The organism is Streptomyces sp. NPDC051555 (assembly GCF_044454405.1).
Classification (GTDB): domain Bacteria; phylum Actinomycetota; class Actinomycetes; order Streptomycetales; family Streptomycetaceae; genus Streptomyces.
Window position 1 is genome coordinate 1 of sequence record NZ_JBITDP010000027.1, and the last position, 57,671, is coordinate 57,671.

Here is a 57,671-nt window from a genome sequence, read left to right on the forward strand (position 1 = left end):
GCCGTCCTCGTCCTCATGCTCTTCGACGACGACGCACGCCCCCAGCTCCTGTGGTCGGGCGGTGCGGCCCTCGCCGTCCTCCTCGTCGCGGGGGCACGCGAACTGCGAGCCGCCCGCTCCTGATGGCACGGTCGCGGGTGGATGATCACTTCGGGTGAAGAGGCCGTCCACATCGTGGACGGGGAACGTCCGATAAACGGACGGTAGGCAAACTGGTGCACCTCACCCCGTCCACCCGCACACCGGACAGGCACACCTACATGAGCCAGCGCACCGCCACGCCGCCCGAGCAGCAAGAGGACCGGACGCCCGGGGATCCCGCCGGATCCCCCCTCGGCAACGGCCTCAAGCAGCGACACCTCTCGATGATCGCCCTCGGCGGAGTCATCGGAGCCGGCCTCTTCGTGGGCTCCGGGGCGGGGATCGCCGCCGCCGGGCCCTCGATCGTGCTCGCCTACGCGGTGTCCGGACTGCTCGTGATGTTCGTGATGCGGATGCTCGGCGAGATGTCCGCCGCGAACCCCGCCTCCGGCTCCTTCTCGGTGCACGCCGAGCGCGCGATCGGCCCGTGGGCCGGTTTCACCGCCGGCTGGATGTTCTGGATCCTGCTGTGCGTCGGCGTGGCCATCGAGGCCATCGGCGCGGCGCACATCGTGACGGGCTGGCTCCCGGGCACCCCCTCGTGGATGTGGGTGCTGATCTTCATGGCGGTGTTCTGCGGCTCCAACCTGGGCGCCGTCGCGAACTTCGGCGAGTTCGAGTTCTGGTTCTCGGCGCTCAAGATCGGCGCCATCGCGCTCTTCCTGGGCCTGGGCGTGCTCGCCGTCCTCGGCGTCCTGCCCGGCACCTCCTCCCCCGGCACCGCGAACCTGCTGCACGACGGCGGCCTGCTGCCCAACGGGGTGGACGGACTGCTCGTCGGCCTGCTGGCCTCGGTCGTCGCCTACGGCGGCCTGGAGACGGTGACCATCGCCGCCGCGGAGTCCGAGGACCCGGTCCGGGGCGTCGCCAAGGCCGTGAAGACCACCATGTGGCGGATCGCGATCGTCTACGTCGGCTCGATGCTGGTGATCGTGACGCTGCTGCCGTGGAACGACCCGGCCGTCACCGAGGACGGCCCGTACGCCGCCACCCTGGACCACCTGGGCATCCCCGCCGCCGGCCAGGTCATGAACGTGGTCATCCTGATCGCGCTGCTGTCCGCGATGAACGCCAACATCTACGGCTCCTCCCGCATGGCCTACTCCCTGGTCTCCCGCGGCCAGGGGCCCAAGGCACTGGGCAAGCTCACCCACCGGGTGCCGCGCCGCGCGGTCCTCGCCTCCTCCGGCTTCGGCTTCGTCACCGTGCTGCTGTCCTACTGGTACCCGGAGACCCTGTTCGCCTGGCTGCTGAACATGGTCGGCGGAGTGATCCTGATCGTCTGGGGCTTCATCGCCGTCTCCCAGTTCGTGCTGCGCCGGCGCATGGAGCGCGAGGATCCGCGCAAGCTCGTCGTGCGGATGTGGGGCTTCCCCTACCTGACCTGGGTGGCCCTGGCCGGGGTGGCCGGGGTGCTGGTCCTGATGGCCGTGGGCGAGGACACCCGGGTCCAGGTCCTGTTCACCGGCGGACTCACGGTCGCGCTCGCGCTCACCGGATACGTCCGCCAGCGCGCGGCGGCGGCCCGCGCGGCCGGGTGACGACCCCTCACACCATCCCTCCGAGGCCGGGTCCATGCGTTCGCGTGGACCCGGCCTCCGGCGTACCGGAGGCCCCGACAAGCCAGGTAACCCTTAGCTGCCTGCGGAAATAGATGCTGCTAGCGTGCAGTTGCGCAAGTGTTGCAATAAGAAGACTGAGGGGACCGGATATCCGCATGGCCATCTACACGCTTCCTGAGCTGCCCTACGACTACGCGGCGCTGGAGCCGGTGATCAACCCGCAGATCATCGAGCTGCACCACGACAAGCACCACGCCGCCTACGTCACGGGCGCCAACACCACGCTGGAGCAGCTGGCCGAGGCGCGCGACAAGGAGAACTGGGGCGCGCTGAACGGCCTGGAGAAGAACCTCGCGTTCCACCTCTCCGGCCACATCCTGCACAGCATCTACTGGCACAACATGGCCAACCCGAAGACGGACGAGGGCGGCGGCGTCCCGGACGAGAAGGACGGCCTCGGCGACCTCGCGGACGCCATCGCCGAGTCCTTCGGATCGTTCGAGAAGTTCCGCAAGCAGCTCACCTTCGCGTCCTCCGCGACGCAGGGCTCCGGCTGGGGCGTGCTCGCGTACGAGCCCGTCAGCGGCCGCCTGATCGTCGAGCAGATCTACGACCACCAGGGCAACGTGGGCGCGGCCTCGGTGCCGATCCTGGTCTTCGACGCCTGGGAGCACGCCTTCTACCTTCAGTACAAGAACCAGAAGGTGGACTTCATCGAGGCCATGTGGAAGGTCGTCAACTGGCAGGACGTGGCCAAGCGCTTCGCCGACGCCAAGGCGAACACCCCGCTGCTGATCCCGGCCAAGGGCTGATCAGCCACTGAGCCGTCCGCCTCGTGATCGTCTTCTCAACCTTCACTTGCGGACGTTTCCACCGGAGGGCCCTCGCGAGGACATGACTCGCGGGGGCCTTCCGCGTACCCCGGACCCACCGCGTCCGCCGGACCCGCCACGTCCACCAGCCCGTCCACCTCGCCGACCGCCGTGAACTCGTGCGCCAGGCCCGTCTCGTGGAGCCGGGCGAAGGGCGTGAAGGGGATGCCGAACTCCGACTCGCCGTGGTCGAAGTTCCAGCTCTTGTGGATCTGGAAGCGGTAGTCGCTCACCACCGACCCGTCCCCGTGCACCCGGACCGTGCCGCTGATCCGGTACTCGGCCCCGCGCAGCGCCAGCCACCAGTCCGCGCTGCCGCGCCGGGTGATGAGCACCCCGCGCCAGCCGCTGTCCGCCGCGTACGCCCCCGGCTCGCCCACGGCCCTGGCGTCCGCGCGCCACTGCGCGAGCTGCCGGTCGACCTCCGCCCGTACGACGGGCACGGCGAGCAGCGCCCGCGCGTCGACCCGGTACGGGCGCCCCGCGCCCCGCAGGTAGTGGCGCAGGGTGCCCGCGGCGTGCCGGACCCCGAGCGCGGTCCACAGCGGGGGCACGGCGAGCGCGGCGGCGCGCAGCACCCGGTCGCGCGGGCGGGCCGGGAGGCTGCCGTGGGGCGCGTTCCCGTTCGGCTGCCGCGGGTCCGCCCGGCCTCCGTCGCGGCCCAGCACCACCGCGCCCGTACCCGGCCGCCCGGTCTGCCCAGTCCCCATAACGGGACGGTAAGGGAGGAACCGGGCGGCTGCTACTCGGCCGTCCGGTCAGCCGAAGTTCGGGCCGACCGTACGGGTCCGCTTGATCTCGAAGAAGCCGGGCGTGGAGGCCACCAGCAGGGTGCCGTCCCACAGCCGGGCCGCGGCCTCGCCGCGCGGGGCCGGGGTGACGACCGGGCCGAAGAAGGCCACGTCCTCGCCGTCGACTCCGGGCACCGAGATGACCGGCGTGCCGACCTCCTGGCCGACCCGCTCTATGCCGTTGTTGTGCGAGGCGCGCAGGATCTCGTCGAACTCGTCCGAGTCGGCGTACTCGATCAGCTCGGCCGGCAGGCCGACGTCGGCGAGGGCGGCGGCTATGGTCTCGCGGCCCGCTCCCTGGTCCTCGTTGTGGAAGCGGGTGCCCAGCGCCGTGTACAGCTTGCCGGTGACCTCGCTGCCGTGCTTCTGCTGGGCCGCGACGACCACGCGGACCGGCTCCAGACCCTTGGGGCCGAGCAGGTCGCGGTAGCGCTCGGGCAGCTCGTCGAGCTTGTTCTCGTTCAGCACGGCGAGGCTCATGACGTGCCAGCGCACCTCGATGTCGCGGACCTTCTCGACCTCCAGCATCCAGCGGGAGGTCATCCAGGCCCAGGGGCAGAGCGGGTCGAACCAGAAGTCGACCGGGGTCTTCTCGGGCACCTGGGTGTCGGGCATGACTCTCCTCGTGACGGCGGTCCTCGGGGACACGGCTGGGGACGGATCGGGGGGCGCACCCGGGGGCGCGCTCACCGTCGCAACCGCCCGACGGCCGAACGCATTCCCCGTGGGAGGATTCGAACCGAAAACGTGAACACGTGAACACGCACGAAGGAGTGCCCGTGTCCGGTGAAAACCTGTCCCGCGACGAGGCCCGTGAGCGGGCCGAGCTGCTGTCCGTCCAGGGGTACGAGGTCGTCCTCGACCTGCGGTCCGCCGTGGACGAGAGCGAACCGGCCGAGGGGCCACGGACCTTCCGCTCGGTGACGACGCTCCGCTTCCGCTCCGCGGTACCCGGCGCCGCCACCTTCGCGGACCTGATCGCCCCCTCGGTGAACGCGGTCACGCTCAACGGCGCCGCCCTCGACGTGGCCGCCGTCTTCGACGGCTCGCGGATCGCGCTGGCGGACCTGGCCAGCGAGAACGTGCTGGTCGTGGACGCGAACTGCGCCTACAGCCGGACCGGTGAGGGCATGCACCGCTTCGTCGACCCGGAGGACGGCGAGGTCTACCTCTACACCCAGTACGAGCCGGCCGACGCCCGGCGGGTGTACGCGAACTTCGAACAGCCCGATCTGAAGGCCCCCTACCGCTTCGAGGTGACGGCGCCCGAGGGCTGGCAGGTCTGGAGCAACGGCGCGGAGGAGTCCCGCGAGGGCGACACCCGCCGCTTCGCCGAGACCGCGCCGATCTCGACGTACATCACCTGCGTGGTCGCGGGTCCCTACCACTACGTCACGGACACCTACACGCGCGGGGACCTGACGATCCCGCTCGGTGCGATGTGCCGCAAGGGGCTGGCCAAGCACTTCGACGCGGACGACGTCTTCCTGGTCACCAAGCAGGGCTTCGACTTCTTCCACGAGCACTTCGACTTCCCGTACCCCTTCGGCAAGTACGACCAGGCCTTCGTGCCGGAGTACAACCTGGGCGCCATGGAGAACCCGGGGATGGTCACCTTCCGCGAGGAGTACATCTTCCGCGGGAAGGTCACCCGGGCCTCCTACGAGCGGCGCGCGAACGTCATCCTGCACGAGATGGCGCACATGTGGTTCGGCGACCTGGTCACCATGAAGTGGTGGGACGACCTGTGGCTGAAGGAGTCCTTCGCGGACTTCATGGGCACCTTCTCGATGGTCGAGGCGACCCGCTTCGACAACGGCTGGGTCACCTTCGCCAACAACCGCAAGGCCTGGGCCTACCGGGCCGACCAGCTGCCGTCCACGCACCCGATCACGGCCGACATCCGTGACCTGGAGGACGCGAAGCTCAACTTCGACGGCATCACGTACGCCAAGGGCGCGGCCGTGCTCAAGCAGCTCGTCGCCTACGTCGGCCGGGACGCCTTCCTCGAAGGCGCGCGCCGCTACTTCAAGGCCAACGCCTACGGCAACACCACCCTCGACGACCTGCTGACGGTGCTGGCCGAGGTCTCCGGCCGGGACATGGCGCAGTGGTCGCGGGCCTGGCTCCAGACCGCCGGCGTGAACGCGCTGACCCCGCTGGTGACCTACGACGCGGCCGGACGGATCACCGAGCTCTCCGTGCTCCAGGAGGGCGACGAACTGCGCCCGCACCGGGTGGCGATCGGCCTCTACCGGCTGCAGGACAGCACGCTGGTCCGCTACGCGCGCACCGAGGCCGACGTCGCGGGCGCCCGCACGGTGATCGCCGAGCTGGCGGGTGCCGAGCGGCCCGACCTGATCCTGGTCAACGACGACGACCTGACCTACTGCAAGATCCGCTTCGACGAGGGCTCGCTCGCCACGCTGCGCGCGCACCTCGGCGACCTGACCGACCCGCTGGCGCGGGCGATGTGCTGGTCGGCGCTGTGGAACCTGACGCGCGACGCGCTGATGCCCGCGCGGGACTTCCTCGCGCTGGTCCTCGCCCACGCGGGCCGCGAGACGGACGTCGGCGTGCTCCAGATGCTGCACGCGCAGGCGCAGAGCGCGGTCACCCACTACGGCGCGCCGGAGTGGCGCGAGCAGGGCGGCCGGGTGCTGGCGGCCTGCGCGCTGCAGGAGCTGCGGCTGGCCGAGCCGGGTTCGGAGCACCAGCTGACCTGGGCCCGCTTCTTCGCGGCCGGTGCGACGACCGAGGGCGACTACCAGCTGCTGCTGGGGCTGCTCGACGGCAGCGCGCGGATCGACGGGCTGGAGGTGGACCAGGAGCTGCGCTGGGACTTCCTGCTGCCGCTGAGCGCGCACGGCGCGGTGGACGAGGGCGTGCTCGCCGCCGAACTGACCCGCGACGACACGGCCTCGGGCCGGCGGCACCAGGTGCGGTGCCTGGCGGCGCGGCCGTCGGAGGCCGTCAAGGCGCAGGCGTGGGCCGTGGTGGTGGAGTCGGACGCCCTGTCGAACGCGCTGGTCGAGGCGACGATCTCGGGCATGCAGCAGTCCTCGCAGCGGGAGCTGCTCGCGCCGTACGCGCAGCGGTACTTCGACGCGATCGAGCGGGTCTGGAGCGAGCGTTCGATCCAGATCGGCATGGACGTCGTCCGCGGGCTGTTCCCCGCGCTCCAGGACACGGACGCGACGCTGGCCATCGCGGACGCGTGGCTGGCGGAGCGGGCCGACGCGGCGCCGGCGCTGCGTCGACTGGTGCTGGAAGCGCGTGACGACCTGGCCCGTGCGCTGCGTGGGCAGCGGTGTGACGCGGCGGCCCAGGCCTGACCCCGCGCCTCACCCGCCGGCGAGGCTGATCACCAGCCTCGCCGGCACCATCCGGCTCCGCACGATCCGGCCGGGCACGATCCGGCCCCGCGCAATCCAGCCCCGCCGGCGTTTGAGGCGCCGCCGGAGGCAACGCCCGACCCCGGGCGCGGCTCAAAGACGCCCTCAAACGTCGGGCGGGCTGGGGGGCGGGCGTCGCTCCAAGACGCCCTCAAACGCCGGGCAGGCTGGATTTGCCCGGCAGGCTGGGTTCCCCTGGTGGGCTGGGGTTGCCCCGGTGGGCAGGATTCGGCGGGGGCCCTATCGACAGTCGAACGCCCGTACTTTAGCCCTGGCTTGTCCCGATTTGTCGACGAACGTGTAACAGCGGTTAGCGGGGCGGCTGGATGCGGAATCCCCGGCTCATGAACCACAACACGCCCCTCCCCCTCCGGCACCTCACCGGCACCCGCCCCCGCGTCCTGACCCTCGCCGAACTCCGCGAGCACGGCGTCACCGCCTCGGACGCCGCCGGCCGGCCCTGGCAGCAGATCCTGCCCGGGGTGTTCCTGCTCCACTCGGGGCCCGCGACCAGCGAGGAGCGGCTGCACGCGGCGCTGCTGTACGCGGGCCGCCGCGGCGGCGAGGTCATGATCACGGGGCTCGCGGCGCTCGCGCTCTACCGGTTCACCTCCGCGCCCACCCTGCTCGCCCTGCCCCAGCTCGACGTACTGGTCCCCGGCACCCGCAGGCTCCGCTCCACCGGCTGCGTCCGGGTGGTCCGTTCGCACACCCCGCCGCGCCCGCAGGAGGTCACCGGACTCCCGGTGGCTCCGGTCGCCCGCGCCGTGGCCGACGCCGTCGCGCAGCTCTCGGACGCCCAGACCGTACGGCGCCTGCTGAGCGAGGCGGTCCGCGGCGGGCACTGCGAACCGGCAGCGCTGGTAAGGGAGTTGACGGTGGCCCGACTGCTGAACCGCCCGCACGTGGTGGACGCGGTCGAGTCGTTGCTGGCGGAGGGGCGGTCCATCGCCGAGGACCGGCTGTACGACCTGGTGCGCCTGTACGGCCTGCCCGAGCCGCTGTGGAACGTGGACCTGCGCGTCCCCGGCGGCCCTCACCTGGGCGGGGTGGACGCCTACTGGCCCGACCAGGCCGTCGCGGTGGAGCTGGACACCCGGGCCCCGCGCCAGGGCGAGGACGAGCAGTGGTCGGAGTGCGCGCGCAAGCGGGACGCCCTGGAGCGGCTCGGGGTGACCGTCCTGCACATCACCCCGCGCAAGCTGCGCGACCACGCCGAGCAGCAGGCGGCGGTCGTCCGGACCGCACTGACGGCCTCGGCCGACCGCGAGCCCGCCGCCTACCTCGTCGTGCTCCCCCGGTGACCCCCCTGCGGCGCGGGGCCGACCCCCGTGGCGGTCCCGGCGTCGACGGGAGGGTTGGCCGGGGAGTACTCCGGCCCGCTCCAGCGCAGCCGGCCCGGGTGGCGGCTCTCGATCACCGAGGTCACGGTGAAGCGGACGGTCCGGGAGCCGTCGGCCGTGTACTCGGTCCGGGCCCGGCCGCTGAGCTGGAGCAGCGCCCCGCTCTCCCAGTGCGGGAAGAGCAGCCCGGCCCGCGGGTCGGTGACGAGGTTGCCCAGGGTCAGGAACATGGCGTTGCCGGGATAGTCCGGCCAGGACAGCTCGCCGGGCGCGTCCACCCGGACGAAACCGGGATGGCCGCCGCGGTGACTGGCCTCGACCCCGCCCTCGGCGGTGGTCGCCACGAAGAAGGTGTCGGCGGACCGGACCCACGCCTGCTGGTCGGGGGTGAGCGCTCCCCCGCGCCGCTCGACCCCGCCCCCCTCCGGCACGAGCTCCAACGGCTGCCGCTTCTGGAGGTACTTGGGGCAGTTGGAGAAGACCTGCTCCGCCTCGACGCTGAACCGGCCCGCCACCCGCGCCCCCGCGTCCACGACCCCGTTGAGCCGCATCCGGCGCCGGGTCCGCGGGTCGAGGGCGATGGTGCCCACGGCGGTCCCGGGGATCGCGAGCACCCCGGCGAGCGGATCGCCCTCGGGGACCCCGCCGCTCACCGTGATCCGGTGCGGCCCGGTGGCCCGTACGAAGCCGGGCGGGCCGGTGAGCTGCGAAGCCCACAGCAGGCCCGCGGCGTCCGCGGCCCCGACCACCAGGAAGGGCTGCTGCTCCAGGAAGACGGCCGCGACCTCGCGGATGCCACTGCCCACGGCGCGCCCGACGTGCTCGGCGGCCTCCCGGACACCCACGCGCCGCTGCACATCCAGGGAACCTCGGCGGTACGTCACGCCCGTACCCCTTTCTAGAAGAAACCGCAGGTGGGAGCGCCCGTTACGGGCGCCGGAGCGTCCTCGACACCGGCCGGGACGGAGATCTCCAGCCGGGTGCCGTCGGGGTCGTGGAAGAAGATCCCGCCGGAGGCCGCGCCCTCGCGGTGGGGGACGACCCCCTCGTAGGCGAAGTCGACGCCGAGCCCGCGCAGCCGCTCCTCGTACGCCCGCACCTCCTCGATCGTGTCCGCCGACAGGGCCAGGTGGTGCAGTCCGGCGGCGGCCGGGGCGAAGGGGCCGCTCGCCTGCTCCCAGAGCGTGAGGACGAGTGCGCCGTCCTGGCCGAGGAAGGCGTAGCGGCGGTCCGCCTCCTTGCCTTCGCCGAGCAGCTCGAAACCGAGCGCGTCCCGGTAGAAGCCGAGCGAGCGGTCGAGATCGGTGACGTTCAGGCCGATGTGGCCGGTGCGCAGCGCGCTGATGGCGGTCGTCGTCATGGTGGCCGGTTCCTTCCCAGTGGCTAACCTTCTACATCAAAGTTAAAGGTTATAGGCCGCACAGTCAACCGGTCACGTATCCTTGAGGGGTTAGTCCGACCTTCGAGGGGCCACAGGAGCAGGCATGACGACGACGGATCCGCGGCCGCTGACCGGGGAACCGATCGCCCTGGACCTGCTGAACACCCGCTGGATGCGGGACGGGGTGCTCACCGACCTCTTCGCCGGGGCCGGCGACGCCGGGCTGACCCGGGTGGAGGGGGTGGCCCTCTGGCTGCGCTCCACCGGGCTCGATGACCGCTTCCGGGCCGACCCGCCGACCCTGATCCACCTGCTGACCGCGCGCGAGGCACTGGCCCGCGCGGTCGCGGACCCCGCCGACGCGGGGGCCCGCGCGCTGGTCGACGCGGTGCTCGAACACGGCCGGATCCGTGCCACGCTGACCTCCGAAGGGCCGGGCGAGCGGGCCGAGTTCGCCGACCCGGCCTGGGGCCCGGCCTGGACGGCCGCCCGCGGCTACCTCGACCTGCTGACCGCCGCGCCCGACCGGATCCGCACGTGCGCCTCGGAGAGCTGCGTCCTGCGCTTCTACGACACCTCGCGCAACGGCACCCGGCGCTGGTGCTCGATGACCGCCTGCGGGAACCGGGCGAAGGCCTCCCGCCATTACGCGCGCACGCGCGAGCGCTAGAGGCCGCGAATCTGTCACACCCGGAGTGCACCCCGGCGCGGTCCATGCGCTGACATCCGGTCAGCGAGTCTACAAATCTCCTCTTCAGCACCCTCGGTTGGTGCGGGTCTGCCCGCTTAAGGCCCCAGTGGCGCATACCCCGCGGTGGCGAATATCCGCCATGACAGGTCACGGTCAATGACAACCCTCCCCAAACAGCTGTCACTTGCGCCAAGCTGACCGGTCATCCGGCACCGAAATCCGGACCGTTTCTTTCACTTATCCAGGGATGCTGATGACCCTCGAATCCCCCGGCTCCATATCCGGCACGCGACGCGTCGCACGCGTCGCGGCCGCCGCGGGCCTGGTGGCCGCCCTCGCGGCCACCGGCGCGGTGCCCGTGTTCGCTGCGGGTGGCACCGTCGACCCGGCCGCTTCCGCCGCGGTCAAGTCCGCAGACCAGAAGCTCGGTTCCGCCGACGCCGAACTGCTCCAGCAGGCGCAGGCCAAGGGCGAGAAGACCGTCACCGTGATGGTGGCGACCGCCCCCGGCGAGACCAAGCAGGTGGCCCAGCAGCTGGACGCCGTACAGGGCGCCTCGGTGGGCCAGACGTACGACAAGCTCGGCTACGTGCGCGCCACGCTGCCGACCGACAAGGCGGACGCGGCCCTCAAGGCCGCCGCCAAGCTGTCGACCGTGCACGGCATCGACCTGCGTCACGAGATCTCGCTGCCGGACCCGCGTCCCGACGCCAAGCAGGAGAACGCGCCTGCGAAGAAGACGGCCTCCGAGACCTACCCCGGGCCCGACAAGAACACCCCCGCGAAGAACCCGTACAACCCGTCCTTCGAGACGGGCGCGGTCGACTTCGTGCAGCAGAACCCGCAGGCCGACGGCCGCGGCGTGACCATCGGCATCCTGGACTCCGGCGTCGACCTCGGTCACCCCGCGCTCCAGAAGACCACCACCGGCGAGCGCAAGATCGTCGACTGGGTGACGGCGACCGACCCGATCGCGGACAACGACGCGACCTGGCGCCCGCAGATCACCCCGGTGACCTCGACCGGCGGCTCCTTCACCGCGGGCGGCCAGAGCTGGAAGGCCCCCGAGGGCTCGTTCCAGTGGAGCCGCTTCAGCGAGTCCATCACCGCCACCGGTGACATGAAGGGCGACGTCAACCGCGACGGCGACACCACCGACAAGTTCGGCATGCTGTACGACCCGGTGGCCGGCACCGTCCGCGTCGACACCGACCAGGACGGCGACTTCACCAACAACGAGCCGATGAAGCCGTACAAGGACGGCTACCAGATCGGCTACTTCGGCACGGACAACCCGGCGACCGACGTCGCCGAGCGGATCCCGTTCACCATCGAGATCCGCAAGGACGTCCCGATGGACCCGTACGGCGGGGACTGGGTCGGCAAGAAGGCCGACTTCGTCAACATCGGCATCATCGAGTCCGAGCACGGCACCCACGTCGCGGGCATCACCGCGGCGAACAGCCTGTTCGGCGGCAAGATGAACGGTGAGGCCCCCGGCGCGAAGATCGTCTCCTCGCGCGCCTGCTCCTGGACCGGCGGCTGCACCAACATCGCGCTGACCGAGGGCATGATCGACCTCGTCGTCAACCGCCACGTGGACATCGTCAACATGTCCATCGGCGGCCTGCCGGCGCTGAACGACGGCAACAACGCGCGTTCCGAGCTGTACACCCGCCTGATCGACACCTACGGCGTCCAGCTCGTCATCTCGGCGGGCAACGAGGGCCCGGGCGTCAACACCATCGGTGACCCCGGCCTCGCCGACAAGGTCATCAGCGTCGGCGCCGCGGTCTCCAAGGAGACCTGGGCCGCCAACTACGGCTCCGGCGTGACCAAGAAGTACGCGCTCTTCCCGTTCTCCTCGCGCGGTCCGCGCGAGGACGGCGGCCTGACGCCGACCATCACCGCCCCCGGCGCCGCGATCAACACCACCCAGACCTGGCTGCCCGGCTCCCCGGTCAAGGAGGCCGGCTACACCCTGCCGGCCGGTTACTCGATGCTCCAGGGCACCTCGATGTCCTCGCCGCAGGCGACGGGCGCCAGCGCCCTGCTGATCTCGGCCGCCAAGCAGAACAACGTCGCGCTGACCCCGTCGAGCCTGCGCATCGCGCTCACCAGCACCGCGAAGAAGATCGACGGGGCCTCCGCGCACGAGCAGGGCGCCGGCCTGATCGACATCGGTGGCGCGTGGGAGTCCATCCAGCGCGGCCCGAAGGCCAATGACTTCGCCGTCAAGGCCCCGGTCGACACCGCGATCGACCAGTTCCTGAAGACCCCGGGCTTCGGCACCGGCCTCTACGACCGCGAGGGCGGCCTGAAGGTCGGCCAGAAGAAGGTCTACAACGTCGTCGTCACCCGTACCACCGGCGTCAAGTACGGCACCCGCCACGACCTGACCTGGCGCAACAACGACGGCACCTTCAAGGTGGTCGGCGGCTACGACTACGTCACCCTGCCGCTGAACAAGCCCGTCACGATCAAGGTCGAGGCCAACCCGAAGACGGCGGGCGCGCACAGCGGCATCCTGCAGCTGGACGACGCCACCACCGAGGGCATCGACAAGCAGATCATGACGACCGTCGTCGCGGCGACCCCGCTGGCGAAGCCGTCCTTCGGCCTCTCGGACACCTCGTCCGTGCAGCGCAACAGCAACAAGTCGTACTTCGTCACCGTGCCGCAGGGCGCCAAGACCCTTGAGGTCGCGCTCGGTGGTCTCGCGGCGGGCAGCCAGACGCGCTTCATCTCGATCCACCCGTACGGCGTGGGCGTCGAGGACAGCGCGACGACGCAGTGCTACCCGAACTACGACAACCCGGCCAACACCTGCCGCCCCGACCTTCGTTCGTACGCCAACCCGACGCCCGGCGTCTGGGAGATCGAGGTCGAGGCGCGCCGCACGTCGCCGCTGCTCGACAACCCGTTCAAGCTGGACGTCAGCGTCCTGGGCGCGGGCTTCGACCCGGCGGTCAAGGTGCTCCCCGAGGTCAAGCAGGGCACCGCGGCTCCGGTCCAGTGGACCGTCAAGAACGACGGCGCGGCCATCACCGGCGGCAAGCTCCAGGGCGGCCAGCTCGGGTCCGCGAAGGTCGCCAAGCCGACCATCAAGGCCGGCGAGGTGCAGACCTCGACCGTCACCATCGGTGCGGGCGTCTCGCGTCTGGACATCGCCATCGGCGGCGTCTCCGACACCGCCGCCGACCTGGACCTCGAAGTCCAGCTGAACGGTGTCAAGGTCGGCTCCTCCGCCGACGGCGACTCCGAGGAGGCCGTGAGCCTGGCCAACCCGGCCGCCGGCACCTACACGATCATCGTCACCGGCTACGCGGTGCCGTCCGGCACCACCACGTACGACTACCGTGACGTGTTCTTCTCCTCCGCCCTGGGCTCCGTCCAGGTCGACGAGGCCGCCAAGGTGAACCTCGCCAACGGTGCCTCGACGAGCGTCTCGGCGAACGTCCTGGTCAACAGCGCGGCCCCCGAGGGCCGTCAGTTCTTCGGCCAGGTCCAGCTGCTCAACGGCCGCGGCACCGCCGCCGGCACCGGCAGCGTGCAGATCGAGAAGGTCCTCCCGTAACGGTCGACCTGATCACGGCATGACGGAGGGGCGGTGCTCTATGAGCACCGCCCCTCCCCCCGTTCCCCCGTTCCCCCGTTCCCCCCTTCTCGCGCGGCTACTTGCCGATCGAGCTCAGGTCCTGGGCGTAGGTGCCCACCGCGTACGCGATGACGTCCAGGTTGGTGTCGAACGCCTTGAGGTCGAGGTTCTTCAGGGTGTCGCCGGCCCCGTGGTAGTTGGGGTCGTACGGGGCCCCCGCCTTCCCGCCGTACCGCTTGGCCTGCTCGGCGGTCTTGATGCCCTCGGCGCCGGTGAAGGTGCCGCCCGCCGGGATGCCGTTCGCGATGAACGGGCCGTAGTCGGAGCGGCCGTCGAAGTCACTGCCCTCGTGCGGCTTCTTCTTCTTGTCGAGGAAGCCGTTGATCAGCGCCTCGATCTGCGCCGATCCGGCCGGACCGGCGCCCTCGCCGACCTTGTCCGAGTCGTCGCCGTCGTAGACGAACTGGACCGGGTTCGGCGAGGCGATCATGTCGAAGTTCAGGTAGAGCGCGATGTCCTTCTTCTGCTTCTCGGACAGCTGGGCCACGTAGTGCTCCGAGCCCAGCAGGCCCAGCTCCTCCGCCGACCACCAGGCGAAGCGGACCTTGTTCGCGGGTCCCTTGCCCTTCTTGTTGGCGCCCTCGTCGGCCAGCTTGAGGGCGACCTCCAGCAGACCGGCCGAGCCGGAGCCGTTGTCGTTGATGCCCGGGCCCTCGGGGACCGAGTCCAGGTGGGAGCCGAGCGCGACCACCTTGTCGGCGCGGCCGCCGCGGGTCTCGGCGATCACGTTGCGCGTGGTCTTCTTCACGTGCTCCTGGTCGAGGTCCAGGCGCACCGACACCTCGCCCTTGGCGGCGGCCGCGGTCAGCGCCTCGCCGTCGGCGAGGGTGATGCCCGCGCTCGGGATGACGCCCTCGGTGGGCGAGGAGAAGCCGCCGCGGACCGGGGTGGTCCCGCTGTGGTTGTAGACGATGACCCCGATCGCACCGGCCGCGGCGGCCGCCTTCTGCTTCTCCACGAAGGTGCAGCTGCCCCGCTTGACCAGGGCGATCTTCCCGGCGAAGGCCCCGGCGGGGTAGTCGGCCGCGTCGCAGCCGGGGGTCTCGTCGACCCGGGCGAGGGCCAGCGGGGCGACCAGGCCGCCCGCCGGGGTGGACTTGGTGAAGGTGAAGGCGGCGGTGGCCAGCTCGCGGGTGTCCGCGCCGAGGACGGTGGTCCGCTCCGTCCTGGTGTGCGCCTCGAAGATGTCGAAGTCCTGGTAGGAGACCTGGTACCCGGCCTTCTTCAGGGTGTCGTGGACGTAGGCGGCGGAGGCCGCGTGCCCCGGCGAGCCCGCGGCCCGGTTGCCGCCGTTGGCGTCGGCGATCTGCTGGAACTTCGCCAGGTGGCGGTAGGCCCCGCGGGCGGTGACCTCCTCGACCAGCTCCTTGGCGAGCTTCCCGTCGCGCGCGGGGGCGGCGGTGGCCGGGCTGGCGGTCAGCAGCAGCGGAGCGGCGACGGCGACGGCCGCGAGGGCGGCGAGCGCCGGTATGGACCGACGGTTGCGGTGGGCGCGCACGGGGGTTCCTCCCGGGTGTGGGGCGATGGTTCGCCCTATGGACGGCCGTGTCCGCATATCGGTCACGACAGTCCGGACCGTAGTCACCCGGGAACCGGCAAAACGGACGTTCGGCGGCTGTGCAACACGGCCGCCACATACTCGTCACGGGGGTACACGATCCGGACACCGTCCGTTCCTCGGACAATGGATTGGACAAGGCTCGTGGGGTCGAACGCATGATGGCTTCACGCGCGCCCGCGTCGTACGTACCAAGAGGAGTCACCGTGAGGGTCGGAATCGTCGGAGCCACCGGACAGGTCGGCGGAGTCATGCGCGGCATCCTCGCCGAGCGGAAGTTCCCGATGGACGAGCTGCGGCTGTTCGCCTCGGCCCGCTCCGCGGGCACCGTCCTGGAGTGGGAGGGCCGGCAGATCACCATCGAGGACGCCTCCACGGCCGACTACTCCGGCCTGGACATCGTGCTCTTCTCGGCGGGCGGCGCCACCTCCCGCGCGCTGGCCGAGAAGGTCGCCTCGCAGGGCGCCGTCGTGATCGACAACTCCTCCGCCTGGCGCGGCGACCCCGAGGTCCCCCTGGTCGTCTCCGAGGTCAACCCGCAGGCGATCAAGGACCGCCCCAAGGGCATCATCGCGAACCCGAACTGCACCACCATGGCCGCGATGCCGGTGCTGCGCCCCCTGCACGACGAGGCCGGCCTGACCGCGCTGGTCGCCACCACCTACCAGGCCGTCTCCGGCTCGGGCCTGGCGGGCGTCGCCGAGCTCAAGGGCCAGGCCTGCGCGGTCGCCGAGGCCGCCGACCAGCTGACCTTCGACGGCGGCGCCGTGGACTTCCCCGAGCCGGCCGTCTACAAGCGCCCGATCGCCTACAACGTCGTACCGCTCGCGGGCAACCTGGTCGACGACGGCTCCTTCGAGACCGACGAGGAGCAGAAGCTCCGCAACGAGTCCCGCAAGATCCTGGGCATCCCGGAGCTGAAGGTCTCCGGCACCTGCGTGCGCGTCCCCGTCTTCTCGGGCCACTCGCTCCAGGTCAACGCCCGCTTCGCCGCTCCGATCAGCGTCGAGCGCGCCTACGAGCTGCTGGGCGCCGCCCCGGGCGTCGAGCTGTCCGAGATCCCGACCCCGCTCCAGGCGGCGGGCAAGGACGCCTCGTACGTCGGCCGCATCCGCGTGGACGAGACGGTCGACAACGGCCTCGCGCTCTTCCTCTCCAACGACAACCTCCGCAAGGGCGCCGCGCTGAACGCGGTCCAGATCGCGGAGCTGGTGGCCGAGGAACTGCGCGGCTGATCCCGCACGCAGCGCGAGGGGCGGCGCCGCACCGGCGCCGCCCCTCAAGCGCGTACGGAGCCGGTGACACACCCGGCGATTTCGCCCATGGATTACTCCGACGCGGTGACGCGGCCCGCATGGAAGGATGGCCGGGCAACGTCACCATCGAAGGAGATGCCGCGTGCCTGGCACGAATCTGACCCGCGAAGAAGCCCAGCAGCGCGCGAAGCTGCTGACCATCGACTCGTACGAGATCGATCTCGACCTCAGCGGTGCGCAGGAGGGCGGCACCTTCCGGTCCGCGACCACCGTGCGCTTCGAGGCCTCCGAGGCGGGCGCGGAGTCCTTCATCGACCTGGTCGCGCCGTCCGTCCGCGAGATCGTGCTGAACGGCACCGCGCTGGACGCGGCCGCCGTGTTCCAGGGTTCCAGGATCGCGCTCCCGGGCCTGCTGGCCGGCTCCAACGAGCTGCGCGTCGTCGCCGACTGCGCCTACACCAACACCGGTGAGGGCCTGCACCGCTTCGTCGACCCGGTCGACGAGCAGGCCTACCTGTACACCCAGTTCGAGGTGCCGGACGCCCGCCGCGTCTTCGCGAGCTTCGAGCAGCCCGACCTGAAGGCGGCGTTCCAGTTCACCGTGACGGCCCCCGAGGGCTGGACCGTGATCTCGAACTCCCCGACGCCGGAGGCCGCCGACGTCAAGGACAACGTCTGGCGCTTCGAGCCGACCCCGCGGATCTCCACCTACATCACCGCGCTGATCGTCGGCCCGTACCACGCGGTCCACAGCAGCCACGAGGGCGCCGACGGCCAGTCCGTCCCGCTCGGCATCTACTGCCGGCCCTCGCTCGCCGAGTTCCTCGACGCGGACGCGATCTTCGACGTGACCCGGCAGGGCTTCACCTGGTTCCAGGAGAAGTTCGCCTACGACTACCCCTTCGCGAAGTACGACCAGCTCTTCGTGCCGGAGTTCAACGCGGGCGCGATGGAGAACGCGGGCGCGGTCACCATCCGTGACCAGTACGTCTTCCGCTCGAAGGTGACCGACGCGGCGTACGAGCTGCGCGCCGAGACCATCCTGCACGAGCTGGCGCACATGTGGTTCGGCGACCTGGTCACCATGGAGTGGTGGAACGACCTGTGGCTGAACGAGTCGTTCGCGACCTACACCTCGATCGCCTGCCAGGCCTACGCCGAGGACTCGAAGTGGCCGCACGCCTGGACGTCCTTCGCCAACTCCATGAAGACCTGGGCGTACCGGCAGGACCAGCTGCCCTCGACGCACCCGATCATGGCCGACATCCGTGACCTGGACGACGTGCTCGTCAACTTCGACGGGATCACCTACGCCAAGGGCGCCTCGGTGCTCAAGCAGCTCGTCGCCTACGTCGGCATGGAGCCGTTCTTCAAGGGCGTCCAGGCCTACTTCAAGGCCCACGCCTTCGGCAACACCCGCCTGTCCGACCTGCTCGGCGCGCTGGAGGAGACCTCCGGCCGCGACCTGAGCACCTGGTCGAAGGCGTGGCTGGAGACGGCCGGCATCAACATCCTGCGCCCGGCGATCGAGACCGACGCGAACGGCGTCATCACCTCCTTCGCCGTCCGCCAGGAGGCCCCGGCGCTGCCCGCCGGCGCCAAGGGCGAGCCGGTCCTGCGTCCGCACCGGATCGCGATCGGCTTCTACTCGATCGACCGGGAGAGCGGGCGGCTGCTGCGCGAGCGGCGCGTCGAGCTGGACGTGACCGCCGCCGAGCTGACGGACGTACCGGAGCTCGTCGGTCTCCAGCGCCCCGACGTCGTCCTGCTCAACGACGACGACCTGTCCTACGCCAAGGTCCGCCTCGACGAGCTCTCGCTCGCCACGGTCACCGCGCACCTGGGCGACTTCCAGGAGTCGCTGCCGCGCGCGCTGTGCTGGGCCTCGGCCTGGGACATGACGCGCGACGGCGAACTGGCCGCGCGCGACTACCTCGCCCTCGTCCTGTCGGGCATCGGCAAGGAGTCGGACATCGGCGTGGTGCAGTCGCTGCACCGCCAGGTGAAGCTGGCCGTCGACCTGTACGCCGACCCGGCCTGGCGCGAGAGCGGCCTGGCGACCTGGACCGAGGCCACGCTGGAGCACCTGCGCGCGGCCCCGGCCGGCAGCGACCACCAGCTCGCCTGGGCCCGCGCCTTCGCGGCGACGGCCCGCACCGAGGGGCAGCTGACCTTCCTGGCGGCGCTGCTGAACGGGCAGGCCGAGATCGACGGCCTCGTGGTCGACACCGAGCTGCGCTGGGCGTTCCTGGGGCGGCTGGTCGCGACCGGCGTGCTCGGCGAGGCGGCGATCGCGGCGGAGCTGGAGCGGGACAAGACCGCGGCGGGCGAGCGCCACGCGGCGACCGCGCGCGCCGCGCGGCCGACCGCCGAGGCGAAGGCCGAGGCGTGGGCCTCGGTGGTGGAGTCCGGCGACCTGCCGAACGCCGTGCAGGAGGCCGTGATCGGCGGCTTCGTGCAGACCGACCAGCGCGAGCTGCTGGCGCCGTACGCGGAGAAGTACTTCGCGGCGGTCAAGGGCGTGTGGGACTCCCGCAGCCACGAGATCGCGCAGCAGATCGCGGTGGGCCTGTACCCGGCGCTCCTCGTCTCCCAGGAGACGCTGGACGCGACGGACGCGTGGCTGTCGGCGGCCGAGCCGAACGCTGCGCTGCGGCGTCTGGTGTCGGAGTCCCGCTCCGGCGTCGAGCGAGCCCTCCGCGCCCAGTCGGCAGACGCGGCGTCCTGACCCACGCCCTCAAACGCCGGGCGGGCTATGTGTAGCCCCGCCGGCGTTTGAGGCGCGGGCCCGCCTGCCCGATTGCCCTCAAACGCCGGGCGGGCTGTATACAGCCCCGCCGGGCTGATCAAGCCCCGCCGGCGTTTGAGGCGAGCGGGGTGGCTAGGGGGCCGCTTCGCGGAGGGCCGTCAGGACGCGGGCCACCGCGGGCGCGGCCTCGGCCCCCCGCCGCAGCGCGGCGATCACGTGCCGCGCGGGCCGATCCGCCTCAAGCACCCGCACCGCGACCTCGTACGCCCGCCCCGCCACCGCCATCCGCGGCACCAGCGCCACCCCCATCCCCGCCTCCACCATGGCCAGGATCGCCGTCCACCCGGCGGCCGAGTGCGCCTGCTCCGGGACGAAGCCCGCCGCCTCGCACGCGGTGCGGGTGATCTCCGACCAGGGACCACTGCCCCCGAAGATCCACCGTTCCCCGGACAGGTCCGCGAGCCGCAGCCCCGCCACCCCGGCCAGCCGGTGGTCCGCCGGGAGCGCCACGTCCAGCGGGTCCGCGAAGAGCGGGATCCGGGTGAACCGCGGGTCGCGGGCGGTCGGCGCGTGGGCCGCCAGGGACAGCGCCAGGTCCACCGACCCGGCGGAGAGCAGCTCGTACGCCTCCGCGGCCTCCGCCTCCCGCACCCGCACCTCGATCCCCGGATGACTGCGGCGCAGCGCGGCGACGGCCGGGACCACGAGCGCGGGGACGGCGGTGGAGAAGGCGCCCACCCGGACCTCGCCCGCCTCACCGGCCAGGTAGCCGGCCAACTCCGCGTCGGCCCGTTCCAGCTGGGCGAAGACCGCCTCGGTGTGCCGCAGGACCAGGTGCGCGGCGTCGGTGAGCCGGACCCGGCGCCCCTGCGCCTCCAGCAGTCCCACCCCGAGCTGTTTGGCGAGGTTGGTCAGCTGCTGCGAAACGGCCGAGGGCGTCATGTTCAGCGCCTCGGCCGTCGCGGTCACGGTCCCGCGTTCGGCGAGGGTCCGCAGGATCCGCAGCTTCTTGATGTCCCAGTCGTGCATGGGACCGAACCTACCGGCGGGCACCCAGGGTCACACCGCCCAGGATCAGCGCCATGCACAGCAGCTCGGTCGGGCTGGTCCGTTCGCCGATGAGGAGGAAGCCGAGGACGGCGACGCAGACCGGCTGGAGGTAGTAGACGACGCCCGCGCGGGCCGCGCCGATCAGCGAGACGGCCTTGTTCCAGGCGAAGAAGGCGACGGCGGAGGAGAAGACCCCGACGTAGAGCAGCGGGCCGACCGTACCGGGTGCGACCTCGAAGCCGCCCTGCACGTGGACCGAGACCGCGTAGAGCGGGGCGAGCATCAGGGCGCCGAGGACGAAGGTGGTCAGCAGGAAGGCGGGGCCGCCGATCTCGGCGGGCTTGCGGCGCAGCAGCGCGCTGTAGGAGGCGAAGGACAGGGCGGCGGCGAACATCCACAGGTCGCCGGCGGCGAAGTCGAAGCCCGGTGAGCCGTGGCCGACGAGGAGCAGCACGCCGAAGGCGGCGAGCAGCATGCCGCCGGTGCGGCGCGGGCCCAGCTTCTCGCCACCGAGGCGGGAGTAGACGGCCATGATGACCGGCGAGGCCGCCATGATCATGCCCATGGTGCCGGCGGGGGTGGTGAGCCCGGCCTGGTGGACCAGGGTGTTGTACATCGCTATGCCGAGCAGCGAGGCGAGCGCGATGTAGCCGAAGTGGCGGCGGATCAGGGCCCGCTGCCGCCAGGCCTGCCGGGTGGCGAAGGGGGCGACGGCGAGGATCGCGATGATCCAGCGCCAGAAGACGGCCTGGACGGGCGGGACGGAGTCCGCCATGTCCCGGGTGGCGACGAAGCTGCCGGACCAGACGACCGTGGCGATCAGGGCGAGGAGCACGCCGAGCCCGGCGACGCCCTTCTTCCCGCTGCCCTGCTGTGCCTTCGAAGCGGTACGGACGCGGTCCATGACGGCCACTGTGTGTCTCCCCCTGGGATCTGGTGCGGGTGGTTTCCGGTGCTACCGTCGCACCTGCCCATTGACCAGGTCCATCGAAATGTTTCGATCGTTCTGTTCAGCAATCGTGAACGGTTCGAGCGGGGCGCGGGTACGGGCCTTGCGGGTGCGGGCGGGCAGCTGGCCCACGAGCGTCGCCGCGAAGGCGATCGCCATCCCGGCCACCTGGACCGGGGAGAGCGCCTGACCCAGCGCGGCCCAGCCGATGGCGGCGGCGGTGAGCGGCGAGAGCGGGCCGAGCAGGGTCACGGAGGTCGCGGTGAGCCGGCCGATCCCGCGGAACCAGAGCCAGTACGCGATCCCCGTGTTGATCAGCATCATGTAGCCGTAGCCGAGGAAGGCCTTGCCGTCGAGGGCGGGCGGGGCCCCCTCGACCAGGGCGGCGACGGGCAGGAGCAACAGCCCGCCCGCGGTCAGCTGCCAGCCCGTCAGGGCCAGCGGGCCCACGCCCTCGGGACGACCCCAGCGCTTGGTCATGACCGTTCCGGCCGCCATCGAGGCGGCGGAGGCGATGCCGGCGAGTACGCCGACCAGGTCGAGCGCGGCCCCGGCCTTGAGCACGACCATGCTGACCCCGAAGGCCCCCACGATCGCGGCGAGCAGTGACTTCGTACTGGCCTTCTCGCCCAGCAGCGGCCCGGCGAGCCCGATGACCGCGAGCGGGCCGAGCGAGCCGAGGACGGCGGCGACCCCGCCCGGCAGCCGGTAGGCGGCGAGGAACAGCAGCGGGAAGAAGGCGCCGATGTTCAGGGCGCCCAGCACCAAGGACTTCCACCACCAGGCGCCCTTGGGCAGGATCCGGGCGACGGCTATGAGCATCAACCCGGCGGGCAGGGCCCGCATCACCCCCGTGAAGAGGGGCCGGTCGGGGGGCAGCAGCTCGGTGGCGACGGCGTAGGTGGAACCCCAGGAGATCGGGGCGAGGGCGGTCAGGGCGACGGTGGCGAGGCGCTTCATGGCGGTACTCCTCGAACGGGATGCGGGATGCGGGACAGGGGTGACGAAGAAGGGGTGGCGCGGGGTCAGGCGGCGACGGACGCCGGCGCCGGGGCGGCGACGGGGACCGGGGGCTCGGCGTACACGGCCTCGTCCGGCAGGTGACGCTCCAGCCGGACCAGGGCCGCGGCGGCGCCGACCGCGGCGACGGCGAGCACGGCCCACGGCAGTCGGCCGTCGACGCTCAGCAGCGCGGTGAAGAGGGACGGCGCCAGCGCGCCGGCGAGGGAGTAGGACAGCTGGTAGGTGGCGAGGTAGCGGCCGCGCACCGCCTCGGGGGCGGCGGAGACCGACAGGGCGCCGCCGGAGGGGCTGTGGACCAGCTCGCCCACGGTGTAGACGACCACGATCGCCATGAGGGCGATCAACAGGCCGGTCGAGCCGGGGCGCACGGTCCCGAGCACGATCTGACCGACGAAGGCGGCGGCGAAAAGCAGCGACCCGAGGGCGGCGGAGCGGGTCCGACGGGCGCCGGAGCGCCGTACCCGGCTCGCGATCAGGACGCCCGCCCCGGCGCACAGCACGGTGTTGAGGGTGAAGGCGGCACCGGTGAGCGAGTCGGGGCCGCGCAGCCAGGTGGCGATGTACAGCGGGAAGAGGACCGAGAGGGCGGAGTAGCCGAGGGCGGTCAGGAAGTTGGCGGCGGCCAGGCCGAGGAAGGGGCGGTCGCGCAGCACCATCCGGTACCCGACGGCCGGGCGCCCCGCCCCCACGGCCCGCTCGGCCGCCGCGCCCGGGCCGCCCACCGGGCGGACCCGGCTGACGAGCAGTCCGGCCGCCGCGAAGGCGAGGGCGTTGGCCCAGGCGGTCCAGGAGAACCCGCCCGTTCCCCACAGGGCCAGCACGCCGGAGACGATCATCGCTCCGGCGCCCATCCCGGCGTTCTGCAGGGCCCGCAGGGACGCTTGGAGGCGGTCCCGGGCCCCGCCGCGCGCCACCTCGCCTATCAGCGACTGCTGGACGAGGGCGAAGGAGCGGTCGGCGAGGGCGGTGAACAGGGCGACGACCGCGAAGGCGGGCAGTGAGGTGGCGAAGGGGTAGGCGAGGAAGCCGAGCGTCCGGATCCCGTAGAAGACCAGGACGACGGGCTTGGCCCCGAACCGGTCGACGGCCGTGCCCGCGAGCGGCATCAGCGCCAGCCCCGCGAGGCCGGTGACGGTGAGCACCATGCCGACGGCGGCGAACGAGAGCCCGGTGACGTGCCGGAAGAAGACCAGCGTGAACGGTATGTACATGCCGATCCCGACGGCGTTGATCCCCGCCGCCACGAGCAGCTCCCGCTCCCCCGCCACCCGCTCCACTGCCGCCCGTCGCCGCTTCACCGACACGTCCGCTCCCCCAAGTAGGTTGTTAGGAAGTAGCTTACCCTTAAGCTACTTTCCGTCAAGCTACCTTCTTGCGATCTATCCAAGGGACTCGGGATACTGCGACGCATGAGCGAAAAGGACGCGGTCGACGCGATAGCCGCCCAGTGGAACGCGGTCCGCCCGGATCTGGACGTGACCCCCATGGCCGTCTTCGGCCGGATCTACCGGATCAGCAGGGCGATGGGCGACGCCATGGACCGGACGTACGCCCGCTACGGCATCTCCCGCGGGGAGTTCGACGTCGTCGCCACCCTGCGCCGGTCCGGCGAGCCCTACACCCTCTCGCCGCGCCAGCTCTCGGCCACGCTCATGCTCACCACGGGCGGCATGACCGGGCGGCTGGACAAGCTGGAGAAGGCCGGGCTGCTGCGCCGCAGCCCCGATCCGCACGACCGGCGGGGGCTCCAGGTGACGGTCACCGAGCGCGGCCTCGCCCTCATCGACGAGGCGGTCACCGCGGGGTTGGAGGTCCAGCGCGCGGGCCTCGAAGGCCTCGACGAGGAGGAGGTCACCACCCTCATCGCCCTGCTGCGCAAACTGCACGGCAGCCTCTGAGGGCACTGCGACCTCTGAGGGCTCGGCAGTCCCTGATGGCACGCCGAAAGGGCGCCGGAGGTCCACAGTGCCACCGGTACGTCACGCGTCAAGCGTCACGTACCGCGCTGCGGACCTCCGGCGCCCCGGAAGCCACGTCAGGTCCGACCCCGCGGGGCCGGCCCTACGTCAGTCGTACTGGTCCTACTGTTCCTGCGTCTTGCGCGACTTGTCGCCGACCATCACGAGGCCCGCGATGACCAGGAACAGCACGATCGGCGCGGCCACGAACAGGCCGAGCGTCTCGGCAATGCTCAGGCCCTTGCCCGGGTCGTCACCGTCGTCGCGGGTCAGCGCGAGCGCGGGAGACGTCATCAGCAGCATCATCAGCGTCGTTCCGGCCGTGACAGCGCCGGCGCGCAGAGCGTTCTTCTTGTCCACGGTGCAAACGTAGCGAACACCTAAACAGCGCGCGCGCCCGGGGGTGCCGTACGGGGGTGCGCGCCCTCCCGCACCGCGCTCAACAGGGCGTTCGCCCGGGGCGAGGCGGCGATCCGCTCCAGCGTGAGCGGCCGTCCGCTCCCGTCGGCCACCGGCAGCCGCCAATTGGGGTACTGGTCCCAGGTCCCCGGCAGGTTCTGCGGCCGCCGGTCGCCCACCGCGTCCGGCAGCCACACGCCGACCAACCGGGCCGGGGTGCGCAGCAGGAACCCGTACAGGGCCCGTACGGCGGCCTCCTCGCCCTTGGTGTCCAGACCGAGCCGGTCCAGCACCGCCAGCCACTCCTGCGTGTCCGCCGCGTCCTCGGCCCGCTCCAGCTCCGCCGGACGGGTCAGCAGGCCCAGCCGGTCGCGCAGTTCGACGTGAGCCCCCGCCAGTTTGGCGGCGGTGGGCGGCAGATCGTGGGTGGTGGCGGTGGCCAGGCAGTCCGCGCGCCAGTGCGCCGGCGCCAGCGGGGCGCCGCCGCCCGCCCAGTCGCGCTCGAACCACAGCACCGAGGTGCCGAGCACCCCGCGCCGGGCGAGCGCCTCGCGGACCCCCGGTTCCACGGTCCCGAGGTCCTCTCCGACGACCGGCGCCCCGGCCCGGTGGGCCTCCAGCACCAGGACCGCGAGCATGGCCTCGCCGTCGTACGAGACGTACGTGCCCTCCGCGGGCGGGGTGTCCCGCGGGATCCACCAGAGCCGGAACAGGCCCATGACGTGGTCGATCCGCAGCGCCCCGGCATAGCGGAACACCCCGCGCAGCAGATCGCGCAGGGGCGCGTAGCCCGAGGCCGCGAGCCGGTCGGGGCGCCACGGCGGCAGCCCCCAGTCCTGCCCGCGCGCGTTGAACGCGTCGGGCGGGGCCCCGACGCAGGCACCGGTGGCGTACGTACCGGGCGCGGCCCGCACGTCGGCGCCCTCGGGGTGCGCCCCGACCGCGAGGTCGTGGACGATGCCCACGGACATCCCCGCCTCCCGCGCCCCGCGCTGGGCGGCGGTGAGCTGCGCGTCGGTCAGCCAGGCCAGCCAGCCGTGGAAGGCGAGCTCCGCGGGCCCGGCCGCGGCGTCCGCGGGCCAGGTCGCGGGGTCGGCCCCGTACCGCTCCGCCAGCGCGCACCACTCGGCGTGCCGGGCCAGCGCGGGCCCGCCCTCCGCGCGGAACCGCTCCAGGGCGGCTTCGCGGTCCGCCTCGCGCGGGACGGTGTACAACAGCTCCAGGGCGGCCCGCTTGAGGGCCCACACCGCGTCCCGGTCGATCAGGGCGTCCTTCTCCAGCACCAGGCGGCGCAGCTGCCCACCCCGTGCGGCCAGCTCGGCCAGGGCCACCCGGTCCGGGCAGGCGGCGTACTCGGGGAGGTCCTCGATCCGCAGGTGCACCGGGTCGGGGAAGCGGCGCGAGGAGGGGCGGTAGGGCGAGGGGTCGGTCGGCGTGCCGGGGACCGCCGCGTGCAGCGGGTTGACCTGGACGAAGCCGGCGCCGTGGGTGCGCGCGGCCCAGCGCGCGAGCTGCGCGAGGTCCCCGAGGTCGCCCATGCCCCAGGAGTCCTCGGACAGCAGCGAATAGAGCTGCACCAGCAGCCCGTGGGCGCGCTCCGGCGCGGCCGGCGCCCGGTCCGGGGCCACGATCAAGGTGGCCGCGCCGGTCCGCCCGTCGGGCCGGGTCACCGTGATCCGGTGCACCCCCAGTGGCAGCCCGGCGGCCGGGAGCGGCCCCTGCGGCCCGATCTCCCAGACCAGCGGCTCGCCCGCCCTCCCCTCCTGCGCCTCCTGCGCCTCCGGCACCAGCCGGACCTCGGTGCCCGGCGGCAGCTCGGCGAGGCCGGCGGGCGGCTCGGCGCCCGCCCAGTGCACCAGCGTGACCGGCAGCAGCCGCTCCGCCGCCTCCCGCTCGGCGCGCGCGAGCGCGGCCCGCACCTCCTGCGGGGTCCCGGCGTCGACGCCCAGCAGCCCGAGCACGGCCACGACCGTCCGCTCCGGCACCCGGACCGTCACGCCCTCGGAGGGGTGGTACGAGGTGGCGACCCCGTGGTGGGCGGCGAGCCGGGCCAGGTCCATGCGTATCCCTCGGCTAACCCGCAGCGGCGGCGGGGGTGGTCGGCTCGCTGGTCAGCGGAGCCTCGTCGGTGAGCGGCGGTTCGCTGGTGAGCGGCGCGTGTGCGGTGTCGGCGAGCGGGGACTCGCTGGTCAGCGGGCCGAAGGCGGCGCCCTCGGTCACGGAGAGCCGCCGGGGCAGGTGGGCGAGCAGGGGCACGACGGACACGGCGGAGGCCGGTCTGGAGCGGGCGGGGCGGGCGGGCTGGTGGGTGGGGCGGGCGTTCACGGCGGTACTCCTCGCATGGCTGACGACGCGCGGGCGGAACCCGTTACGGGGAACACCGCAGCCCTACCCATCCGGCCGTGCCGCATTCCAGGCGTTCCCGACCAGAACGCCCGCCTCCGACGGAACCCGAGCCTCCGCGACGCGGCGGGCGTGCCCACCCCTTCGCCCTCGCCCGGGGGTCAGGACGCCGCCGCGCCGATGCGGGCCGGGTCGGAGGCGGCCACGCCGATGCGGTCGAGCGCGTCGGCGGCCCCGTACGGCTGGAGGTAGGGCATCCAGCACGGGTCCCGGTGCCCGGTGCCGATGATCCGCCAGGCCAGCCCCGACGGCGGGGCGGGCTGGTGGCGCAGCCGCCAGCCCAGTTCCAGCAGGTGCCGGTCGGCCTTGACGTGGTTGCAGCGGCGGCACGCGGCGACGACGTTGTCCCAGGCGTGCTGACCGCCCCGGCTGCGCGGGATGACGTGGTCGACGCTGGTGGCGACGGCCCCGCAGTACATGCAGCGCCCGCCGTCACGGGCGAAGAGCGCGCGCCGGGTGAGTGGAACGGGCCCCCGGTAGGGGACCCGCACAAATCGCTTGAGCCTGACCACGCTGGGCGCGGGGACGACCCTCGTCGAGCTGTGCAGGAAGGCGCCGGATTCCTCCAGGGAGACCGCTTTGTTCTCCAGGACGAGGACCAGCGCACGGCGGAGCGGTACGACGCCGAGGGGCTCGTACGACGCATTGAGGACCAGGACGTGCGGCACGGACTGCCTCCTTGTACGCCGGCGGCGCGTGGCTCGCGCCGGGACGATCTGCCTTCCAGTCTCTCCTCACCGCTGGTCGAAGCGCCACCACGCGCCCGTAACGGGTCGGAGGTGTTTTCGCCCACATCGGCCGCACGTCGGCGGCAGGTCGGTGACACGACGACGGCACATCGACGCCGTCCGGACGTGAGTCCCCTCTCTCCCCGGAACACGACAACGGGGTCACGGGGATTGCCCCGTTAGTGTGGTTGGTCTGCCCGCGCATCCGCCCGGACCCCGTCCGGGGGTGTCCTCGCCGGGCAGACCGCTACGCCTGGAGGTTCCTGCCGTGCCCTGGCCCGCCGCCCCGTATCCGCCGGCCGACGACGTACCCGTCGTGCCCCGCAACACCGAGGAAGCAACCCAGAGCGTCAACAACGCCGCCGGTTTCATCCAGGACAACTGGGCCGACTGGCTGTTCCTCGGCCTGAAGATCCTGCTGATCATCGTGATAGCGGCGGCGCTGCGCTCGGTGGTCCGCAAGTCGCTGACCAAGCTCATAGGCCGCATGAACCGCGGTGCGGAGGCCGTCGAGGGCACGGCCCTGGGCGGGCTGCTGGTCAATGCCGAGCGCCGGCGCCAGCGCTCCGAGGCGATCGGGTCGGTGCTGCGCTCGGTGGCGTCCTTCCTGATCCTGGGCACGGCCGGGCTGATGGTGCTCGGCGCCCTCGACATCAACCTCGGCCCGCTGCTGGCGAGCGCCGGTGTGGCCGGTGTGGCGATCGGTTTCGGCGCCCGGAACCTGGTGACGGACTTCCTGTCCGGCGTGTTCATGATCCTTGAGGACCAGTACGGCGTCGGGGACAAGATCGACGCGGGCGTGGCCTCCGGCGAGGTCGTCGAGGTGGGCCTGCGGGTCACCAAGCTGCGCGGGGACAACGGCGAGATCTGGTACGTCCGCAACGGCGAGATCAAGCGCATCGGCAACCTCAGCCAGGGCTGGTCGACGGCCGGGGTGGACGTCCAGGTCAAGCCGTCCGAGAACATGGGCCGGATCCGCGAGGCGATCCGGGGGGTCGCGGAGTCCATGGCGAAGGAGACGCCGTGGGACGAGCGGCTCTGGGGCCCGGTGGAGGTGCTGGGGCTGGACGAGGTGCTCCTCGCGTCAATGACCGTCAAGGTCTCCGCGAAGACCATGCCCGGCCAGCAGTTCTCGGTGGAGCGCGAGCTGCGCTGGCGGATCAAGGAAGCCTTCGACGACGCGGGCATCGGGATCGTCGGTGGACTGCCCGCCGCCGCGGACGAGGAGGACGCCGCGGACCCGTCGGCCGCGGTCGCCGCGCCGTCCGCGCTGGCGAACCCGGCCTCGCCGCAGTCGATGGCCACCACCCCCATCCCGCCCCCCGTCGGACCGGGAATGCCCCGCATCACCAAGTAGGCGGGCGGTCCGCGCAGCTCGCGCGGCCTCCCCACCGCTGCCCCCGCAGGTCGTTCCCCGCGGGGGCAGCGTCGTTGTCGCACCGCCATTGACATGGGCCGACAGCTGATAGGAAACTTACCTAACAGTTCACACCTGCGTCAGGGAGAGAACACCCCATGGCCAGCACCACCCCCGGAACCCCCAGTCTGCTGCGCGCGATGAACGACCGCGCCGCACTGGACCTGCTGCTGGCCCACGGCCCCCTGTCGCGGACCCGGATCGGCCGGCTCACCGGTCTCTCCAAGCCCACCGCCTCCCAGTTGCTGGCCCGGCTGGAAGCCCGGGGGCTGGTCGTGGCCACCGGCACCGCCACCGGACGCCCCGGACCCAACGCCCAGCTGTACGCGATCAACGCGCGAGCGGCGTACGCCGCCGGGCTCGACGTCACCCCGGGCCGCATCGTCGCCGCCGTCGCCGACCTCACCGGTGAGGTCGTGGGCAGCTGCGAGCTGCCCAACCCGGGCCCGGGCACCCCCGTGGTCGACCAGGTCACCCAGGCGCTCGGCGACGCCGTCAAGGCCGCCGGGCTCCAGCGCGGCGACGTCCACCGCCTGGTCATCGCCTCCCCCGGCTCCTTCGACCCGCGCACGGGGGTCCTGCGCTACGCCGACCACCTGCCCGGCTGGCACTCCCCCACCCTCCTGGAGGAGCTGGCGGCGGCGCTGCCCATGCCCGTCGAGTACGAGAACGACGTGAACCTCGCCGCCATCGCCGAGCAGCGCCTGGGCGCGGCCCGCGGCCACGAGGACTTCGTCCTGCTGTGGAACGAGGAGGGCCTCGGCGCCGCCCTGGTGATCGCCGGACGGCTGCACCGCGGCTGGACCGGCGGCGCGGGCGAGGTCGGCTTCCTGCCGGTGCCCGGACGGCCGCTGGTGCGCCACGTGACCCGGGAGAACTCCGGGGGCTACCAGGAGCTGGCCGGCGTGGAGGTGCTGCCCGCACTGGCCGCCGGGCTGGGCCTGGAGATGCCGTGGACGGAGCCGCCCGCGCCGGGCACTCCGGGGCACGCCGCCGAGGTGGCCAGCGCGGTGGCGCTGCTGGAGCGGGCCGCCGCCGAACCCACAGGAGCGCACCTGCGGCTGCTGGAGGCGTACGCCACGGCGCTCGCCACCGGTCTCGCCTCGCTGGTCTCCGTACTGGACCCGGAGATCGTGGTGCTCTCCGGTGCCGTGACCACCGCGGGCGGGGACCTGCTGCGCGAACTGATCGAGACCGAGCTCGCCGACCTCGCCCCGTCCCGGCCCCGGCTGGTCACCGGCGAGGTGCGCACACGGCCCGTGCTGCGCGGCGCGCTGGAGAGCGCGCTCGCCGCCACCCGCGACGAAGTGTTCGACACCTCCCGCTGATCCGCCCGCCCCACCGCGCCCCGGCGCGCCCCCGCAGACCAACGGCTCCACCGGCTCCACCGGCCCCACCTGCCGCACCGCCAGCTCCACCCGCACCACCCGCACCTCCCGCTTCTCCCGCTGGACCCCGACCGGACGTTCCCCGCGCAGAGAGAGACACCGCCATGCCCGGACGCACCCGCCGCCTCACCACCCTCGCGGCCGCCTTCGCCGCGATATCCGCCCTCGCCACCGGGTGTACCGGGCAGAGCGGCGCCGCCACCTCCGACGACCCGAACAAGGAGGTCACCCTCAACTTCTGGCACGGCTGGGTGGAGCCCCGTGAGGTCAAGGCCATCCAGGGCAGCATCGACCGCTTCCAGAAGGCGCACCCGAACATCAAGGTCAAGGTCATCGGCAACATGACCGACGAGAAGGTCAACCAGGCGCTGCGGGCGGGCGGTGCCAAGGCCCCGGACGTGGTGTCCTCCTTCAGCACCGACAGCGTCGGCAAGTTCTGCGCCTCCGGAGCCTTCGCCGACCTGACCCCCTTCCTGGCCAAGGCGGGCATCGACAAGACCAAGGTCTTCCCCAAGACCCTGCTGGACTACACCCAGTTCAAGGGCAACCAGTGCACGCTGCCGTTGCTGAACGACGCCTACGGCCTCGTCTACAACAAGACCGCCTTCACCGCCGCCGGGATCACCGAACCGCCGAAGACCTGGAGCGAGTTCGTCAAGGACGCGAAGCTGCTCACCAAAGAGCGCGGGGACAGCTACGAACAGCTCGGCCTGATGCCCACCTTCCACGGCTACGAGACCACCCCGATGCGGCTCGCCGCGCAGTGGAGCCCGACGTACTTCGACGCCGAGGGGAAGTCGAACCTGGCCAAGGACCCGGCCTTCGCCAAGATGCTGACCGCGCAGAAGGACCTGGTCGCCACGTTGGGCGGCTACGACAAGCTGGAGAAGTTCCGCACCACGTTCGGTGACGAGTGGAGCGCCGAACACCCCTTCAACAAGGGGCTGGTCGCCATGCAGATCGACGGCGAGTGGCGGGCCGACATGGCGAAGAACGCCGGGGTCGGCTTCGAGATCGCCACCGCGCCGCTGCCCGTGCCGGACGACCAGAAGGACGACTACGGCAAGGGCTACCTGTCCGGCACGATCATGGGCATCGCCTCCGGCAGCGCCAAGCAGAACGCGGCCTGGGAGCTGGTGAAGTACATGACCACCGACACCGACGCGGTGGTGGCCTTCGCCAACGACATCCACAACGTCCCCTCCACGCTGGCCGCGATGGATTCGCCGAAGCTCCAGGTGTCCCCGCAGTTCAAGACCTTCATCGACATCGCCAAGCACGCGAAGTCCAACACCACCCCGGCCCAGCCCGACGGCGGCACCTACCAGCTGACCTTCGCCGACTTCGCGTACGGGGTCGAGAAGGGTGCGGTCGGCGACCTCCAGGCCGGGCTCGCCAAGACCGCCCAGCAGATCGACACGGACATCGCGAAGGCCGAGTAGCCCACGATGAACCACACCCTGAGCGCGAAGCGGCGCAGGTCCGCCCTGCGGACCACGGCCTTCATGTCCCCGTGGCTGATCGGCTTCGCCGTCTTCTTCGCCTACCCGCTGCTGTCCACCCTGTACTTCTCCTTCACGAAGTACGACGGCTTCCGTCCGCCGGTCCTCAACGGGCTGGACAACTGGTCGTACATCTTCTCCGACTCCCCGCTCTTCTGGCCCGCGATGCGCAACACCCTGTGGCTGGTCGTGGTCATGGTGAGCTGCCGGGTGCTCTTCGGGCTCGGCGTCGGCCTGCTCATCACGAAGATCAAGACGGGGGCCGGGGTCTTCCGCACCCTCTTCTACCTGCCCTACCTGGCCCCGCCGGTCGCCGCGACCCTCGGTTTCGTCTTCCTGCTCAACCCCGGTACCGGGCCGGTCAACACCTGGCTGGAGGCGCTCGGGCTGCCCGCGCCGGGCTGGTTCACCGACCCCGACTGGTCCAAGCCCGCGCTGACCGCGCTGGCGCTGTGGGGGATCGGCGACCTGATGGTCATCTTCATGGCCGCGCTCCTCGACGTACCGAAGGAGCAGTACGAGGCCGCGGAGCTGGACGGGGCCGGGCCCTGGGCGCGGTTCCGGCACATCACCCTGCCGAACATCTCCCCGATCATCCTGTTCGCCGTGGTCACCGGGATCATCCAGGCCATGCAGTACTACACGCAGCCGCTGGTCGCGGGGAAGGTGGCGGCCGGCGTGATCGGCGGCTCCGGCCAGCAGTTCGAGCCGGGCTACCCGGACAAGTCCACGCTGACCCTGCCCCAGCTCATCTACAACGTCGGCTTCCAACGCTCCGACTACGGCACCGCCTGCGTGCTCGCGCTCGTCCTCTTCGCCCTCTCCATGGCCTTCACCGCGCTCCTGATGCGGCGCCGTGGCGGACTGATCGGAACCGGTGACTGAGATGGCCGTGACCACCGGCACGACCGTGCCCCCGAAGACGGCCCCGCCCGCCGCGCCGATCGGCCCGGCGGCGGCCCGCCACCGCCGCAAGGAGGTGCTGCACTGGATCGCCGTGCACTCCCTCGGCGTCGCCGCCGCCCTCTTCTTCGTCCTCCCCTTCGTCTTCCTCCTCCTCACCTCGCTGATGAGCGACCAGCAGGCGCTCACCCGCGACCTGTGGCCCCGCACCTGGGAGTGGGGCAACTACGCCAAGGTGTGGCACACCCCCGGGTTCCTCCTGTGGTGGCGCAACACCCTGCTGTACGCGGGGCTCGGAACGCTGCTGACCGTGGTGTCCTCGGTGCCCGTCGCCTACGCCCTCGCCAAATTCCGCTTCCGCGGCCGGCGGCTCTCGCTGCTGCTGGTGATCTCGATGATGATGCTGCCGCCGCAGGTGGTGGTCATCCCGATGTACCTCTTCTGGGCCAAGCAGCTCGACCTGTCCGGGACGCTCTGGCCGCTGATCATCCCGATGGCGTTCGGGGACGCCTTCTCCATCTTCCTGCTCCGCCAGTTCCTGCTGACCATCCCGGACGAGTACCTGGACGCGGCGCGGGTCGACGGCTGCGGGGAGCTGCGGACGCTGCTGCGGGTCGTCCTGCCCATGGCCAAGCCCGGCATCGCCGCCGTCGCGCTGTTCCAGTTCTTCGCCGCGTGGAACGACTACTTCGGCCCGCAGATCTACGCCTCCGACAACCCGGCCGCCTGGACCCTCAGTTACGGACTGGAGTCCTTCAAGGGCTCTCACCACACCAACTGGAACCTGACCATGGCCGCGACCGTGCTGGTCATGGCCCCGGTGATCGTCCTCTTCTTCTTCGCCCAGAAGGCGTTCGTCGAGGGCGTCACCCTGACCGGAGTGAAAGGCTAGGAAAAACATGAAACTCGCAGTAGTGGGTGGCGGTTCCACTTACACCCCCGAACTGATCGACGGGTTCGCCCGGTTGCGCGACACCCTGCCGATCGGCGAGCTGGTGCTGATCGACCCCGCAGCCGACCGACTGAAGCTCGTCGGCGGGCTGGCCCGGCGGATCTTCGCCCGCCAGGGCCACCCCGGGACGATCACCACGACCTCCGACCTGGACGCCGGGGTCGCGGACGCCGACGCCGTCCTGCTCCAGCTGCGCGTGGGCGGACAGGCGGCCCGCCAGCAGGACGAGACCTGGCCGCTGGAGTGCGGCTGCGTGGGCCAGGAGACCACCGGCGCGGGCGGGCTCGCCAAGGCGTTGCGTACGGTTCCGGTCGTCCTCGACATCGCCGAGCGGGTCCGGCGCACCAACCCGAACGCCTGGATCATCGACTTCACCAACCCCGTGGGGATCGTCACCCGCGCCCTGCTCCAGGCCGGGCACAAGGCGGTCGGCCTGTGCAACGTCGCGATCACCCTCCAGCGGCAGTTCGCCTCGCTGCTCGACGTGCCCCCCAGTGAGCTGCACCTGGACCACGTCGGCCTGAACCACCTCACCTGGGAGCTCGGGGTGCGCCGCGGCGGCCCCGACGGGGAGGACCTGCTGCCGCGGCTGCTCGCGGAGCACGCGGACGCGGTCGCCGCCGATCTGCGGCTGCCGCGGGCGGTCCTGGACCGGCTCGGCGTCGTGCCCTCGTACTACCTGAAGTACTTCTACACGCACGACGAGGTGGTCCGGGAGCTGGGCGAGAAGCCTTCGCGGGCCGCCGAGGTGGCCGCGATGGAGCGGGAACTCCTGGCGATGTACGGCGATCCCGCGCTCGACGAGAAGCCGGCACTGCTGGCGAAGAGGGGCGGCGCCTTCTACTCGGAGGCCGCGGTGGACCTGGCGGCGGCGCTGCTGGGCGACGGCGGCAGCCCCGTCAGTTCCATCCAGGTGGTGAACACGCTGAACAACGGCACCCTGCCGTTCCTCGCGGACGACGCCGTCATCGAGGTGCAGGCGCGGGTGGACCGCTCCGGCCCGGTGCCGCTGGCCGTGCCCCGGCTGGACCCGCTCTACGCGGGACTGATCGCGCACGTCACGGCGTACGAGGACCTCGCGCTGGACGCCGCGCTGCGCGGCGGTCGCGAGCGCGTGGCCAAGGCGCTGCTCGCGCACCCGCTGGTCGGGCAGTTCGACCTGGCCGAGGGACTGACCGACCGGCTCCTCGCGCACAACAAGGAGCACCTGGCATGGGCGTGAGGGGCACCGTGCTGCTGGCCGTCGACGCGGGCAACAGCAAAACGGACCTCGCCCTCGTCGACGCGGACGGGTCGGTGCTCGTCACCGCGCGCGGGCCCGGCTTCCGCCCGCAGGCGGTCGGCGTCGCGGCGGCCTTCGACGCGATCGCCCCGGCCCTGGAGGAGGCCCGGGCGAAGGCCCGGGCCCTCGGCCTGCCGGTGGGTTCGGCCCACTTGGCGGACCCCGACTCCGACTCCGGTTCCAGTTCCGGTTCGGGTTCCGGTTCCGTGGACGGGGTCGCCCACGTGTCGGCCTGTCTGGCGGGCGCGGACCTCCCGGTCGAGGAGGAGGCGCTGACCGAGGGCCTGCGGGCCCGGGGGTGGGGGCGGACCGTCGAGGTCCGCAACGACACCTTCGCCATCCTGCGGGCCGGTCTGGTGGGCAGCGGGCCACCGCTGGGGGTCGCCGTGGTCTGCGGCGCCGGGATCAACTGCGTGGGCATGCGCCCCGACGGGCGCACCGCCCGCTTCCCGGCGCTGGGCCAGCTCTCCGGCGACTGGGGCGGCGGGGGCGGCCTCGCCGCCGAGGCGATGTGGTGGGCGGCCCGGGCCGAGGACGGGCGGGGCGGTCCGACCGCGCTGGCCACGGCCCTGCCCGAGCACTTCGGGCTGACGTCGATGACCGAGCTGATCGAGGCCGTGCACCTGGGCGCTATCGCCCCGGAGCGTACGCACGAGCTGGTCCCGGTGCTCTTCGCGGTGGCCGGGGCCGGTGACCCGGCGGCGCGCGCGCTGGTGGAGCGGCAGGCGGACGAGGTCGTGGCCCTGGCCGCGGTGGCGCTGGAGCGGCTCGACCTGCTGGAGGAAGAGGCGCCCGTACTGCTGGGCGGCAGCGTCCTGGCGGCCGGGCACGCCCGGCTCAACGACCGGGTCGGGGCGGGGCTCGCCGAACGGGCCCCGCTGGCCCGGGTGTCGGTGGTGACCGCGCCGCCGGTGCTGGGCGCGGGGCTGCTGGGGCTGGACGCGATCGGTGCGCCGGCTGCCGCGTACGGAAAACTCCGTGCCCATTTCGGGTGAACCCGCCCCGAGCCGGGTCATGTCTGGAACTGTGGCGCCCGTAGGAACGTATTGACGGTGAAGGGGTGCCGGGGGGCACATCACTTCAAGATCCAGCACCGGGTGCTGTGCTGAGCCGTCAGTACGGCCATACTGCTCCCGAGCAGTCCACGACCGAGGGGGAGGTCACGGTGGCCATCACATCGCGCGCACCCGCGTCCGCGCCCACGACCACGCCCGGCCCCGTCGGGCCCGCCGGCGGCGGCGGCCCGGCGCTGCCGGGGCGGCGCAGCGCGTGGGCGGAGGGCGTGGAGCGGCTGCGGGAAGCGGCGACCACCGAGCCCGGGCGGCTGCGGATCATCGGGGCGGCCCTGGCCGCGCTGGTGCTCCTCTTCGGCGTGGTGACGGTCTGGGAGATCTCCGACCGGTCGGGCGCCGCCGACGACGTGGTCGGCCGCAGCCAGCCGCTCAGCGCGGACGCGGCGAGCATCTACCGCTCGCTGGCCGATGCGGACACGGCGAGCTCCAGCGGGTTCCTCGCCGGCGGTCAGGAGCCGCGCGAGGTCCGCGAGCGCTACGAGAAGGACATCGCGAACGCCTCGCGGCTGCTGGTCAACGCCGCGGCGAACACCGGCGGCGACGAGGAGTCCCGCAAGGAGATCGCGCTGCTCGGCGAGCAGTTGCCCCGCTACACCGGCCTGATAGAGCAGGCCCGGGCCACCAACCGGCAGGGGCTGCCGCTCGGCGGGGCCTACCTGCGCTACGCCAACGAGCAGATGAGCACCCAGCTGCTGCCCGCCGCGCAGCGGCTCTACCGGGCGGAGACGGACCGGCTCTACCAAGACTACGACGACGCCCGCGCGTTCCCCGTGGGCTCCTTCGGTACGGGCCTGCTCGCCATCGGGGCCCTGGTCTGGGCCCAGCGGCGCAACTACCGGCGCACCCACCGCGTCTTCAACCACGGGCTGCTGGCGGCGACCGCCGCTTCCACGGTGGTGCTCCTGTGGCTGGCCGTGGGGCACACGGTCGCCCGGACCGAGCTGAGCGAGGCCCGCTCGGGCGGGCAGGAGTCGCTGAAGGTGCTCAATGACGCCCGGATCTCCTCGCTCCAGGCGCGGGCCAATGAGAACCTGACGCTGATCGCGCGGGGCGCCGTCCTCGCCGACGACAAGAAGTCCGACAAGTACGACGTCGACTTCACCAAGAACATGAAGGACCTCGACGCGGGCCTCGCCAAGGCCGCGGAGCTCGCCGACGACACGAGCGGCCGGACGCCCGTCGCGCATGCCGTCGAGGGCGTGACGCAGTGGAAGCAGCGGCACGCGGCCGCCCGGGAGACCGACAACAAGGGCGACTACGACCTCGCGCTGCCCCAGGTCATCGGGGGCAAGGACAGCAGCGGGGCGTCCTTCGACACGGTGGACGCCTCCCTGGAGCAGGCCGTCGCGCACGAACAGCAGGAGTTCACCCGGGCCGCCCGCGCCGGACTCGGCGCCCTGGGCGGTCTGGTCACGGGCGGGGCGGCGCTGGCGGTCCTCGGAGCGGCGGCCGCGCTGCTCGGCATCGGGCGCAGGCTTTCGGAGTACAGGTGATGCGGATGCGAGGGCTGCGGGTGGAGCGAGGCGACGGCGGCGGGCAGGTCCCGCGGCGGCTGCGCGGCTGGGGCGGGGTGAGCGCGATGGCCGCCGCCTGCGCGGTGACGGCGGCCGCCGTCCTGCTGCCGCTGGCCCAGGCCGCCCCGGAGTCGGGGCGCGGCGGCACGGTCCAGCAGGGCGTCGCCGCGCCAGCGGTGGCGCCGGCCGCGCCCGCCGTGGACGAGACCTGCCAGGACCCGGAGGCCAGCCTGCGGCCGGCGGGGGTGGACGGAGCGGCCATCGCCCGGATCAAGGCGGCGGGCAAGCTCGTCGCCGGCGTCGACCAGAACAGCTTCCGCTGGGGCTACCGCAATCCGGTCGACGGCAAGCTCGACGGCTTCGACATCGCCCTGGTGAAGGCGATAGCGAAGGACATCCTGGGCGACGAGAACGCGGTCATATACCGGGCGATCCCGACCAGTCAGCGCATACCCGCGCTGGTGGAGGGCCGGGTCGACATCGTCGTACGGACCATGACGATCAACTGCGCCCGGCTCAAGGACGTCGCCTTCTCCACGGCGTACTTCGAAGCGGGCCAGCAGGTGCTGGCTCCCAAGGGCTCGCCCATCACGGGCTACGACGGCTCCCTCAAGGGCCGCAAGATCTGCACGGCGGCCGGTTCCATCGCCGAGAGCAAGCTCAAGGAGAACGGTTTCGGCTCGGTGTCGGTCACGGTCCCCAACCAGCTGGACTGCCTGGTCCGGCTCCAGCTGGGCGAGGTCGACGGCATCATCACGGACAACGCGCTCGCGGCCGGCCAGGCCGCGCAGGACCCGACGGTCAAGCTGGTCGGATCGCCCTTCACCAAGGAGTTCTACGGCGTCGCGATGAACAAGGACGCCTCGGATCTGGTGCGCCGGATCAACAAGGTGCTGGACAACTACCGGGCGGGCGGTGACAGCAGCCAGTGGATCAAGGCCTACCGCACCCACCTGGAATCCGTGCTGCCCGGCATCCCCGGCCCGCCGACGCCCAAGTACCGGGACGGCTGAGCGCCGTGGCGGGAACAGAAGGAGCCGGGCCCGGGGTGATGGACCGGGACGACGTCGACCGCGCGCTGACCCGGCTCGACGCGGAGCACGAGGCCGTCGAGACCTCGCTGCTCGCCCTCCAGGACCACGCCGGGCGCCGGCTGCTGGAGGGCGCCGCCCTGGTCGGGATCACCCGCGAGCGGTGGGCCGCCGCCGACGCCGCCATCACCCGCCTGTGGACCTACTTCGACGCCTACAGCGGGGCGCTCAACGCTGCCCGTGAGCTGCGCGAGCGGCGCCGCTGGCCGAGCCGCGAGGACCTGGTCGAGCTGACCGAGCGGCTGCGCGGCGCCGGGGTGATGATCGCGGGCGGTGCGGTGGAGGGTGCCCAGCTGGCCGAGCGCTTCTCGCTCGCCGAGCTGGTCGCCCGGATGAACGAGCTGTACGCGTCCTCGCTGGACATGGTGGTGGCCGCCGACGCGGTGTGGTCGGCGCTGCCCGCCCGGATAGACCTGCTCGCCGCCGAGCTGCACCGCACGCGCTCGCTGGCGCACTCCGTCGGCGTCCGCCCGGGCGCACACCCCTCGGGCGACGACCTGGAGGCGATCACCGCCGAGCTGGCGGAGCTGCGCGCCCGGGTCATCGAGGACCCACTGGCCTTCTGGACGCCCACCCAGGGCAGTTCGGCGCCGGGTGGCGGGCGCCCGGACACCGCCCGCTACGACCGGGCGGCGCGCGCGCTGGAGGACGTCCGGCGCGAGGTGGAGGCGGTGCTGACCGTGCGGCAGGACGCCGAGCAGCGGCTGATCAGCCTGCGCGACGTGCTGTCGCGGGCCGACCGGACGCTGTCGGAGGCGCGGACCGCGCGCGGCGAGGTGCTGGCGAAGATCGCGGCCTCCGAGGTGCCCGCGGTCAGCGGACCGCCGACCGTGCTCCAGGAGCAGCTCGCGGCGGCCGCCGATTACCGGCGCCAGTCCCAGTGGCACCGACTGTCCCCGCTGCTGGAGTCCTTGGAGGCCCGGGCCGAGGAGGAGCTGCTGCGGGCCCGCGCGTCGTTGACGGCCGTGACCGCGCCGCTGGCGGTGCGGGCCGAATTGCGGGGCAGGCTGGACGCGTACCGGGCGAAGATGACCCGGCACGGAACGGCGGGAGACCCCTTGCTCGTTGAGCGGTACGACGCGGCCCGGCGGATGCTGTGGAGCGCGCCCTGCGACCTACGGGCCGCCGAGCAGGCCGTCCTGCGCTACCAACAGGCGGCCGCCGAGTCATTGGTGCCGCAGCAGGACCGGCCCGTCGGGCCGGGGAAGGAAGACGCATGAGCCTGATCGGGACTCCGTGCGGCCGGCCCGGCTGCCCGGGCACGTACGAGGACATGGGCGGCGGGGAGCTGTACTGCGACACCTGCGGACTGGCGCCGCTGCCGAGCGCGGTACCCGCCGCCTCGACCGGTGCCGCCTCGACCGGTGCCACTTCGACCGGCGGCGCATCGGCCGCCGCGGGTTCGCCCGGAGCCGCCTCGGCCGGCGCCGGCGAGCTGGTGTCGCCGCCGACCGGGATGACCAGCGCGGCGCGGGGCGCCGGAGCACGCGGCTCCCAGGGCTCGCAGCCCTCGGCGCGCGGTTCCGGCTCGGCCCGCTCCGCGCGGTCCTCGCGCTCCTCGTCCTCCCGGCGTTCGGTCTCGGGGCGGCTCTCGCGCGCCCTGTCCGGGACCGCCGCGTCCAGCCGTTCGGTGTCGGTGCGCAGTTCGGGCTCGGCGTCCGGGCCTTCGGGCCGCGGGCGGCTCGGCGCCGGGCTGGTGGCCGTACCGGAGGTGCCGCGCCCCGATCCCTCGGCCGCGGTGCTGGAGAACCCGGAGGTGCCGGAGCGCAAGCGGTTCTGCTCGAAGTCGGACTGCGGGGCCCCGGTCGGTCGGGCGCGCGGCGACCGGCCGGGCCGGACCGAGGGATTCTGCACCAAGTGCGGGCACCCCTACTCCTTCGTGCCCAAGCTGGCCTCGGGCGACGTGGTGCACGGCCAGTACGAGGTGGCGGGCTGCCTGGCGCACGGCGGCCTCGGCTGGGTGTACCTCGCCGTGGACCGCGCGGTCTCGGACCGCTGGGTGGTCCTCAAGGGCCTGCTGGACACCGGGGACCAGGACGCGATGGCCGCGGCCATCTCGGAGCGGCGCTTCCTGGCGGAGATCGAGCACTCCAACATCGTGCGGATCTACAACTTCGTCGAGCACCTCGACCAGCGGACCGGCTCGCTGGACGGCTACATCGTGATGGAGTACGTCGGCGGCAAGTCCCTCAAGGAGATCGCCAACGAGCGGCGCCGGCCGGACGGGCGGCGCGACCCGCTGCCGGTCGAGCAGGCCTGCGCGTACGGCATCGAGGCGCTGGAGGCGCTCGGCCACCTGCACAGCCGCAACCTCCTGTACTGCGACTTCAAGGTCGACAACGCGATCCAGCAGGCCGACCAGCTCAAGCTGATCGACATGGGCGCGGTCCGCCGGATGGACGACGAGGAATCGGCGATCTACGGCACGGTCGGCTACCAGGCGCCCGAAGTCGCCGAGCTGGGGCCCTCGGTGGCCTCCGACCTCTACACCGTCGCGCGCACGCTGGCGGTGCTGACCTTCGACTTCCAGGGCTACACGAACGTCTTCGTGGACAGCCTGCCGGACCCCGACCACATCGAGGTCTTCCGGCGCTACGAGTCCTTCTACCGCCTGCTGGTGCGGGCCACCGACCCGGATCCGGGGCGGCGGTTCGCCTCGGCGCAGGAGATGGCCGACCAGCTGACGGGCGTGCTGCGGGAGGTGGTCGCGCTCCAGACGGGCCGGCCGCGACCACAGCTGTCCACCCTGTTCGCGCCGGAGGTGCAGGTCACCGACACCCTGCTGTTCGCCGAGGAGGCCGGGGCCGCGGTGTCCCGCCTCGGCGCGCGGGACGTGACCTCGCGGCGCGGTGGACTGTTCGGCCGGCGCCGCCCGGCGCCCGCCCCGCCCGCGGCCGTGGGGAGCGGCCACGGCGCGGTGTCCGCGGTGACGGCGACCGCCCCGGCTGCCGCGGTGTCCGTCGTGGGCTCCGTGGTGCCCGTCATGGGCGCCACCCCGGTGCCCGCGCTGGCGACGACGGCCACGCACATGACGGGCGGCCCGGGGAACCTCCAGGTCCCCGCGAGACCGGATCCGGCCGGGGCGTCCGTTCCGGCGCCACGGGCCGCCCCGCTCGTGGCCCCGCCCGCCGTACGGGCGTACCCCGCCGGGGTGCCCGGATCCGCGGCGCTCGCCGGGCTGGACGCCCGGGGCACCGCACTGGCCCTGCCGGTGCCGCTGGTGGACCCGGCCGACCCCAATGCCGGTTTCCTGGCCGCGCTGCTGGCGTCCGCTCCCGCCGACCTGCTGGGGGCGCTGGGAGCGGCGCCCGCCGACTCCGCCGAGCTGCGGCTGCGCGCGCTGCGGGCCCACCTGGAGCTGGGCGAACTCGCCGTGGCGGGCCAGACCCTGACCGAGCTGGAGGTCCACCACCCCGACGACTGGCGGGTGGTGTGGGCGCGCGGGATCGCCTCCCTGGCCGCCGGGGACGACGAAATAGCGGCGCTGTCCTTCGACGCGATCTACGACGCCTTCCCCGGCGAACCCGCGCCGAAGCTGGCGCTGGGCCTGTGCGCGGAGGTCCTGGGCCAGTTGGACAATGCCGCCGAGTACTACAGCCTGGTCTGGGTCACCGACCCGGGCTTCGTGAGCGCGGCCTTCGGGCTGGCCCGGGTCCAGCTGGCCGCCGGTGACCGGGTCGCGGCCGTGCGGACGCTGGAATCCGTACCCGAGTCGTCCATCCACTACACGGCCGCGCGGGTGGCGGCCGTACGGGCACGCTTGCGCGACCGCTCCCCCGAGGAGCCGCTCCTGGACGATCTGCGGGCGGCCTCCGGGCAGGTGGAGGCGCTGCGACGGTTCGGTCTGGACGCCGTGCGCTACGAGGTGCTGACGGCGGAGGTTCTGGGCTCGGCGCTCGACTGGGTACTGTCGGGTAGCCGGGGTCCTGACCCCGGCCGGACCTCGCTGCTCGGCAGCCAACTGGACGAGCGGGGGCTGCGCTTCGGCCTGGAACGCTCCTACCGGGTCCTGGCCCGTCTGGCGCAGCGGGGCGAGGAGAGGATCGAACTGGTGGAACGGGCAAACCGTTTCCGTCCACGGACGTGGGTGTGAGTGATGTCGATGCATCGGCCGTCGGGCTGCCCCAGCTGTGCGGAACCGCTGGAAGAGGGTGACCTCTTCTGCGGGGTCTGCGGATACGCCCTGTCCGCGGATCCCCCGCCCCCGGACGACCACCCGACGGTCGCCCTGACGCCCCCCGGCCGGGCGGCGGTCCGGCCCGACTTCCCGCCGTCGGCCGGCACGCCGGAGCCCTCGGGCCCCGCGGGCTGGTCCGACGCGTCGCACGTCGCGGGCCCTGCGCCCGCGCCGGCGCTGTACCCGCCCGGGCAGACGGCCGCTTCCGGTTCCGGTTCTGCTTCCGGTTCCCGGGCCGGGGCGGCCGCGGGGAACGCCGGGTACGGCGCGGGATGGTCGGCCACGGCCGGGGCCACCGCTCCCGTGCCGACCCTCGTCGACGAGCCCGCCGGGTGGGGCGCCGCCGCGCCCGACGGGGCGACCACCGACCACCCCGGAAGCGGTGCGACCGCGGCCGCGGGAACGGCTGCCGTCCCGGCCGCGGGTTCGCCCGCGCCCGCGGCGGGGACCGGCCCCGGCGGCGAGCCGACCGGCAAGACCTGCGTCGCCTGCCGCGCGGGCCGCGTCGACACCGACGGCTACTGCGAGCACTGCGGCCACGCCCAGCCCCGCGAGCGGGACCACCTCGAAGAGGAGCTCGGCAGCGTCGCCGCCGTCAGCGACCGCGGCCTGCGCCACCACCGCAACGAGGACTCCTTCGCGGTCGCGGCCACCGCGCTGCCCGACGGCAGCGCCGCGACCGTCGCCATCGTCTGCGACGGCGTGTCCTCGGCCAGCCGCCCCGACGAGGCCTCCGCCGCCGCGGCCGTGGCCGCCAACGAGGCCCTGCTGGATGCGCTGCCCCGCGGCGCACTGCCCCAACAGGCCATGCACGAGGCGATCCTGGCCGCCGCCACCGCCGTCAACGCCCTGGCCCCGGAGGTCCCCGGCGCCCAGAACGCCCCCGCCTGCACCCTCGTCGGCGCGGTCACGGCGGGCGGGCTGCTGATCATCGGCTGGGTCGGCGACAGCCGCGCGTACTGGGTGCCCGACGACCGCTCCGCCCCGCCCGCCCGCCTCACCGAGGACGACTCCTGGGCGGCCCAGATGGTCGCGGCGGGTCTGATGAACGAGGCCGAGGCCTACGCCGACGCCCGCGCCCATGCCATCACCGGCTGGCTCGGCGCCGACGCGTACGAACTGGAGCCGCACACCGTCGCCTTCAAGCCCGACCGGCCCGGCGTCGTGGTCGTCTGCACCGACGGCTTGTGGAACTACGCCGAATCCGCACAGGACATGGCGCGGGTACTGCCCGCCGATGCCGCCGCCCGACCGCTGCACAGCGCACAGGTGCTCGTCGGCCACGCCCTGGACGGCGGTGGCCACGACAACGTGACCGTGGCCGTGGTGCCGTTCGCCGTGCCCGAGGCGGCCGCCGCACCCGCCGCCTGACCTCTCGCCAACCAGCCCGACGCACACCCGAGGAGACCGTCCTGATGGCGAACTTCGCCAAGCCGAGCGCACCGCGCTTCACCGTGGAGGTGTACCAGAACGAGTTCCTCCCGGTGGGCGGGCAGGACGTGCACGCCATCGTGACGGTCACGTCCACCGGCGGCGCGGCCGCGACCCGCGTCGCGACCCCGGGCAGCGGCGCAGCCGTCGTGATCATGGTCGACTGTTCGGGTTCCATGGCGTACCCGCCCGCCAAGATGACCGGCGCCCGGGAGGCCACGGCGGCCGCGATCGACACCCTGCACGACGGGACCTCCTTCGCCGTGATCGCCGGTACGCACGTGGCCCGGGAGGTCTATCCCGGCCAGGGCCGCCTCGCGGTCGCGGACCCGGTCACGCGCGCCCAGGCCAAGGGCGCCCTCGACGCCCTCACCCCCGGCGGCGGCACCGCGATCGGCACCTGGCTGCGCCTCGCCGACGGCTTGCTCCGCCAGTCCCCCGCCACCATCCGGCACGGCATCCTGCTGACCGACGGCCGCAACGAGCACGAGAGCCCGGAGCTGCTGCGCACCACCCTCGACGCCTGCGCCGGGCGGTTCACCTGTGACGCCCGCGGGGTGGGCACCGACTGGGAGGTCAAGGAGGTGACCGGCATCGCGAGCGCGCTGCTCGGCACGGCCGACATCGTGGCCGATCCGGCCCACCTGGCCGAGGACTTCACGCTCATGATGGAGAACGTCATGGGCAAGGAGGTCGCCGACGTCGCGCTGCGGCTGTGGAGCCCGGTCGGCGCGGAGATCCAGTACGTCAAGCAGGTCGCGCCCGCGGTGCAGGACCTGACCGACCGCCGCACCGCGGCCGGCCCGCGCGCCGGTGACTACCCGACGGGTTCCTGGGGCGACGAGTCCCGCGAGTACCACGTCTGCGTCCGGGTGCCCGGCGCCTCCGTCGGCCAGGAGATGCTCGCCTCCCGGGTCTCCCTGGTCCTGCCGGGCCGGGAGGGCGAGGCGGCCACGATGCTCTCCGAGTCCCAGGGGCTGGTCCGCGCGGTGTGGACGGACGACCTGGCCGCCTCCACCGCCATCAACGCGCAGGTGGCCCACTACACCGGCCAGGCCGAGCTGGCCGAGGTCATCCAGCAGGGCCTGGAAGCACGCAAACTGGGTGATATAGACGGCGCCACCGCCAAACTCGGCCGTGCCGTGCAGCTGGCCGGTGTGTCCGGGAACGAGGACACTGCGAAACTGCTGGCAAAGGTGGTGGATGTCGTGGATGTCGCTGCGGGTACTGTGCGGCTGAAGGCGAAGGTCGCCGACGCCGACGAGATGACCCTCGAAACGCGGTCGACACAGACCGTTCGAGTGAAGCGAAACTGACGTCCCGACGCAGGGAGAAGGGGGAACGGCCGACATGCCGACCTGCCCGAACGGGCACCAATCGGTCTCCGACGACTGGTGCGAAGTATGCGGTCACCGCATGGCCCCCGCGGGTGGCCACGAGCCTCCGGCGCCGCCCTCCTACGACTACGGCAGCTTCCCGATGGCCGGGGGCGAGCCCACCGCGCAGGCGGAGCTGTGCCCGCAGTGCCGGACCCCGCGCGAGGCGATGGCCCCGTATTGCGAGGAGTGCCGCTTCAACTTCCTGACCCGGACGGCGACCTCGTACACGCCGATCGCCCCGAACCCGGCGACCACCCCCGGGCCCGCCCCGGTCCGTGGTCCCGGTCCGGCCGGGACCACGGGCGCGCAGCCGCTGCCGACCGCGGAGGCCTCGTACGCCCAGGACCCCTACGAGTACCGCGATTCGCGACCCTCGCAGGTCAACCGGCCCGCCGAGTCCTTGCAGCGCGAGGACGACTGGGTGCTGCCGCCGCCGGTGCAGGAGCAGCCGCCGCAGCCGCAGCCGCAGGCCGAGTACCGCCCGACGTACCAGCAGCCCGAGCAGGTCCCGATCCCGCCCCAGGGCGGCGCCTGGACCGCGACGATCGGGCCCGACCGGTCGTACTTCATGGCCATGATGCAGCGCAGCGGCCCCGAGGCCTCGGGGCTCAACCTGCCCGCGTACTCACCGGAGCAGCACCTCCCGCTGTCCGGCGGCCAGATCACCATCGGCCGCCGCCGCGCCTCCACGGGCGAGTCCCCGGACGTCGACCTGTCGGTGCCCCCGGAGGACCCGGGCGTCTCGCACGCCCACGCGGTCCTGGTCCAGCAGCCCGACGGCAGCTGGGCCGTGGTGGACCAGAACTCCACCAACGGCACCTACATCAACGGCGGCGAGGACCCGATCCAGCCCTACGTCCCGGTCCCGCTGCGCGACGGCGACCGCGTCCACGTCGGCGCCTGGACCACGGTCACCGTCCGCCGGGGCTAGGACCGGCCTCCGGGTCGTCTCCCAGGGGCCAGACGTACGGTCCCTGGGGGTCGTCCAACCAGGACCACTGGCCCTCGTCGGTGACCGTCACGCCGAAGCGCTCGCGCGGCGGGCGGTCCTCGCGGCGCCATAGGTCCAGGGCCTCGCGGGGGTGCAGCACGCCCGCCGTGAGGATCAGCATGAACTGGAAGCGCTCGTTCTCCAGCAGCTCGTACGGGAGCCCGCCCGCCACCCACGGGGGCGAGGCGCCCGCTCCGCGCAGCGGGACGAAGTACGCCGAGGTGTGCAGGAACCGCCCCTCCGCGAAGCCGGCGTCCCGCACCCGCAGGGCGATCAGCCCCGTCGACAGCGGCGCCAGCACGCGCGCGCCCGGGCGGCACTGGGGCAGCCAGGCGGCCGGGATCAGCGGCAGGGTGCAGGTGACGATGATCCGGTCGAAGGGGCCCCGGGCCGGGCATCCGCGCGCCCCGTCCCCGGTGACCACGGCCGGGTGGTAGCCGAGCAGGGCGAGGTGGGCCCGGGCGGATTCGGTGATCTCCTCGTCCAGGTCGACCGTGGTGACCAGGTCCTCGCCGAGCCGGTGGCACAGCAGCGCCGCGTTGTAACCGGTGCCGGCGCCGATCTCCAGCACGTTGTTCCCGTCCCGGACCTCCAGCGCGTCCAGCATCCGCGCCATGAGGGAGGGCTGGCTGCTGGAGGACACCAGCTCGCCGTCGCGCAGCCGGGTCGCGAGCGGGGCGTCCGTGTAGACCCCGCGCAGCCAGCGGGCCCGGTGCTCGGGATCGGGGTCCTCGGCCCAGAGCCGCTCGTGGCCCGCGCCGCGGCCGGTCCAGAAGAAGGGGACGAAGACGTGCCGGGGCACGGCGGCGAAGGCCGCCAGCCAGGCGGGGTCGGTCAGCACCCCGGCCGCGGTCAGCTCCCGCACCTGGGCCGAGTGGGCCGTCTCCCGCAGGTCCCGGGTCGCTCTGGTCTCCGTACCGCCCATGGTTCCACTGTGCTGCCGACGCCGCGGCGCCGCCCGTCGGCCGGGCATGGGCCGGGCATCGGCCGGGCGCCCGGTGGGCATCCGGTGGTCCTAGGACCGGGGTCCTCCGTCCGGGCGTCTGAGACGATGGTCAGGTGAACGAGATTCCGCGGAGCACCCTTCAGGAGCAGACCTTCTACGAGCAGGTCGGCGGCGAGGAGACCTTCCGCCGCCTGGTCCGGCGCTTCTACCAGGGGGTCGCCGAGGACCCGCTGCTGCGTCCGATGTACCCGGAGGCCGACCTGGGCCCCGCCGAGGAGCGCTTCGCGCTGTTCCTGATGCAGTACTGGGGCGGTCCGACCACCTACAGCGACGACCGCGGCCACCCGCGCCTGCGCATGCGGCACGCCCCGTTCCAGGTGGACCGGGCGGCGCACGACGCGTGGCTGCGGCACATGCGGGACGCGATCGACGAGCTGGGCCTGGCGCCGGAGCACGAGGCCCAGCTGTGGCGCTACGTGACGTACGCCGCCGCCTCGATGATCAACACCGAGGGCTGAGCCCGACCGCCGGTCGAGCCGGCCTAGACGGGGCGGACCTGGAGCGCGCCCAGGCCGCCCTCGCCCGGGCGACGGGTGACGACGGAACCGTACGGGGTGCGCAGCCGCAGCCAGCTCCCGCAGGCCAGCAGCGCCACGGGCTCCGGGGCGTCGGGCACGGCGGGCTGCGGGGGCACGGTGGACCGTACCGGCCGCAGGAAGCCCAGGGACTGCGCGGCGTGCACGGCGCGCAGCGGCAGGGCCGTTTCGCCCAGGGTGCGGGACCAGATCTCCCGGCCGATCCGGTCGCGCTCGGCGCGGGTCCGGTGTGCGGCGGGCAGGGCCTCGTCGCGGGCGCGGAAATCGGCGACGGCCGCGGCCACGGCCGCGCGCATCGCCTCGGCGCCGGGCAGCCCCGGCACCTGCTGCCAACCGCCGCGGGGCGGCAGTACGCCGGTCCAGGGCGGCCCGGTGACGGCCGCGGGCACGATCGCGCTGCCCGAGGCCTCGTCGATCGCCTCCAGGAGTTCCCCGGCGGAGACGGTCCGGTCCAGCGGCACGGCCAGCGGCTCCGCGAGCCGGGCCGTGCGGATCGCCAGTACCTCGAAGGACGGCGGGCGGCCGAAGACGGCGAGCGCGCCGCCGCTCACCTGGAGGCGGACCGCGGCGGCCCGGTCGTAGTGCACGAGCCGGCCCAGGAAGGCGGCGAGGTCCGCCGCCTCCCCGGAATCGGCGAGGCACAGCCGTTCGCTCATGCCGCGACGGCCCCTTCCGGGCCCGTGGGCTCGTCGAGGTACTTCTGCAGGAAGTGCTTCTCCTCGGCCGTGATGCGGCGGGGCCGCCCCTCGGCGAGGTTGTAGGGCACGACCACGGTCGAGGCCCGTACGTAGACCTGCTCGGGCCGGTCGCCCTCCGCCACGTCCTTGACCTCGTAACCGATGGTCAGGGACGCGGCGCCTATCCGGGTCACCCAGGACTCGATGAGGACCGGCTCGTGACGGTGCACGAGGGGCAGCTTGTAGTCGATCTCGTGGCGGGCCACGACGGAACCGCCCGTGAAGGATTCACTGCCCTCCCCCGGCGCCAGCCGGAACATGAAGTCGATCCGGGCTTCCTCCAGGTAGCGGAGGAAGACCACGTTGTTCACGTGCCCGAAGGAGTCCATGTCCGACCAGCGCAAGGGGCACCGGTAGAGGTGTCTGGCCATGCTTGTCCCAGCCTCAGTCTCAGCCGCGGGTGAGCTTCTTGTACGTGGCGCGGTGCGGACGGGTCGCGTCCGCGCCGAGCCGCTCGATCTTGTTCTTCTCGTACGACTCGAAGTTGCCCTCGAACCAGTACCACTTGGACTCGCCCTCGTAGGCGAGGATGTGCGTCGCGACCCGGTCCAGGAACCAGCGGTCGTGGGAGATGACCACGGCCGCACCCGGGAACTCCAGGAGCGCGTTCTCGAGCGAGGAGAGGGTCTCGACGTCGAGGTCGTTGGTGGGCTCGTCGAGGAGCAGCAGGTTGCCGCCCTCCTTGAGCGTCAGCGCCAGGTTGAGGCGGTTGCGCTCGCCACCGGAGAGGATGCCGGCGGCCTTCTGCTGGTCCGGACCCTTGAAGCCGAAGGCGCTGACGTACGCGCGGGACGGCATCTCGACCTGGCCCACGTTGATGTAGTCCAGCTCGTCCGACACGACCGCCCAGAGGGACTTCTTGGGGTCGATGTTGGCGCGGCTCTGGTCGACGTACGAGATCTTGACGGTCTCGCCGACCTTGACGGAGCCGGAGTCCGGCTCCTCCAGGCCCTGGATCATCTTGAACAGCGTGGTCTTGCCCGCGCCGTTCGGGCCGATGATGCCGACGATGCCGTTGCGCGGCAGCGTGAAGGACAGGTCGTCGATGAGGACCTTGTCACCGAACGCCTTGTTGAGGTTGTTGACCTCGACCACGATCGAGCCCAGACGCGGGCCCGGCGGGATCTGGATCTCCTCGAAGTCCAGCTTCCGCATCTTGTCCGCTTCGGCCGCCATCTCCTCGTAGCGGGCGAGACGGGCCTTGGACTTGGTCTGGCGGCCCTTGGCGTTGGAGCGGACCCACTCCAGCTCTTCCTTGAGGCGCTTCTGGCGCTTCTCGTCCTTGCGGCCCTCGACCTGGAGGCGGGTGGACTTCTTCTCCAGGTACGTGGAGTAGTTGCCCTCGTAGGCGATGGCGCGGCCGCGGTCGAGCTCCAGGATCCACTCGGCGACGTTGTTCAGGAAGTACCGGTCGTGGGTGACGGCGATGACGCAGCCCTTGTACTGCGAAAGGTGCTGCTCCAGCCAGTTCACCGACTCGGCGTCGAGGTGGTTGGTGGGCTCGTCGAGGAGGAGCAGGTCCGGGGCCTCGATCAGCAGCTTGCAGAGCGCGACGCGGCGCTTCTCGCCACCGGAGAGGTTCGTGACGGGCCAGTCGCCGGGCGGGCAGCCCAGGGCGTCCATGGCCTGCTCCAGCTGGGCGTCGAGGTCCCAGGCGTTGGCGTGGTCCAGGATCTCCTGGAGCTTGCCCATCTCGTCCATGAGCGCTTCGGTGTAGTCGGTTGCCATTTCCTCGGCGACCTCGTTGAAGCGCTTCAGCTTGCCCATGATCTCGGCGGCGCCGTCCTGGACGTTCTCCAGAACGGTCTTCGACTCGTCGAGCTTGGGCTCCTGCATGAGGATGCCGACGGTGAAGCCGGGAGACAGGTACGCCTCGCCGTTGGACGGCTGCTCCAGCCCCGCCATGATCTTCAGGACGGTGGACTTACCGGCGCCGTTCGGGCCGACCACACCGATCTTCGCGCCGGGCAGGAAGTTCAGGGTGACGTCATCAAGAATCACCTTGTCGCCGTGCGCCTTGCGCGTCTTGCGCATGGTGTAGATGAACTCAGCCAAGAGAAACCGTCCGGCAGATCGATGGTGGGCAGATACACCCCATCTTGCCAGTCGTCCATACCCCGGGGCGAATGGGTAGGTCAGACCCCCCTGACCTGGGCCCGGCCCGCCATCGGCCCGCGGACGGCCCGCGGCGGCCTGCGGAGGGGGCTCGGGGCGGGCCCGGCGGGGCCCCGTTCATCCGGCCAGTGGAACATCGGATGCCGTCCGCCGCGTACCGGGGCAGGCTGGTCACAAGGACCGCATCACCGCACAGACGAGGACCTCGCGATGTCCCACAGCAGGCGTATCCGCGTCATCACCGGGGCCGCAGCACTGTTGCTGACCGCCACCGCCTGCTCGGGCCTGGGCCGGAGCACCGTCGGCACGCTCACCTTCCGCGGCCAGGAGTCGCCGGTCGAGTTGAGCTATGCGAACACCTCGGTCAAGGGCTGCCACGAGATCGACGTCCCCAAGGGCGCCACCCACGTCGTGAACAACACCCTCGTCGACGTCGTCCTGTACCGGACACCGGACTGCACGAAGACCGACCGGGCCGACGGCATCTACGTCGCGACCACGATGTCGAACGTGACCGCCCCGGACTCCTCCCCCTGGCACAGTTTCCGCGTCGTCCACTGACCGCGGACACGGCGGGCACGGGGCCGGCGGAGGCGACCCGCCCGCGGCCCCGATGCGGGTGTCGGCGCGGGTGTCAGCGCGGCTGTCAGCGCGGGCGGTAGACGGTGAGGGCGTCGGGGAGCTCGTCCAGGACGAAGGCTCCGGGGGCCAGCGCGTACTCGCCGTCGTAGGCGAGCGGGGTGCCCTCCGGGACCTGCGAGACCCGCAGGCTGCGCAGCCTGGTCGCCGTGTGGACGGGCGAGCGCGTGAGCGGGCCCGCGAGGGCGGCGGCCAGCAGTCGCGGACCGGGGCGCCCGCCGCCGAAGACGAGGCGTACGTCGAGCAGCCCTTCGCCGAGGCTCATCCGGTGCCGCGGGGTCGGGCCGCTGCCCTGGTAGGTCCCGTTGCCCGCGAAGAGCAGCCAGACGGCCCGGCTCCGCCCGGCCAGGCGCATGCGCACGGGACGCTCGGCGCGCAGCACCTTCCAGGAGGCCAGCACCGCCGCGGGCCCGCCACCGATCCGGGGTCCCCACCGCAGCCGGTGCCCGAGCAGCTCCGGGTACGCGCCGATGCTGAAGTTGTTCAGGAAGTACCCGAACTCCTCCCGGCCGGTCGCACCGGGCGCGGGCACCGGGGCGGCGCCCGCGTCGTCGGCCGGTTCCGCCCGGGCCGGACCGGGCGTGAAGCGGCCCACGCCCACCTTGACGGCGTGGCCCGCGGCCACCGCGCGGCAGGTGTCCTCGACTCCGGCGAGCCCGAGGTCGAGCGCGAAGTGGTTCAGGGTCCCGCCCGGGAACACCGCGAGCGGCACCCCGGCCCGCAGCGCGGCGGTGGCGGCGGCGTTCACCGTGCCGTCGCCCCCGCACACCCCGAGCACGGCGCTGCGCGCGGCCGCCGCGGCCAGCTCGGCGGGCAGGTCGGGCCCTTCGCACTCGATCAGCTCGGCCTTGGGCAGGCGCTCCCGGACCAGGTCGAGCCCGGCCTCGGCAGCGGTCCCCGACCCCTGGTTGACGATCACCGTGAGCCCCTCGCCGTCCGCCAGCGCGGGGGCGTCGGCCGCCGGACGCTCGTTGCCCGGCGAGACCCGCCGGCGCTCGATGTCCCGGGCCAGCCACCTGACGGTGCACCCCGCGGCCACGCCGAGCGCCGCCCCGGTCAGGACGTCGGTCGGGTAGTGCACCCCCGTGTACACCCGGGAGAAGGCCACGGAGGCCGCTACCGGGAGCGCGACGAGGCCCCAGCCGGGCGACTCCAGCGCCAGACCGGAGGCGAAGGCGAAGGCGGAGGCCGAGTGCCCGGAGGGGAAGGAGGTGGTCCGGGGCTGCCGGGCCAGCTGCCGCGCGGCGGGCACGCCCTCCAGCAGCGGCCTGGTCCGGCGGACCGACCACTTGCCGACGGTGTTGATGGTGGCGGAGGCGAGCGCGAGCGAGGCCATTCCGCGCAGCGCCCCGCGCCGGGCCCGGGCCGAGCCGAACACCGCCAGCGCCGAGGCCGCACCGGCCCACAGCACCCCGTGGTTGGCGGCCCGGCCGAGTCGGGGCAACACCCGGTCGGCCCCGGGCCAGTGTCTGCGGGCCACCGCGTCGAACAGCGCGCGGTCGCCCCGGGCGACCGCTCCTTGCCAGGTCAGTTCCTGATCAACCATTCCACGCCCTTACCCGCCGATCCCGTTTCGGAACCAGCCTCGCCCACCGAACGGCCTCCGCACGAGCGACGGGCCGGGCGGACCACGGGTACGGGTACGGGTACGGGTACGAGTACAGGCCGCGGGGTACGAGTCGGCCCGATCCCGGTACGGGTCTACGCGCCGTCGTCCTCCGGCCGGGCCGGAGCACCGATCCCGTCCTCCTCCAGCGGCCGCTTGCGCAGCAGCAGGACGACCATGCCGCCCAGCACCACCAGGCCCACCGCCAGCCCGGCGATCACCGGGGTGGCCGCGGAGCTGCCGCTGGCCGCCAGCCGCTCCTCGTCGGTGAGCCCCGTGGTCCCCGTCGTGGACCGGGTCGCACCGGTCGGCGGCCCCACGGACGTCCCGGCCGAGCCCTGAGCCCGCTGGCCGTCGGCCGGCACCCGAACCACCCGGGTCGGCCACACCGCGGTGGCCACGGCCGAGGCCGAGGACTCGCTCGACCCCGCGACGATCAGTGCCTGGGTCTGCTCCCCGCTCGTGAAGACCCGGCCCACCGGGACCCTCATCGCGCCCTGCACGGTCACCGAGGCCACCCCGTCGGGGGTGGCCGCCGGGACCTCGAAGAACAGCCTGCTGCCGTTCCCCGCGGTGCTGACCGGCTGCCCGTCGGCGTCCACCACCCGCACGCCCATCGCCACGGCCGCCGCGTCCGGGGTGACCGTCACGCTCTGCGCGCCGGTCCGGACGGTGACGGGACCGATCCTGCTGCCCACCGGCCCGGACACCTCCCCAGGATCCAGGCCCAACGAGGCCGGCGGCTCCGGCAGCTGTCCCGCGACCCGCTGGAGGAAATCGGCCAGCTTCTCCGCCTCCGGGTCGGAGGCCTCCACCTGCGCACCGTCGGCCAGCCGCCAGATCGCCACCTGGGTGCCGGCCGCCGCGCTCTCGGCGGTGAGCGACCCGGCCCCGGCGGCCTTGGCCAGTCCGGTCAGGTCGTTCAACTGAGGGTAGGAGTGCTCCAACACCCAGCGGATCCGGCCCGCGTCGCTGTGCCCACCGAGCGGACTGCGGCTCCACGCGGTCTCGGTGTAGTGCGCCTGTGGCTGCGCGAAGCCGGCCAGGCCGACCCCGTACGTCTGGAGCATCCCGCCGCCGTCGACCCGCATCTCGTACAACCCGGCCGGGATCTGCTGCACCCCGCCGTCCTGCGTGCGCAGGACCGCCTGCCCGTAGGTCTTCAACCCGTCCAGCACGGCGCTCGCGCCCTCCGGCGGCCGGGCGCCCCCGACGTCCGTCCCCGCGGCGGCCGCGGTGCCCGGCGCGGTGGCGAGCGCAGCGGCCAGCAGTGCCATGGCGAGCGGTCTCCGCGCAGCGGCCCGCAGCCCGCCCCCCGATTCGGCCGGCGCAGTGGACGTATCGGCTTCGGCAGATGCGTCAGATGTGGCAGATGCGTCAGGTTCAAGAGATGCAACCGGTTCAGGAGATGCGACCGGTTCAGCAGGTACGTCCGGTTCAGTGGACGCAGCGGGTTCAGCAGGTTCAGCAGATGCAGCAGGTTCAGCAGAGGATGCGGGAACGGCGATCGACACAGTCTTCCCCTCCGGGCCATAGACCCAGGTGCCCGTGAGTTCCGTGAAATCCTAGCGGCCTCGAACACTCAACCCACCGCCGCCTTCTGAGCTTCCGTCAGTACGGCGTCCGTGCGGACGATGCGTCGGAAGGCCGAGGTCCCGCGATTGAGGTCGTGCCCGATGGCGACCGCGTCGATCTCCGCCGAGACCCACCGTTTTCCGTCCCCGTCGCCCTCCTCGTCCCGCACCCGCAGACGCCCGTGCACCACCAGCGGTTCCCCCGAGGCGACCGACCCCGCCAGGTTGACGGCGAGCGCCCGCCTCGCCCACACCGTGTAGAAGCTGGTCGAACCGTCCTTCCAGCTCTCCCGCTGCCGGTCCCAGTACCGCGGGGTCACCGCGAACCGGAATCTGACCACTGCACCGTTCGGCGACTCCCGGTAGTCCATCCCCGTCGCCACATTCCCCACCAACGTCACCAGGGTGTCGTTCATCCCCGCCCCTCCCCTTCACCTTCGCCCTCGTCCACCGGCCGTCGCGGTGATTCAGCACGTCCCACCCATGCTGACCCCGACCGACCGCACCCCGCCCCGGCCTGTGGACTACTGGCGGGTTGTGGACAACCTCGCCACCGTCGCGTACTGCTCGCGCACCTCCCGGTAGCGCAGCAGCTCCGCCGCGACCGGCTCAAGGACCCGCGCCCGCCCGCACCCGGCCGCCGCCTGCCGCAGCCGCTGCTCCGCGTCCTGCCCGTACCGCCGGGCCGGGCCGCGGGCCGCGATCGAGCAGGCCCACTCGACCAGGGGCCCGCCCACGATGCCCGTCACCATCAGCAGCACCGGCGGCAGCAGCAGCGGCTCCAGCACCCCGACGATCTGGCCCACCAGCCAGAGCCCACCGTAGATCTGGAGCAGCGTCATGGCCGCCTGGGTCAGTACCGCGGCGGGCCACCAGGCGGGCCGCGGCGGCTTCCCGCCGGGCACCGCGACCGTCGCCGTCAGCTCGTCCAGCGCCTCCGGCAGCAGCTCGCCACCGCGCACCGCGGTCTCCCGCACCGCCTGCGCCCAGGGGTCGGGCAGCCCCTGCACCGCCTCGTCGGAGACCGTGCGCACGGCCTGCTCCACCCGCTGGCGGGCGGTCACCTCCTGCTCGACCGGCGCCGGGGCCGTCCCGGAAGCGCGCCCGCCGATCGCGGCCAGGGCGGCCAGCCCGGCCAGCGTGCGCGGGGCGCGCCGGCCCTCGTACCAGCGCCACAGCCTCAACCACGGCGTCCCGCACGCCTTCCCGGCATTGCGCCGCCAGGCCCGCTCGGCGGCCAGCCCGGCCGCGTACGCGCCCACCGCCTCGGCCAGCCGGTCCTCGAACCCGGCCCGCGCGGCCTCGCCGATCTCCGGCCCGGCGTGCCCGTCGGCGACGTACAGCGGGCGCAGTCGACCCGCCGCCCGGTCGAGGTCGGCGGCGATCCGCCGGGTCGCGGCGCCCCGCTCCTGGGTGAACTGTCCGAGCATCTCGCGCAGTTCCCCCAGCCCCTCGCCGGTGAGCGCGGAGAGCCCGAGGACCGTCGCGCCGGGTTCGCCGTGCTCGCCGAGGGCGATCCCGTCCTCGTCGAGCAGCCGGCGCAGATCGTCGAGGACCAGGTCGGCCGCCTCGCCGGGCAGCCGGTCCACCTGGTTGAGCACGACGAACGTCACCTCGGCGTGCCCGGCCAGCGGGCGCAGGTAGCGCTCGTGCAGCACGGCGTCGGCGTACTTCTCCGGGTCGACCACCCACACCACCGCGTCCACCAGCGCCAGCACCCGGTCCACGTGGTCACGGTGCGCACGGACCGCGGAGTCGAGGTCGGGCAGGTCCACCAGGACCATCCCGCGCAGCGCCCCCGCCTCGGAGGTCTCGCGCGGGCGCCGGCGCAGCCGGCCGGGGATCTCCAGCCGGTCCAGGAGCCCGGCCGCCCCGTCTGACCAGCTGCACGCGATCGGCGCGGCGGTGGTCGGGCGGCGCAGGCCGGTCTCGGAAATCTGTACCCCGGCGAGTGAATTGAAGAGCGTGGACTTGCCGCTTCCGGTGGCACCGGCGATCGCGACGACCGTGTGCTGCGCGGACAACCCGCGCCGGGCGGCGTACTCGTCGAGCACCCGACCCGCCTCGGCCAGCGTCTTCCCGTCGAGCCGGGTCCGGGACAGCCCGACCAGCTGGCGCAGCGCTTCGAGCCGGGTGCGCAGCGCCTGGCCCTCGGGGCTGAGCGGCGGCGCGGCGGGGGCCTTGCCGCCGTCGTTCTCCGCGCCGGAGACGGCCCGTACGAGCGCCTCGTCGGCGCCGCCGTTGCCGTCGGGGTCGTCGTCGCCCGGGCCCATGTCCATCCGGCGCGACCGCGCGATGAACCCGTCGTCCCAGCGCGGCCGGCCCTCCCCGCCCCGATCGTGCTCACCGTCGAGCCCGTGGTCGCGGTCGCGGTCGTGGTCGCGGTCGTGGGCCGGTTCGCGGTCGTCGCGGTCGTCGTGGTCGTGATCACGGTCGTCGGTTCGGTCGGTC

General features: G+C 72.7%; 46 protein-coding genes (1 of these 46 running past the window's edge). 25 read left to right on the top strand and 21 right to left on the bottom strand.

All coding sequences use genetic code 11. The features are described 5' to 3' along the window. The first annotated feature begins 260 nt into the window (after positions 1–260). Together ACIBEA_RS36300 and ACIBEA_RS36305 are read left to right on the top strand one after the other, a co-directional pair. Positions 261–1,682 (top strand): amino acid permease, encoded by a 1,422-nt coding sequence (locus ACIBEA_RS36300; RefSeq protein ID WP_399267477.1) that lies wholly within the window; start codon positions 261–263, stop codon positions 1,680–1,682. Between the two features lie 176 nt (positions 1,683–1,858). Continuing rightward, entirely contained in the window at positions 1,859–2,515 is a 657-nt protein-coding gene (locus ACIBEA_RS36305; RefSeq protein WP_399267478.1) for a superoxide dismutase, read from the top strand. Between the two features lie 35 nt (positions 2,516–2,550). On the opposite strand, the gene ACIBEA_RS36310 is transcribed toward ACIBEA_RS36305, so the two are convergent. Both ACIBEA_RS36310 and ACIBEA_RS36315 read right to left on the bottom strand, forming a co-directional pair. Continuing rightward, on the bottom strand, positions 2,551–3,285 hold the full coding sequence (locus ACIBEA_RS36310) for a hypothetical protein (RefSeq protein WP_399267479.1): 735 nt from the start codon (positions 3,283–3,285) through the stop codon (positions 2,551–2,553). Between the two features lie 48 nt (positions 3,286–3,333). Further along, on the bottom strand, positions 3,334–3,981 hold the full coding sequence (locus ACIBEA_RS36315) for a DsbA family protein (RefSeq protein WP_399267480.1): 648 nt from the start codon (positions 3,979–3,981) through the stop codon (positions 3,334–3,336). Positions 3,982–4,145: 164 nt separating this feature from the next. On the opposite strand from ACIBEA_RS36315, the gene pepN (ACIBEA_RS36320) reads away from it, so the two are divergent. Together pepN (ACIBEA_RS36320) and ACIBEA_RS36325 are read left to right on the top strand one after the other, a co-directional pair. Then, entirely contained in the window at positions 4,146–6,701 is a 2,556-nt protein-coding gene (gene pepN, locus ACIBEA_RS36320; RefSeq protein WP_399267481.1) for an aminopeptidase N, read from the top strand. A 404-nt stretch (positions 6,702–7,105) separates the two neighbouring features. Next, complete coding sequence (locus ACIBEA_RS36325; protein ID WP_399267482.1) at positions 7,106–8,065, top strand: hypothetical protein; 960 nt, start codon at positions 7,106–7,108, stop codon at positions 8,063–8,065. On the opposite strand, the gene ACIBEA_RS36330 is transcribed toward ACIBEA_RS36325, so the two are convergent. Both ACIBEA_RS36330 and ACIBEA_RS36335 read right to left on the bottom strand, forming a co-directional pair. Then, on the bottom strand, positions 8,041–8,988 hold the full coding sequence (locus ACIBEA_RS36330; RefSeq protein WP_399267483.1) for a pyridoxamine 5'-phosphate oxidase family protein: 948 nt from the start codon (positions 8,986–8,988) through the stop codon (positions 8,041–8,043). The two genes, ACIBEA_RS36325 and ACIBEA_RS36330, sit on opposite strands and share 25 nt — an antisense overlap. 14 nt (positions 8,989–9,002) lie before the next feature. After that, on the bottom strand, positions 9,003–9,464 hold the full coding sequence (locus ACIBEA_RS36335) for a VOC family protein (protein ID WP_399267484.1): 462 nt from the start codon (positions 9,462–9,464) through the stop codon (positions 9,003–9,005). Positions 9,465–9,588: 124 nt separating this feature from the next. On the opposite strand from ACIBEA_RS36335, the gene ACIBEA_RS36340 reads away from it, so the two are divergent. Both ACIBEA_RS36340 and ACIBEA_RS36345 read left to right on the top strand, forming a co-directional pair. Next, on the top strand, positions 9,589–10,155 hold the full coding sequence (locus ACIBEA_RS36340; RefSeq protein WP_399267485.1) for a CGNR zinc finger domain-containing protein: 567 nt from the start codon (positions 9,589–9,591) through the stop codon (positions 10,153–10,155). A gap of 274 nt (positions 10,156–10,429) precedes the next feature. Continuing rightward, positions 10,430–13,753 carry a S8 family serine peptidase gene (locus tag ACIBEA_RS36345; protein WP_399267486.1) on the top strand — a complete coding sequence of 1,108 codons (3,324 nt, stop codon included), beginning with the start codon at positions 10,430–10,432 and terminating at the stop codon, positions 13,751–13,753. Positions 13,754–13,850: 97 nt separating this feature from the next. Here ACIBEA_RS36345 and ACIBEA_RS36350 read toward each other — a convergent pair whose 3' ends face one another. Then, on the bottom strand, positions 13,851–15,332 hold the full coding sequence (locus tag ACIBEA_RS36350; protein WP_399267487.1) for a M28 family metallopeptidase: 1,482 nt from the start codon (positions 15,330–15,332) through the stop codon (positions 13,851–13,853). A 266-nt stretch (positions 15,333–15,598) separates the two neighbouring features. Here ACIBEA_RS36350 and ACIBEA_RS36355 point away from each other — a divergent pair, with 266 nt between their 5' ends. Then, positions 15,599–16,627: an aspartate-semialdehyde dehydrogenase gene (locus ACIBEA_RS36355; protein ID WP_399267488.1), complete on the top strand. Its 1,029-nt coding sequence runs from the start codon at positions 15,599–15,601 to the stop codon at positions 16,625–16,627. Positions 16,628–16,790: 163 nt separating this feature from the next. Then, entirely contained in the window at positions 16,791–19,376 is a 2,586-nt protein-coding gene (gene pepN / locus ACIBEA_RS36360; protein WP_399267489.1) for an aminopeptidase N, read from the top strand. A gap of 153 nt (positions 19,377–19,529) precedes the next feature. On the opposite strand, the gene ACIBEA_RS36365 is transcribed toward pepN (ACIBEA_RS36360), so the two are convergent. The 4 genes from ACIBEA_RS36365 to ACIBEA_RS36380 all read right to left on the bottom strand — a co-directional run bounded on the left by ACIBEA_RS36365 (position 19,530) and on the right by ACIBEA_RS36380 (position 23,723). Continuing rightward, positions 19,530–20,426, bottom strand: coding sequence for a LysR family transcriptional regulator (locus tag ACIBEA_RS36365; RefSeq protein ID WP_399267490.1), 897 nt, complete (start codon positions 20,424–20,426; stop codon positions 19,530–19,532). 10 nt (positions 20,427–20,436) lie between these two features. Continuing rightward, entirely contained in the window at positions 20,437–21,360 is a 924-nt protein-coding gene (locus tag ACIBEA_RS36370) for a DMT family transporter (protein WP_399267491.1), read from the bottom strand. 42 nt (positions 21,361–21,402) lie between these two features. After that, on the bottom strand, positions 21,403–22,356 hold the full coding sequence (locus tag ACIBEA_RS36375; RefSeq protein ID WP_399267492.1) for an EamA family transporter: 954 nt from the start codon (positions 22,354–22,356) through the stop codon (positions 21,403–21,405). A 65-nt stretch (positions 22,357–22,421) separates the two neighbouring features. Then, a complete protein-coding gene (locus tag ACIBEA_RS36380) occupies positions 22,422–23,723 on the bottom strand; it encodes an MFS transporter (protein ID WP_399267493.1) in 1,302 nt (433 codons plus the stop codon). A gap of 105 nt (positions 23,724–23,828) precedes the next feature. Here ACIBEA_RS36380 and ACIBEA_RS36385 point away from each other — a divergent pair, with 105 nt between their 5' ends. Then, positions 23,829–24,317, top strand: coding sequence for a MarR family winged helix-turn-helix transcriptional regulator (locus ACIBEA_RS36385; protein ID WP_399267494.1), 489 nt, complete (start codon positions 23,829–23,831; stop codon positions 24,315–24,317). Positions 24,318–24,500: 183 nt separating this feature from the next. Here the strand turns inward: ACIBEA_RS36385 and ACIBEA_RS36390 are convergent, their stop codons facing one another. The 4 genes from ACIBEA_RS36390 to ACIBEA_RS36405 all read right to left on the bottom strand — a co-directional run bounded on the left by ACIBEA_RS36390 (position 24,501) and on the right by ACIBEA_RS36405 (position 27,847). Further along, the gene (locus ACIBEA_RS36390) at positions 24,501–24,737 is read right to left on the bottom strand and encodes a hypothetical protein (RefSeq protein WP_399267495.1); all 237 of its coding nucleotides are present in this window, start codon (positions 24,735–24,737) and stop codon (positions 24,501–24,503) included. 20 nt (positions 24,738–24,757) lie between these two features. Further along, complete coding sequence (locus tag ACIBEA_RS36395; RefSeq protein WP_399267496.1) at positions 24,758–26,836, bottom strand: 4-alpha-glucanotransferase; 2,079 nt, start codon at positions 26,834–26,836, stop codon at positions 24,758–24,760. 13 nt (positions 26,837–26,849) lie between these two features. Beyond that, positions 26,850–27,101 (bottom strand): hypothetical protein, encoded by a 252-nt coding sequence (locus ACIBEA_RS36400; protein ID WP_399267497.1) that lies wholly within the window; start codon positions 27,099–27,101, stop codon positions 26,850–26,852. Between the two features lie 179 nt (positions 27,102–27,280). Further along, positions 27,281–27,847 (bottom strand): HNH endonuclease, encoded by a 567-nt coding sequence (locus ACIBEA_RS36405; protein ID WP_399267498.1) that lies wholly within the window; start codon positions 27,845–27,847, stop codon positions 27,281–27,283. Between the two features lie 376 nt (positions 27,848–28,223). Here ACIBEA_RS36405 and ACIBEA_RS36410 point away from each other — a divergent pair, with 376 nt between their 5' ends. The 14 genes from ACIBEA_RS36410 to ACIBEA_RS36475 all read left to right on the top strand — a co-directional run bounded on the left by ACIBEA_RS36410 (position 28,224) and on the right by ACIBEA_RS36475 (position 46,947). Beyond that, positions 28,224–29,264, top strand: coding sequence for a mechanosensitive ion channel family protein (locus tag ACIBEA_RS36410; protein ID WP_399267573.1), 1,041 nt, complete (start codon positions 28,224–28,226; stop codon positions 29,262–29,264). Positions 29,265–29,422: 158 nt separating this feature from the next. Then, positions 29,423–30,652, top strand: a complete 1,230-nt coding sequence (locus ACIBEA_RS36415) for an ROK family transcriptional regulator (RefSeq protein ID WP_399267499.1) — start codon at positions 29,423–29,425, stop codon at positions 30,650–30,652. Between the two features lie 164 nt (positions 30,653–30,816). After that, the gene (locus ACIBEA_RS36420; RefSeq protein WP_399267500.1) at positions 30,817–32,154 is read left to right on the top strand and encodes an ABC transporter substrate-binding protein; all 1,338 of its coding nucleotides are present in this window, start codon (positions 30,817–30,819) and stop codon (positions 32,152–32,154) included. A 6-nt stretch (positions 32,155–32,160) separates the two neighbouring features. After that, positions 32,161–33,099 carry a carbohydrate ABC transporter permease gene (locus ACIBEA_RS36425; protein WP_399267501.1) on the top strand — a complete coding sequence of 313 codons (939 nt, stop codon included), beginning with the start codon at positions 32,161–32,163 and terminating at the stop codon, positions 33,097–33,099. Between the two features lies 1 nt (position 33,100). Next, complete coding sequence (locus ACIBEA_RS36430; RefSeq protein WP_399267574.1) at positions 33,101–34,009, top strand: carbohydrate ABC transporter permease; 909 nt, start codon at positions 33,101–33,103, stop codon at positions 34,007–34,009. Between the two features lie 7 nt (positions 34,010–34,016). Continuing rightward, positions 34,017–35,291, top strand: a complete 1,275-nt coding sequence (locus tag ACIBEA_RS36435; RefSeq protein WP_399267502.1) for a 6-phospho-beta-glucosidase — start codon at positions 34,017–34,019, stop codon at positions 35,289–35,291. Further along, complete coding sequence (locus ACIBEA_RS36440; RefSeq protein WP_399267503.1) at positions 35,282–36,346, top strand: N-acetylglucosamine kinase; 1,065 nt, start codon at positions 35,282–35,284, stop codon at positions 36,344–36,346. Before ACIBEA_RS36435 ends, ACIBEA_RS36440 begins: the two co-directional genes overlap by 10 nt. 170 nt (positions 36,347–36,516) lie before the next feature. Next, a complete protein-coding gene (locus ACIBEA_RS36445; RefSeq protein WP_399267504.1) occupies positions 36,517–37,917 on the top strand; it encodes a hypothetical protein in 1,401 nt (466 codons plus the stop codon). Continuing rightward, complete coding sequence (locus ACIBEA_RS36450) at positions 37,917–38,951, top strand: glutamate ABC transporter substrate-binding protein (RefSeq protein WP_399267505.1); 1,035 nt, start codon at positions 37,917–37,919, stop codon at positions 38,949–38,951. The genes ACIBEA_RS36445 and ACIBEA_RS36450 overlap by 1 nt, the downstream gene beginning before the upstream one ends. A 38-nt stretch (positions 38,952–38,989) precedes the next feature. Then, a complete protein-coding gene (locus tag ACIBEA_RS36455) occupies positions 38,990–40,249 on the top strand; it encodes a hypothetical protein (protein WP_399267506.1) in 1,260 nt (419 codons plus the stop codon). Further along, positions 40,246–43,122: a tetratricopeptide repeat protein gene (locus tag ACIBEA_RS36460; RefSeq protein ID WP_399267507.1), complete on the top strand. Its 2,877-nt coding sequence runs from the start codon at positions 40,246–40,248 to the stop codon at positions 43,120–43,122. The genes ACIBEA_RS36455 and ACIBEA_RS36460 overlap by 4 nt, the downstream gene beginning before the upstream one ends. A 9-nt stretch (positions 43,123–43,131) precedes the next feature. After that, positions 43,132–44,577: a PP2C family protein-serine/threonine phosphatase gene (locus tag ACIBEA_RS36465; protein ID WP_399267575.1), complete on the top strand. Its 1,446-nt coding sequence runs from the start codon at positions 43,132–43,134 to the stop codon at positions 44,575–44,577. 44 nt (positions 44,578–44,621) lie between these two features. Continuing rightward, positions 44,622–45,953 carry a VWA domain-containing protein gene (locus ACIBEA_RS36470; protein WP_399267508.1) on the top strand — a complete coding sequence of 444 codons (1,332 nt, stop codon included), beginning with the start codon at positions 44,622–44,624 and terminating at the stop codon, positions 45,951–45,953. A 34-nt stretch (positions 45,954–45,987) separates the two neighbouring features. Beyond that, entirely contained in the window at positions 45,988–46,947 is a 960-nt protein-coding gene (locus ACIBEA_RS36475; protein ID WP_399267509.1) for an FHA domain-containing protein, read from the top strand. On the opposite strand, the gene ACIBEA_RS36480 is transcribed toward ACIBEA_RS36475, so the two are convergent. Beyond that, complete coding sequence (locus ACIBEA_RS36480) at positions 46,928–47,932, bottom strand: methyltransferase domain-containing protein (protein ID WP_399267510.1); 1,005 nt, start codon at positions 47,930–47,932, stop codon at positions 46,928–46,930. The two genes, ACIBEA_RS36475 and ACIBEA_RS36480, sit on opposite strands and share 20 nt — an antisense overlap. Positions 47,933–48,066: 134 nt before the next feature. Here ACIBEA_RS36480 and ACIBEA_RS36485 point away from each other — a divergent pair, with 134 nt between their 5' ends. Next, complete coding sequence (locus ACIBEA_RS36485) at positions 48,067–48,471, top strand: globin (protein ID WP_385772811.1); 405 nt, start codon at positions 48,067–48,069, stop codon at positions 48,469–48,471. 23 nt (positions 48,472–48,494) lie between these two features. On the opposite strand, the gene ACIBEA_RS36490 is transcribed toward ACIBEA_RS36485, so the two are convergent. The 3 genes from ACIBEA_RS36490 to ettA are packed head-to-tail and all read right to left on the bottom strand — an operon-like array spanning position 48,495 to position 51,341. Continuing rightward, positions 48,495–49,205 (bottom strand): hypothetical protein, encoded by a 711-nt coding sequence (locus tag ACIBEA_RS36490; RefSeq protein ID WP_399267511.1) that lies wholly within the window; start codon positions 49,203–49,205, stop codon positions 48,495–48,497. Continuing rightward, positions 49,202–49,657, bottom strand: a complete 456-nt coding sequence (locus ACIBEA_RS36495; protein ID WP_354380305.1) for a thioesterase family protein — start codon at positions 49,655–49,657, stop codon at positions 49,202–49,204. The genes ACIBEA_RS36490 and ACIBEA_RS36495 overlap by 4 nt, the downstream gene beginning before the upstream one ends. Before the next feature lie 19 nt (positions 49,658–49,676). Further along, positions 49,677–51,341: an energy-dependent translational throttle protein EttA gene (ettA, locus tag ACIBEA_RS36500; protein WP_399267512.1), complete on the bottom strand. Its 1,665-nt coding sequence runs from the start codon at positions 51,339–51,341 to the stop codon at positions 49,677–49,679. Positions 51,342–51,611: 270 nt separating this feature from the next. Here ettA and ACIBEA_RS36505 point away from each other — a divergent pair, with 270 nt between their 5' ends. Continuing rightward, the gene (locus ACIBEA_RS36505) at positions 51,612–51,962 is read left to right on the top strand and encodes a hypothetical protein (RefSeq protein ID WP_399267513.1); all 351 of its coding nucleotides are present in this window, start codon (positions 51,612–51,614) and stop codon (positions 51,960–51,962) included. An 85-nt stretch (positions 51,963–52,047) separates the two neighbouring features. On the opposite strand, the gene ACIBEA_RS36510 is transcribed toward ACIBEA_RS36505, so the two are convergent. The 4 genes from ACIBEA_RS36510 to ACIBEA_RS36525 form a co-directional block, all read right to left on the bottom strand. Beyond that, positions 52,048–53,586 (bottom strand): bifunctional phosphatase PAP2/diacylglycerol kinase family protein, encoded by a 1,539-nt coding sequence (locus ACIBEA_RS36510; protein ID WP_399267514.1) that lies wholly within the window; start codon positions 53,584–53,586, stop codon positions 52,048–52,050. Between the two features lie 155 nt (positions 53,587–53,741). Then, positions 53,742–54,923: a TQXA domain-containing protein gene (locus ACIBEA_RS36515; RefSeq protein WP_399267515.1), complete on the bottom strand. Its 1,182-nt coding sequence runs from the start codon at positions 54,921–54,923 to the stop codon at positions 53,742–53,744. Positions 54,924–55,228: 305 nt separating this feature from the next. Further along, the gene (locus tag ACIBEA_RS36520; RefSeq protein ID WP_385772799.1) at positions 55,229–55,636 is read right to left on the bottom strand and encodes a single-stranded DNA-binding protein; all 408 of its coding nucleotides are present in this window, start codon (positions 55,634–55,636) and stop codon (positions 55,229–55,231) included. Between the two features lie 108 nt (positions 55,637–55,744). Next, positions 55,745–57,671, bottom strand: the 3' portion of a protein-coding gene (locus ACIBEA_RS36525; RefSeq protein WP_399267516.1) for a GTPase. It continues 11 nt past the right edge of the window; 1,927 of the gene's 1,938 nt are visible here — the last part of the coding sequence; its start codon lies beyond the right edge, outside the window; the stop codon is at positions 55,745–55,747.

What these genes read in the sequence shown, in the direction of transcription:
- ACIBEA_RS36300 (WP_399267477.1), top strand. Translation starts at nt 261, where the DNA reads ATGAGCCAGCGCACCGCCACGCCGCCCGAGCAGCAAGAGGACCGGACG.
- ACIBEA_RS36305 (WP_399267478.1), top strand. Translation starts at nt 1,859, where the DNA reads ATGGCCATCTACACGCTTCCTGAGCTGCCCTACGACTACGCGGCGCTG.
- ACIBEA_RS36310 (WP_399267479.1), bottom strand. Translation starts at nt 3,285, where the DNA reads ATGGGGACTGGGCAGACCGGGCGGCCGGGTACGGGCGCGGTGGTGCTG.
- ACIBEA_RS36315 (WP_399267480.1), bottom strand. Translation starts at nt 3,981, where the DNA reads ATGCCCGACACCCAGGTGCCCGAGAAGACCCCGGTCGACTTCTGGTTC.
- ACIBEA_RS36325 (WP_399267482.1), top strand. Translation starts at nt 7,106, where the DNA reads ATGAACCACAACACGCCCCTCCCCCTCCGGCACCTCACCGGCACCCGC.
- ACIBEA_RS36335 (WP_399267484.1), bottom strand. Translation starts at nt 9,464, where the DNA reads ATGACGACGACCGCCATCAGCGCGCTGCGCACCGGCCACATCGGCCTG.
- ACIBEA_RS36340 (WP_399267485.1), top strand. Translation starts at nt 9,589, where the DNA reads ATGACGACGACGGATCCGCGGCCGCTGACCGGGGAACCGATCGCCCTG.
- ACIBEA_RS36345 (WP_399267486.1), top strand. Translation starts at nt 10,430, where the DNA reads ATGACCCTCGAATCCCCCGGCTCCATATCCGGCACGCGACGCGTCGCA.
- ACIBEA_RS36365 (WP_399267490.1), bottom strand. Translation starts at nt 20,426, where the DNA reads ATGCACGACTGGGACATCAAGAAGCTGCGGATCCTGCGGACCCTCGCC.
- ACIBEA_RS36375 (WP_399267492.1), bottom strand. Translation starts at nt 22,356, where the DNA reads ATGAAGCGCCTCGCCACCGTCGCCCTGACCGCCCTCGCCCCGATCTCC.
- ACIBEA_RS36385 (WP_399267494.1), top strand. Translation starts at nt 23,829, where the DNA reads ATGAGCGAAAAGGACGCGGTCGACGCGATAGCCGCCCAGTGGAACGCG.
- ACIBEA_RS36395 (WP_399267496.1), bottom strand. Translation starts at nt 26,836, where the DNA reads ATGGACCTGGCCCGGCTCGCCGCCCACCACGGGGTCGCCACCTCGTAC.
- ACIBEA_RS36415 (WP_399267499.1), top strand. Translation starts at nt 29,423, where the DNA reads ATGGCCAGCACCACCCCCGGAACCCCCAGTCTGCTGCGCGCGATGAAC.
- ACIBEA_RS36420 (WP_399267500.1), top strand. Translation starts at nt 30,817, where the DNA reads ATGCCCGGACGCACCCGCCGCCTCACCACCCTCGCGGCCGCCTTCGCC.
- ACIBEA_RS36425 (WP_399267501.1), top strand. Translation starts at nt 32,161, where the DNA reads ATGAACCACACCCTGAGCGCGAAGCGGCGCAGGTCCGCCCTGCGGACC.
- ACIBEA_RS36430 (WP_399267574.1), top strand. Translation starts at nt 33,101, where the DNA reads ATGGCCGTGACCACCGGCACGACCGTGCCCCCGAAGACGGCCCCGCCC.
- ACIBEA_RS36435 (WP_399267502.1), top strand. Translation starts at nt 34,017, where the DNA reads ATGAAACTCGCAGTAGTGGGTGGCGGTTCCACTTACACCCCCGAACTG.
- ACIBEA_RS36440 (WP_399267503.1), top strand. Translation starts at nt 35,282, where the DNA reads ATGGGCGTGAGGGGCACCGTGCTGCTGGCCGTCGACGCGGGCAACAGC.
- ACIBEA_RS36450 (WP_399267505.1), top strand. Translation starts at nt 37,917, where the DNA reads ATGCGGATGCGAGGGCTGCGGGTGGAGCGAGGCGACGGCGGCGGGCAG.
- ACIBEA_RS36455 (WP_399267506.1), top strand. Translation starts at nt 38,990, where the DNA reads ATGGACCGGGACGACGTCGACCGCGCGCTGACCCGGCTCGACGCGGAG.
- ACIBEA_RS36460 (WP_399267507.1), top strand. Translation starts at nt 40,246, where the DNA reads ATGAGCCTGATCGGGACTCCGTGCGGCCGGCCCGGCTGCCCGGGCACG.
- ACIBEA_RS36465 (WP_399267575.1), top strand. Translation starts at nt 43,132, where the DNA reads ATGCATCGGCCGTCGGGCTGCCCCAGCTGTGCGGAACCGCTGGAAGAG.
- ACIBEA_RS36470 (WP_399267508.1), top strand. Translation starts at nt 44,622, where the DNA reads ATGGCGAACTTCGCCAAGCCGAGCGCACCGCGCTTCACCGTGGAGGTG.
- ACIBEA_RS36475 (WP_399267509.1), top strand. Translation starts at nt 45,988, where the DNA reads ATGCCGACCTGCCCGAACGGGCACCAATCGGTCTCCGACGACTGGTGC.
- ACIBEA_RS36480 (WP_399267510.1), bottom strand. Translation starts at nt 47,932, where the DNA reads ATGGGCGGTACGGAGACCAGAGCGACCCGGGACCTGCGGGAGACGGCC.
- ACIBEA_RS36490 (WP_399267511.1), bottom strand. Translation starts at nt 49,205, where the DNA reads ATGAGCGAACGGCTGTGCCTCGCCGATTCCGGGGAGGCGGCGGACCTC.
- ACIBEA_RS36495 (WP_354380305.1), bottom strand. Translation starts at nt 49,657, where the DNA reads ATGGCCAGACACCTCTACCGGTGCCCCTTGCGCTGGTCGGACATGGAC.
- ACIBEA_RS36505 (WP_399267513.1), top strand. Translation starts at nt 51,612, where the DNA reads ATGTCCCACAGCAGGCGTATCCGCGTCATCACCGGGGCCGCAGCACTG.
- ACIBEA_RS36510 (WP_399267514.1), bottom strand. Translation starts at nt 53,586, where the DNA reads ATGGTTGATCAGGAACTGACCTGGCAAGGAGCGGTCGCCCGGGGCGAC.
- ACIBEA_RS36515 (WP_399267515.1), bottom strand. Translation starts at nt 54,923, where the DNA reads ATGGCACTGCTGGCCGCTGCGCTCGCCACCGCGCCGGGCACCGCGGCC.
- ACIBEA_RS36520 (WP_385772799.1), bottom strand. Translation starts at nt 55,636, where the DNA reads ATGAACGACACCCTGGTGACGTTGGTGGGGAATGTGGCGACGGGGATG.